At 41.9% G+C, this 57,671-nt stretch carries 51 protein-coding genes, 2 rRNA genes and 2 riboswitches (1 of these 55 running past the window's edge); of the genes, 48 read left to right on the forward strand and 5 right to left on the reverse strand.

Features of this window, described 5'->3' with window-relative positions:
- The 17 genes from ACP8HG_RS19895 to ACP8HG_RS19975 form a co-directional block, all read left to right on the forward strand.
- Positions 1-2,227 (forward strand): 23S ribosomal RNA (locus ACP8HG_RS19895) (it extends 705 nt beyond the left edge of the window).
- A gap of 80 nt (positions 2,228-2,307) precedes the next feature.
- Positions 2,308-2,423, forward strand: a 5S ribosomal RNA gene (gene rrf, locus ACP8HG_RS19900).
- A 1,377-nt stretch (positions 2,424-3,800) separates the two neighbouring features.
- Entirely contained in the window at positions 3,801-4,322 is a 522-nt protein-coding gene (locus tag ACP8HG_RS19905; protein WP_156476136.1) for a DUF2179 domain-containing protein, read from the forward strand.
- A complete protein-coding gene (locus tag ACP8HG_RS19910) occupies positions 4,319-4,519 on the forward strand; it encodes an NETI motif-containing protein (protein WP_067205568.1) in 201 nt (66 codons plus the stop codon). The genes ACP8HG_RS19905 and ACP8HG_RS19910 overlap by 4 nt, the downstream gene beginning before the upstream one ends.
- Before the next feature lie 76 nt (positions 4,520-4,595).
- Positions 4,596-4,695: riboswitch (purine riboswitch) on the forward strand.
- Between the two features lie 257 nt (positions 4,696-4,952).
- Positions 4,953-5,441 carry a 5-(carboxyamino)imidazole ribonucleotide mutase gene (gene purE, locus ACP8HG_RS19915; RefSeq protein ID WP_067205573.1) on the forward strand — a complete coding sequence of 163 codons (489 nt, stop codon included), beginning with the start codon at positions 4,953-4,955 and terminating at the stop codon, positions 5,439-5,441.
- Positions 5,438-6,559, forward strand: coding sequence for a 5-(carboxyamino)imidazole ribonucleotide synthase (purK, locus tag ACP8HG_RS19920; protein ID WP_438297751.1), 1,122 nt, complete (start codon positions 5,438-5,440; stop codon positions 6,557-6,559). The genes purE and purK overlap by 4 nt, the downstream gene beginning before the upstream one ends.
- Before the next feature lie 183 nt (positions 6,560-6,742).
- The gene (gene purS, locus ACP8HG_RS19925; protein ID WP_067205578.1) at positions 6,743-6,997 is read left to right on the forward strand and encodes a phosphoribosylformylglycinamidine synthase subunit PurS; all 255 of its coding nucleotides are present in this window, start codon (positions 6,743-6,745) and stop codon (positions 6,995-6,997) included.
- Positions 6,994-7,680 carry a phosphoribosylformylglycinamidine synthase subunit PurQ gene (purQ, locus tag ACP8HG_RS19930; protein WP_067205581.1) on the forward strand — a complete coding sequence of 229 codons (687 nt, stop codon included), beginning with the start codon at positions 6,994-6,996 and terminating at the stop codon, positions 7,678-7,680. The genes purS and purQ overlap by 4 nt, the downstream gene beginning before the upstream one ends.
- On the forward strand, positions 7,664-9,883 hold the full coding sequence (gene purL / locus ACP8HG_RS19935) for a phosphoribosylformylglycinamidine synthase subunit PurL (protein ID WP_067205584.1): 2,220 nt from the start codon (positions 7,664-7,666) through the stop codon (positions 9,881-9,883). Before purQ ends, purL begins: the two co-directional genes overlap by 17 nt.
- Positions 9,859-11,280: an amidophosphoribosyltransferase gene (gene purF / locus ACP8HG_RS19940; RefSeq protein ID WP_067205586.1), complete on the forward strand. Its 1,422-nt coding sequence runs from the start codon at positions 9,859-9,861 to the stop codon at positions 11,278-11,280. The genes purL and purF overlap by 25 nt, the downstream gene beginning before the upstream one ends.
- A 15-nt stretch (positions 11,281-11,295) precedes the next feature.
- On the forward strand, positions 11,296-12,354 hold the full coding sequence (gene purM, locus ACP8HG_RS19945) for a phosphoribosylformylglycinamidine cyclo-ligase (protein WP_438297754.1): 1,059 nt from the start codon (positions 11,296-11,298) through the stop codon (positions 12,352-12,354).
- On the forward strand, positions 12,351-12,923 hold the full coding sequence (gene purN / locus ACP8HG_RS19950) for a phosphoribosylglycinamide formyltransferase (protein ID WP_187046599.1): 573 nt from the start codon (positions 12,351-12,353) through the stop codon (positions 12,921-12,923). The genes purM and purN overlap by 4 nt, the downstream gene beginning before the upstream one ends.
- A 103-nt stretch (positions 12,924-13,026) precedes the next feature.
- On the forward strand, positions 13,027-14,562 hold the full coding sequence (gene purH / locus ACP8HG_RS19955) for a bifunctional phosphoribosylaminoimidazolecarboxamide formyltransferase/IMP cyclohydrolase (RefSeq protein WP_354314737.1): 1,536 nt from the start codon (positions 13,027-13,029) through the stop codon (positions 14,560-14,562).
- Positions 14,563-14,575: 13 nt separating this feature from the next.
- A complete protein-coding gene (purD, locus tag ACP8HG_RS19960; RefSeq protein ID WP_187046601.1) occupies positions 14,576-15,835 on the forward strand; it encodes a phosphoribosylamine--glycine ligase in 1,260 nt (419 codons plus the stop codon).
- Positions 15,836-16,252: 417 nt separating this feature from the next.
- The gene (locus ACP8HG_RS19965) at positions 16,253-17,290 is read left to right on the forward strand and encodes a LytTR family transcriptional regulator DNA-binding domain-containing protein (protein WP_338653653.1); all 1,038 of its coding nucleotides are present in this window, start codon (positions 16,253-16,255) and stop codon (positions 17,288-17,290) included.
- Between the two features lie 119 nt (positions 17,291-17,409).
- Positions 17,410-18,258 (forward strand): ABC transporter ATP-binding protein, encoded by an 849-nt coding sequence (locus tag ACP8HG_RS19970; protein ID WP_338653652.1) that lies wholly within the window; start codon positions 17,410-17,412, stop codon positions 18,256-18,258.
- Entirely contained in the window at positions 18,255-18,965 is a 711-nt protein-coding gene (locus ACP8HG_RS19975) for an ABC transporter permease (protein ID WP_338653650.1), read from the forward strand. Before ACP8HG_RS19970 ends, ACP8HG_RS19975 begins: the two co-directional genes overlap by 4 nt.
- A 135-nt stretch (positions 18,966-19,100) precedes the next feature.
- On the opposite strand, the gene ACP8HG_RS19980 is transcribed toward ACP8HG_RS19975, so the two are convergent.
- Positions 19,101-19,793 carry a class I SAM-dependent methyltransferase gene (locus ACP8HG_RS19980; protein WP_438297758.1) on the reverse strand — a complete coding sequence of 231 codons (693 nt, stop codon included), beginning with the start codon at positions 19,791-19,793 and terminating at the stop codon, positions 19,101-19,103.
- A 355-nt stretch (positions 19,794-20,148) separates the two neighbouring features.
- On the opposite strand from ACP8HG_RS19980, the gene ACP8HG_RS19985 reads away from it, so the two are divergent.
- From ACP8HG_RS19985 to ACP8HG_RS20040, 12 genes are all read left to right on the forward strand, one after another.
- Positions 20,149-21,867 (forward strand): adenine deaminase C-terminal domain-containing protein, encoded by a 1,719-nt coding sequence (locus tag ACP8HG_RS19985; RefSeq protein WP_438297760.1) that lies wholly within the window; start codon positions 20,149-20,151, stop codon positions 21,865-21,867.
- A gap of 9 nt (positions 21,868-21,876) precedes the next feature.
- Entirely contained in the window at positions 21,877-22,941 is a 1,065-nt protein-coding gene (locus ACP8HG_RS19990) for a DUF3048 domain-containing protein (RefSeq protein WP_231885759.1), read from the forward strand.
- 27 nt (positions 22,942-22,968) lie between these two features.
- Positions 22,969-23,289 carry a YerC/YecD family TrpR-related protein gene (locus ACP8HG_RS19995; RefSeq protein ID WP_067205613.1) on the forward strand — a complete coding sequence of 107 codons (321 nt, stop codon included), beginning with the start codon at positions 22,969-22,971 and terminating at the stop codon, positions 23,287-23,289.
- 107 nt (positions 23,290-23,396) lie between these two features.
- Positions 23,397-24,089, forward strand: a complete 693-nt coding sequence (locus ACP8HG_RS20000) for a heptaprenylglyceryl phosphate synthase (protein WP_067205615.1) — start codon at positions 23,397-23,399, stop codon at positions 24,087-24,089.
- Between the two features lie 52 nt (positions 24,090-24,141).
- Positions 24,142-26,379, forward strand: a complete 2,238-nt coding sequence (gene pcrA, locus ACP8HG_RS20005; protein ID WP_067205617.1) for a DNA helicase PcrA — start codon at positions 24,142-24,144, stop codon at positions 26,377-26,379.
- Between the two features lie 23 nt (positions 26,380-26,402).
- Complete coding sequence (gene ligA, locus ACP8HG_RS20010; protein ID WP_438297761.1) at positions 26,403-28,415, forward strand: NAD-dependent DNA ligase LigA; 2,013 nt, start codon at positions 26,403-26,405, stop codon at positions 28,413-28,415.
- 4 nt (positions 28,416-28,419) lie between these two features.
- Entirely contained in the window at positions 28,420-29,550 is a 1,131-nt protein-coding gene (locus ACP8HG_RS20015) for a CamS family sex pheromone protein (RefSeq protein ID WP_335339512.1), read from the forward strand.
- Between the two features lie 73 nt (positions 29,551-29,623).
- Positions 29,624-29,911 carry an Asp-tRNA(Asn)/Glu-tRNA(Gln) amidotransferase subunit GatC gene (gene gatC / locus ACP8HG_RS20020; RefSeq protein WP_067205624.1) on the forward strand — a complete coding sequence of 96 codons (288 nt, stop codon included), beginning with the start codon at positions 29,624-29,626 and terminating at the stop codon, positions 29,909-29,911.
- A 25-nt stretch (positions 29,912-29,936) separates the two neighbouring features.
- Positions 29,937-31,400 (forward strand): Asp-tRNA(Asn)/Glu-tRNA(Gln) amidotransferase subunit GatA, encoded by a 1,464-nt coding sequence (gatA, locus tag ACP8HG_RS20025; RefSeq protein WP_067205626.1) that lies wholly within the window; start codon positions 29,937-29,939, stop codon positions 31,398-31,400.
- 2 nt (positions 31,401-31,402) lie between these two features.
- The gene (gene gatB, locus ACP8HG_RS20030) at positions 31,403-32,833 is read left to right on the forward strand and encodes an Asp-tRNA(Asn)/Glu-tRNA(Gln) amidotransferase subunit GatB (RefSeq protein ID WP_067205631.1); all 1,431 of its coding nucleotides are present in this window, start codon (positions 31,403-31,405) and stop codon (positions 32,831-32,833) included.
- Between the two features lie 183 nt (positions 32,834-33,016).
- A complete protein-coding gene (locus ACP8HG_RS20035; protein ID WP_067213823.1) occupies positions 33,017-33,586 on the forward strand; it encodes a thioredoxin family protein in 570 nt (189 codons plus the stop codon).
- Positions 33,587-33,667: 81 nt separating this feature from the next.
- Entirely contained in the window at positions 33,668-34,606 is a 939-nt protein-coding gene (locus tag ACP8HG_RS20040) for a diacylglycerol kinase (protein ID WP_067205634.1), read from the forward strand.
- A gap of 466 nt (positions 34,607-35,072) precedes the next feature.
- Here the strand turns inward: ACP8HG_RS20040 and ACP8HG_RS20045 are convergent, their stop codons facing one another.
- Positions 35,073-35,501 (reverse strand): NUDIX hydrolase, encoded by a 429-nt coding sequence (locus ACP8HG_RS20045; RefSeq protein ID WP_067205637.1) that lies wholly within the window; start codon positions 35,499-35,501, stop codon positions 35,073-35,075.
- Positions 35,502-35,883: 382 nt separating this feature from the next.
- Between ACP8HG_RS20045 and ACP8HG_RS20050 the strand changes: the two genes are divergently transcribed.
- From ACP8HG_RS20050 to rlmD, 4 genes are all read left to right on the forward strand, one after another.
- Positions 35,884-37,230, forward strand: coding sequence for a cytochrome ubiquinol oxidase subunit I (locus ACP8HG_RS20050; protein WP_067205639.1), 1,347 nt, complete (start codon positions 35,884-35,886; stop codon positions 37,228-37,230).
- Positions 37,227-38,252, forward strand: a complete 1,026-nt coding sequence (locus ACP8HG_RS20055; protein WP_438297762.1) for a cytochrome d ubiquinol oxidase subunit II — start codon at positions 37,227-37,229, stop codon at positions 38,250-38,252. Before ACP8HG_RS20050 ends, ACP8HG_RS20055 begins: the two co-directional genes overlap by 4 nt.
- A 13-nt stretch (positions 38,253-38,265) precedes the next feature.
- A complete protein-coding gene (cydS, locus tag ACP8HG_RS20060) occupies positions 38,266-38,385 on the forward strand; it encodes a cytochrome bd oxidase small subunit CydS (protein WP_399630682.1) in 120 nt (39 codons plus the stop codon).
- 649 nt (positions 38,386-39,034) lie between these two features.
- Positions 39,035-40,396 (forward strand): 23S rRNA (uracil(1939)-C(5))-methyltransferase RlmD, encoded by a 1,362-nt coding sequence (gene rlmD, locus ACP8HG_RS20065; protein WP_438297763.1) that lies wholly within the window; start codon positions 39,035-39,037, stop codon positions 40,394-40,396.
- 50 nt (positions 40,397-40,446) lie between these two features.
- Here the strand turns inward: rlmD and ACP8HG_RS20070 are convergent, their stop codons facing one another.
- A complete protein-coding gene (locus ACP8HG_RS20070) occupies positions 40,447-41,145 on the reverse strand; it encodes a dihydropteridine reductase (RefSeq protein WP_421102218.1) in 699 nt (232 codons plus the stop codon).
- A gap of 1,277 nt (positions 41,146-42,422) precedes the next feature.
- Here ACP8HG_RS20070 and ACP8HG_RS20075 point away from each other — a divergent pair.
- The 6 genes from ACP8HG_RS20075 (at position 42,423) to ACP8HG_RS20100 (ending at position 47,270) form a co-directional block, all read left to right on the forward strand.
- The gene (locus ACP8HG_RS20075) at positions 42,423-43,265 is read left to right on the forward strand and encodes a phosphate ABC transporter substrate-binding protein (RefSeq protein WP_438297765.1); all 843 of its coding nucleotides are present in this window, start codon (positions 42,423-42,425) and stop codon (positions 43,263-43,265) included.
- 59 nt (positions 43,266-43,324) lie between these two features.
- Entirely contained in the window at positions 43,325-44,239 is a 915-nt protein-coding gene (pstC, locus tag ACP8HG_RS20080; RefSeq protein WP_340766290.1) for a phosphate ABC transporter permease subunit PstC, read from the forward strand.
- A gap of 1 nt (position 44,240) precedes the next feature.
- Positions 44,241-45,068 carry a phosphate ABC transporter permease PstA gene (gene pstA, locus ACP8HG_RS20085; RefSeq protein ID WP_067205651.1) on the forward strand — a complete coding sequence of 276 codons (828 nt, stop codon included), beginning with the start codon at positions 44,241-44,243 and terminating at the stop codon, positions 45,066-45,068.
- 76 nt (positions 45,069-45,144) lie between these two features.
- Positions 45,145-45,915 carry a phosphate ABC transporter ATP-binding protein PstB gene (gene pstB, locus ACP8HG_RS20090; protein WP_067213825.1) on the forward strand — a complete coding sequence of 257 codons (771 nt, stop codon included), beginning with the start codon at positions 45,145-45,147 and terminating at the stop codon, positions 45,913-45,915.
- A gap of 19 nt (positions 45,916-45,934) precedes the next feature.
- The gene (phoU, locus tag ACP8HG_RS20095; protein ID WP_187046613.1) at positions 45,935-46,588 is read left to right on the forward strand and encodes a phosphate signaling complex protein PhoU; all 654 of its coding nucleotides are present in this window, start codon (positions 45,935-45,937) and stop codon (positions 46,586-46,588) included.
- A 115-nt stretch (positions 46,589-46,703) separates the two neighbouring features.
- Positions 46,704-47,270 (forward strand): DUF4256 domain-containing protein, encoded by a 567-nt coding sequence (locus tag ACP8HG_RS20100; RefSeq protein ID WP_438297766.1) that lies wholly within the window; start codon positions 46,704-46,706, stop codon positions 47,268-47,270.
- Positions 47,271-47,375: 105 nt separating this feature from the next.
- Here ACP8HG_RS20100 and dapA read toward each other — a convergent pair whose 3' ends face one another.
- Positions 47,376-48,260: a 4-hydroxy-tetrahydrodipicolinate synthase gene (dapA, locus tag ACP8HG_RS20105; RefSeq protein WP_187046615.1), complete on the reverse strand. Its 885-nt coding sequence runs from the start codon at positions 48,258-48,260 to the stop codon at positions 47,376-47,378.
- A 122-nt stretch (positions 48,261-48,382) separates the two neighbouring features.
- Positions 48,383-48,560, reverse strand: a riboswitch (Lysine riboswitch).
- A gap of 597 nt (positions 48,561-49,157) precedes the next feature.
- Here dapA and ACP8HG_RS20110 point away from each other — a divergent pair.
- The 9 genes from ACP8HG_RS20110 to ACP8HG_RS20150 all read left to right on the forward strand — a co-directional run bounded on the left by ACP8HG_RS20110 (position 49,158) and on the right by ACP8HG_RS20150 (position 56,958).
- Positions 49,158-49,811: a M48 family metallopeptidase gene (locus tag ACP8HG_RS20110; RefSeq protein ID WP_438297768.1), complete on the forward strand. Its 654-nt coding sequence runs from the start codon at positions 49,158-49,160 to the stop codon at positions 49,809-49,811.
- 687 nt (positions 49,812-50,498) lie between these two features.
- Complete coding sequence (qoxA, locus tag ACP8HG_RS20115; RefSeq protein WP_187046617.1) at positions 50,499-51,434, forward strand: cytochrome aa3 quinol oxidase subunit II; 936 nt, start codon at positions 50,499-50,501, stop codon at positions 51,432-51,434.
- 59 nt (positions 51,435-51,493) lie between these two features.
- Complete coding sequence (gene qoxB / locus ACP8HG_RS20120) at positions 51,494-53,452, forward strand: cytochrome aa3 quinol oxidase subunit I (protein WP_067205667.1); 1,959 nt, start codon at positions 51,494-51,496, stop codon at positions 53,450-53,452.
- The gene (gene qoxC / locus ACP8HG_RS20125; RefSeq protein ID WP_067205669.1) at positions 53,439-54,035 is read left to right on the forward strand and encodes a cytochrome aa3 quinol oxidase subunit III; all 597 of its coding nucleotides are present in this window, start codon (positions 53,439-53,441) and stop codon (positions 54,033-54,035) included. The genes qoxB and qoxC overlap by 14 nt, the downstream gene beginning before the upstream one ends.
- Before the next feature lies 1 nt (position 54,036).
- On the forward strand, positions 54,037-54,318 hold the full coding sequence (gene qoxD, locus ACP8HG_RS20130; RefSeq protein ID WP_067205671.1) for a cytochrome aa3 quinol oxidase subunit IV: 282 nt from the start codon (positions 54,037-54,039) through the stop codon (positions 54,316-54,318).
- A 252-nt stretch (positions 54,319-54,570) separates the two neighbouring features.
- The gene (locus ACP8HG_RS20135; RefSeq protein ID WP_438297771.1) at positions 54,571-54,753 is read left to right on the forward strand and encodes a hypothetical protein; all 183 of its coding nucleotides are present in this window, start codon (positions 54,571-54,573) and stop codon (positions 54,751-54,753) included.
- Between the two features lie 310 nt (positions 54,754-55,063).
- Positions 55,064-55,477 carry a GNAT family N-acetyltransferase gene (locus tag ACP8HG_RS20140; protein ID WP_187046619.1) on the forward strand — a complete coding sequence of 138 codons (414 nt, stop codon included), beginning with the start codon at positions 55,064-55,066 and terminating at the stop codon, positions 55,475-55,477.
- Between the two features lie 292 nt (positions 55,478-55,769).
- Entirely contained in the window at positions 55,770-56,306 is a 537-nt protein-coding gene (locus tag ACP8HG_RS20145; protein ID WP_187046620.1) for a sigma-70 family RNA polymerase sigma factor, read from the forward strand.
- On the forward strand, positions 56,293-56,958 hold the full coding sequence (locus ACP8HG_RS20150) for a TIGR04104 family putative zinc finger protein (RefSeq protein WP_438297774.1): 666 nt from the start codon (positions 56,293-56,295) through the stop codon (positions 56,956-56,958). Before ACP8HG_RS20145 ends, ACP8HG_RS20150 begins: the two co-directional genes overlap by 14 nt.
- Before the next feature lie 391 nt (positions 56,959-57,349).
- Here the strand turns inward: ACP8HG_RS20150 and ACP8HG_RS20155 are convergent, their stop codons facing one another.
- The gene (locus ACP8HG_RS20155; RefSeq protein WP_342539672.1) at positions 57,350-57,637 is read right to left on the reverse strand and encodes a phospholipase; all 288 of its coding nucleotides are present in this window, start codon (positions 57,635-57,637) and stop codon (positions 57,350-57,352) included.
- Positions 57,638-57,671: the final 34 nt, after the last annotated feature.

Below are 57,671 nucleotides of genomic sequence, written 5' to 3' on the forward strand. Positions count from 1 at the left end.
GGGGTCGTAGACCCGAAACCAGGTGATCTACCCATGTCCAGGGTGAAGGTAAGGTAACACTTACTGGAGGCCCGAACCCACGTACGTTGAAAAGTGCGGGGATGAGGTGTGGGTAGCGGTGAAATTCCAATCGAACCTGGAGATAGCTGGTTCTCTCCGAAATAGCTTTAGGGCTAGCCTCAAACTTAAGAATCTCGGAGGTAGAGCACTGTTTGGACTAGGGGCCCATCCCGGGTTACCGAATTCAGACAAACTCCGAATGCCGATGATTTATGTTTGGGAGTCAGACTGCGGGTGATAAGATCCGTAGTCGAGAGGGAAACAGCCCAGACCACCAGTTAAGGTCCCCAAGTATTCGTTAAGTGGAAAAGGATGTGGCGTTGCCCAGACAACCAGGATGTTGGCTTAGAAGCAGCCATCATTTAAAGAGTGCGTAATAGCTCACTGGTCGAGTGGCGCTGCGCCGAAAATGTACCGGGGCTAAACGAATCACCGAAACTGTGGATTGACATCTTAGATGTCAGTGGTAGGAGAGCGTTCCAAGGGCGTCGAAGCTAGACCGTAAGGACTGGTGGAGCGCTTGGAAGTGAGAATGCCGGTATGAGTAGCGAAAGAAGGGTGAGAATCCCTTCCACCGAATGCCCAAGGTTTCCTGAGGAAGGCTCGTCCGCTCAGGGTTAGTCAGGACCTAAGTTGAGGCCGAAAGGCGTAGACGATGGACAACAGGTTGATATTCCTGTACCACCTCCCCGCCGTTTGAGCAATGGGGTGACGCAGTAGGATAGGGTGAGCGCGCTGTTGGTTATGCGCGTCTAAGCAGTGAGGTGTGGAATGAGGCAAATCCCGTTCCTATAACATTGAGCTGTTACAGCAAGGGGATTTATCCCTGAGTCCCTGATTTCACGCTGCCAAGAAAAGCCTCTAGCGAGGCGGGAGGTGCCTGTACCGCAAACCGACACAGGTAGGCGAGGAGAGAATCCTAAGGTGATCGAGAGAACTCTCGTTAAGGAACTCGGCAAAATGACCCCGTAACTTCGGGAGAAGGGGTGCTCTGGTAGGGTGTTAAAGCCCGAGAGAGCCGCAGTGAATAGGCCCAGGCGACTGTTTAGCAAAAACACAGGTCTCTGCAAAACCGCAAGGTGAAGTATAGGGGCTGACGCCTGCCCGGTGCTGGAAGGTTAAGAGGAGAGGTCAGCGCAAGCGAAGCTTCGAATTGAAGCCCCAGTAAACGGCGGCCGTAACTATAACGGTCCTAAGGTAGCGAAATTCCTTGTCGGGTAAGTTCCGACCCGCACGAAAGGCGTAACGATCTGGGCACTGTCTCAACGAGAGACTCGGTGAAATTATAATACCTGTGAAGATGCAGGTTACCCGCGACAGGACGGAAAGACCCCGTGGAGCTTTACTGTAACCTGATATTGAATTCCGGTGCAGCCTGTACAGGATAGGTAGGAGCCTTGGATTCCGGAGCGCTAGCTTCGGATGAGGCGTTGGTGGGATACTACCCTGGCTGTATTGGACTTCTAACCCATGCCCCTTATCGGGGCAGGAGACAGTGTCAGGCGGGCAGTTTGACTGGGGCGGTCGCCTCCTAAAGAGTAACGGAGGCGCCCAAAGGTTCCCTCAGAATGGTTGGACATCATTCGTAGAGTGCAAAGGCATAAGGGAGCTTGACTGCGAGACCTACAAGTCGAGCAGGGTCGAAAGACGGGCTTAGTGATCCGGTGGTTCCGCATGGAAGGGCCATCGCTCAACGGATAAAAGCTACCCCGGGGATAACAGGCTTATCTCCCCCAAGAGTCCACATCGACGGGGAGGTTTGGCACCTCGATGTCGGCTCATCGCATCCTGGGGCTGTAGTCGGTCCCAAGGGTTGGGCTGTTCGCCCATTAAAGCGGTACGCGAGCTGGGTTCAGAACGTCGTGAGACAGTTCGGTCCCTATCCGTCGCGGGCGCAGGAAATTTGAGAGGAGCTGTCCTTAGTACGAGAGGACCGGGATGGACATACCTCTGGTGTACCAGTTGTCTTGCCAAAGGCATCGCTGGGTAGCTATGTATGGACGGGATAAATGCTGAAAGCATCTAAGCATGAAGCCCCCCTCGAGATGAGATTTCCCATTACGCAAGTAAGTAAGATCCCTCAAAGAAGATGAGGTTGATAGGTCTGGGGTGGAAGCACGGCGACGTGTGGAGCTGACGGATACTAATCGATCGAGGACTTAACCAATTTTGAAAAGGGCTTGATTACCCTGATTCGTGTAGCACAATGTCTGTTTTATTCAGTTTTGAGCGAACAAGCTCAAAGAGTCTGGTGACGATTGCGAAGAGGTCACACCCGTTCCCATCCCGAACACGGAAGTTAAGCTCTTCAGCGCCGATGGTAGTTGGGGGTTTCCCCCTGCGAGAGTAGGACGCCGCCGGGCGCAAGGTCATTGCCAATAGGTAATGGCTTTTTTTGTGTTTATTTTTAGAAGTTTTTTTAGATATATATATTAAATAAATGAGTAACTATAGGAACCTAGAGAATGCGCATTTAAAGAGGCATCCGAAGCTCTGAGAGTAATGGAGCACTAACTAGGCTTAGGGAGCGAGATATCCCTAGCGCAATAAGGAATTCAAAGGGATTCTTAATTTTAACTTACATAGGTTAATTTGTACTTATACAAAAAAAGTAAGGATAATCGTATACATAAAAAACTCAAGCGCCTTGGTGGAGCCGAAAAGGACGACAAGCGATAGAGGAAGGCAGCTTAGGATCAGCGCGACACAGGTAACACAATGTCGCAACAGCTCTGCATGCCCCCCGTTGTGTAGGATCGGGAGCTAGGCGCTGGAGTATAGACACTACTCTAGGTGAAAAAGTTTATAATTTCTTGTCTTTCGAAAAAAGGGTGGTCTCAATTAGAAAAACGTCGCCTTTCCCCTTCCGTGTCTACATTACTAGGCATAGGGATAATAAGTTCGCATGCTGATGGTGGTTCGGAGCTCTTTCCTGTGAGGAGTAGGACGTCGCCGGTAGTAAGGTCATTGCCAATAGGTAATGGCCTTTTTGTCGTCCGGGAAATAATGAAATCTCGTACTTATGGAGAAATGCTATCTAAGTTAAATTATTGAATATGTTATGAAAACAGAGCGCTAGCTTCTTACTGGGAAAGACGGAGCCAAATGACTATAGGATAGGTGAAGCAGTTAGATTAATGGGGTTGGGCATACAAAATGCGATATTGAAGGGTTTATTTACTTCAATTTATATAATAACGAAATTCCGTAAATGTACAGGTCTTAATGTAAGTGTGTTATATATATGATCGGTTTACGTGTTGAAATGATCGGTTGTGCATTGGTTATGATTGTTTAGGTATTGATATGATCGGTCGTGCAGTGGTTATGATTGTTTAGGTGTTGAAATGATCGGTCGTGCATTGGTTATGATTGTTTACGTGTTGATATGATCGGTCGTGCATTGGTTATGATTGTTTAGGTGTTGAAATGATCGGTCGTGCATTGGTTATGATTGTTTACGTGTTGATATGATCGGTCGTGCAGCGGTTATGATTGTTTAGGTATTGATATGATCGGTCGTGCTCCTGATACGCTCGCTCGCCTATAATTTTAGCCATTATGATTGAACAATTAGCGACATAAGAATTGGTGTTAGATTATGGAAGTGGCGATTAGAATACCTAAATTCATCTTCGGATTCGAGCTACTTGTCCGTCTATTCTTAATAGCTTGAAATCATAGCCTAACAGCGATACGATAAGGGTCAAGCAATATTGAAAGGGGTGGTTATTTTGCAAATGGTGCTCATTATATTCGCGATTAATATCGTGTATGTTACATTTTTTACAGTGCGCATGATTCTAACGTTAAAAGGCTATAGATACATCGCTGCCGGACTTAGTGTAGTAGAAATCGTTATCTATGTCATCGGCCTTGGTTTAGTGCTTGATAACCTGAATGAAATACAGAACTTAGTAGCCTATGCAATCGGTTATGGTTGTGGAGTTATTATTGGGTCGAAGATTGAAGAGAAGATGGCACTTGGCTATATTACAGTAAATGTAATTACGTCAGAGAAGAACTTGAAATTACCGAGTATACTGCGGGAAAAAGGTTACGGAGTCACAGATTGGTCAGCGAATGGTCTTGATGGGGATCGGTCTGCTATGCAGATTCTTACCCCGCGTAAATATGAATTGAAACTTTACGTTACTATTAAAGAAATAGACCCAAAAGCATTTATTATTGCATACGAGGCGAAAATGATACATGGCGGTTTCTGGGTTAAGAGTGTGAGGAAAGGGAAGTTGTTCAAGTGAGTAAAAAGAAGACTATATGGTTTGACGTGGAAACAGAAGAGACTATTGAGGATTGTTTAAAGCGAATGGCTGCAGAAGGTTATGCAGTTGCGGGACGAAAGGAAGAGCCGCTGTTTACTGAGGTGAATGGAGAATTTATTCCAGTACGGCAAGTTATCAAGTTCAAAGGTGTACTAAGAGAAGATGAAAATGCCTAAAAGGCGAACGTTATGGGATAGCGATATGTAATTGTTCGCCTTTTCTATTGACGAATGCTCGCGGTCTTGTTAAAATATAGAGAGTAAATAGAATCCCCATATATGCTGTGGAATTGGCCGCAGTGTTTCTACCAGGACACCGTAATGTCCGGACTATGCGGGAAAGCGACTTTCAGGAATTGTAGCGAAAGGTGTGTGGGTACCTATGGGTGCAATCATCTTAACGCATATTTCAACGTCCTCGAATGATCTGCTTTTCATGCATATGAAGAGTGGTTTGTTCGAGGACTTTTTAGTTTAGGAAATGTTGGCTAGGCTTCAGGTGCCAGACGCTCGGGTCATAAGACGGCCTGTTGCCACAAAATGTGGCAAACTTATGCAACATTCATTTGTAGCGGCACCTAACGCTTTTCTTAAAAGGAGCGGATTATAAGTGGAACCGAAAATCGGTGTCATTATGGGAAGTAAAAGTGATTGGGAAACAATGAAACATACGTGTGACATTTTGGACGAACTAGAAGTCCCTTACGAGAAGAAAGTCGTCTCAGCACACCGTACACCTGATTTCATGTTTGAATATGCAGAACAAGCGCAAGATAAAGGTTTAGAAGTCATTATTGCAGGAGCTGGGGGAGCTGCACACCTTCCAGGGATGGTTGCAGCAAAAACATTGCTACCCGTTATTGGCATACCTGTTCAGTCAAAAGCGTTGAATGGAATGGATTCCTTATTATCCATTGTTCAAATGCCTGGAGGTGTTCCAGTGGCGACTATGGCGATTGGGAAAGCAGGCGCTGTGAACGCAGGTCTTCTTGCTGCACAGATGTTAGGTGTCCATGACAAAGCTCTAATGAAACGTATTGAAGAGCGCCGTAATAACATGCGTGATGCGGCACTAGAAAGTAGCGGTGACTTACTATGAAAACAATTTTACCTGGACAAACGATAGGGATCATTGGTGGGGGACAGCTTGGTCGGATGATGGGGCTTGCCGCGAAGGAAGCGGGATTCAAAATCGCGGTGCTAGATCCTGTTATGGATTCACCGTGTGGTCAAATTGCTGATATACGGATTGTTGCACCTTACAACGATGAGATTGCACTCGAGGAACTAGGTGAAGTGAGTGACGTCATCACATATGAATTCGAAAACATTGATTATGAGGGATTGAAAAGGCTCACTCAAATCGCACACGTACCGCAGGGCGCAGAACTTGTCCGGATCACACAGAATCGTATCAATGAAAAAGCAGAAATTACAGCATCGGGTGCACCTGTTGCAAACTATGTAGCGGCACAGACGTTTGAAGAGCTAACATTGAAAATTGGAGAAGTCGGCTACCCTTGTATCGTCAAGACTGCATTCGGTGGTTATGACGGCAAAGGGCAAGTGAAAATCGACTCTGAAAGTGATCTTCACGAAGCGGAATCACTCTTTGTTCATTCGGCATGTATTGCAGAAGCGTTCGTTCCGTTTACAAAAGAAATATCAGTGATCATTCAACGGAATGATAAAGGACAATCTTACTGTCTTCCAGTTGCTGAAAATATTCATAAACACCATATACTGCATGAATCAATCGTTCCAGCACGGGTCAATGAAAAAGTCTTAGCCCAAGCCGAAGATGCAGCGAAGAAAATCGCAGATCATCTCAATCTTGTCGGAACATTGGCGGTTGAAATGTTCGTCTTAGAAAATGATGAAATTATTATTAATGAATTAGCACCACGTCCACATAACTCGGGTCATTATTCAATTGAGGCGTGTAACATTTCGCAGTTCCATCAGCATATCCGTGCTATTTGTGGCTGGCCACTTCGCAAGCCGATATTATGGCAATCTTCGATTATGGTGAATGTGCTCGGCGAACATGTAGCACCACTGACGAAGATTGTTACGGATTATCCAGATTGGTCAATCCATCTATATGGCAAAGCCGAAGCGAAATTAAAGCGAAAAATGGGACATGTCACAATCATGACGGACAACATTGAAACGACATTGGAAGACATTAATTCAACGGGAATTTGGTCTGAATAGAGGGGGATACTTATGATAAAGCGATACCCCAGTCCAGAAATGGACGCTGTACGGTTAGAACAAAATAAGTGTTATACGAATTTCAAGCAGCTCCGTCTTGACTGAATAATTGACGGCAGCTTTTCAACATTTCAAAGTTTCAAAAAGAAACTTAATCTAATTCCATTTGGGAGGAAAAAAGACATGACGAAAGTAAACGTATACGTAACACTCCGTGAAAGTGTTGTTGATCCACAAGGGGTAGCAACTAAAGAAGCGCTTCAAACGATGGGTTATAAAGAGGTCGAAAACGTACGCATTGGGAAATTGATTGAGCTAGAATTAGACGAATCAGTTACAAATATCGATGCACGTGTCAAAGAAATGTGCGAAAAGCTTTTAGTCAATAAAGTTATTGAGGACTACCGATATGAAATCGGGGAGGTCGCGGGCAAATGAAGTTCGCTATACTTGTTTTCCCAGGATCGGGTTGCGACATCGACATGTATCATGCGGTAAATACCGTTCTGGGCAATAAAGCAGAATACATCTGGCATACAGAAGCGAATCTTGACGGTTATGACGCAGTACTTATTCCGAGTGGAGCATCGTACGGGGATTATCTGCGTGCGGGTGCACTAGCGCAAAGCTCACCAGCAATCGAGAGCTTGAAAGCATTTGCTGCAACAGGGAAACCTGTTCTTGGTGTGGGTAACGGGTTCCAAATTCTCGCTGAAGCAGGCCTTTTACCAGGCGCTTTCTTGCGCAATAAAGGACTGAAATTCAGGTCTGGCAAAACGAACTTGACTGTCTTGAATACAGATTCTATATTTACGGCAGATTACGACAACGGGCAAGAAATCACAATTCCGTTTGCTCATGAATTCGGCAACTATTATGTTGATGAAAAAACAGTAGCAGAATTGAAAAGTACTAACCGTATCGTATTTACATATGCGGACGGTAATGCAGATGGCAGCACAGCGGACATCGCGGGTGTTTTAAACGAAAAAGGCAATGTGCTCGGTATGATGCCCCTTCCTGAACGTGCAGTTGAGGAAATCATCGGAGGAACAGATGGATTGCCTCTATTCAATTCAATCTTGAAAAGGTGGAGTGAAAATAATGTCAGCCAAGCATGAACCGAACGCACAACAAATTAAAGATGAACAATTATACCGCCAAATGGGAATGACAGATGAGGAATTCGAACGTGCAACAGAGATGTTAGGACGCCTTCCAAACTATACGGAAACGGGTTTATTCTCTGCATTGTGGTCTGAACACTGCTCATATAAGAGCTCGAAACCAGTACTGCGTAAATTCCCAACTGATGGGCCACGTGTTCTTCAAGGACCAGGAGAAGGAGCAGGAATCGTCGACATTGGCGACAATCAAGCAGCTGTTTTCAAAATGGAATCCCATAACTCTCCTTCTGCGATTGAACCGTTCATCGGGGCAGCAACTGGTGCTGGTGGGGTTCTGCGTGACGTATTTTCAATGGGCGCCCGCCCTGTAGCACTTGTAAACTCACTTCGTTTCGGCGATCTAACAGACGAACGTGACCGTTATTTATTCGAAGAAGCGGTTGCAGGGATTGCAAGTTACGGAAATGCGATTGGTATACCTACTATTGCTGGCGAAGTTCAGTTCGATAATTGTTATTCTAAACGTCCACTCGTCAATGCGATGGCTGTTGGTTTGTTAAATCATGAAGACATTCAAAAAGGGATCGCTTCCGGTATCGGTAATAGTGTGATGTATGCCGGTGCTACAACAGGACGTGACGGGATTCACGGTGCGACGATGTCTTCATCCGAAGTAAAAGATGGAGAACTTCCAGTGATGCAAGCTGGTGACCCGTTCCTTGAAAAACTTGTGATGGAAGCATGCCTTGAGCTTGTAAAATCAGATGCGTTAATTGGGATTCAAGATATGGGGGCAGCAGGACTTACTTCTTCTGCGGCTGAAATGGCATCAAAAGCAGGGTATGGTGTTGAGTTAAACCTTGACCTAGTACCACAACGTGAAGAAGGAATGACAGCATATGAAATGATGTTGTCAGAATCTCAAGAACGTATGCTAATCGTCGTGAAAAAAGGCCGTGAACAGGAAGTAACGGATTTATTTGCGAAATATAATGTCGAAGCGGTAACGATTGGTAAAGTAACAGATGATAAAATGCTGCGCCTGCTTCATAAAGGTGAAGTTGTCGCTGAAGTATCAGCTGATGCACTTGCTGAAGACGCACCGGTTTACCATAAGAAATCCGAGGAACCTGCTTATTTCAGAGAATTCCAAGCGATGGAAATGACAGAACCTGTCGTGACAGATTTGAATGAAACACTTAAAGACCTCTTGCAACGTCCAACGATTGCATCGAAAGAATGGGTCTATAATCAGTTCGATACACAAGCTAGGTCAAATACGGTCGTTGCACCAGGTTCATCTGCGGGTGTCATTCGTGTCACTGGAACGAATAAAGGACTTGCGATGACATCCGATTGTAACTCACGTTTCGTCTATCTTGACCCAGAAACAGGCGGGAAAATTGCCGTTGCTGAAGCAGCACGTAATCTCATTTGTTCAGGCGCGGAACCAATTGCAATTACAGATTGCTTAAACTTTGGTAGTGCGGACAAGCCGGAAGTATTTTGGCAGCTTGAGAAATCAGCTGACGGAATTTCTGATGCATGCCGCAAGTTGAATGCTCCTGTAATAAGCGGGAACGTTTCCTTATCTAATGAAGTGAATGGTGTTCCAATCTATCCGACACCAACGATTGGTATGGTCGGCCTTGTTCATGATTTATCACAAGTAACGACTACTGAATTCAAAAATGCAGGCGATGTCATTTATGTCATCGGTGAAGCATCACTTGATTTCGGCGGTAGTGAATTGCAACAAATGACGGAAGGGAAAATTTTCGGCCAAGCTCCGGCAATTGACCTTGAAGTTGAAGCAGCACGCCAGAAAGAACTTTTGACAGCGATCCAAGCGGGACTTGTTCAATCAGCAACAGATTTATCAGAAGGCGGATTTGCAGTAGCGCTTTGTGAAAAAGCATTCGGTACGGAAGGTCTTGGAGCAGGCGTTACAGTTTCAGGATCTGCAGTAACAGCATTATTCAGTGAAACGCAATCACGTTTCCTTGTGACTGTAAAAGAAGAAAAAGCGTCAGATTTCGAAAAAGCTGTAGCAGATGCGATTAAGATCGGTGTAGTTACGGATAGTAACCGTATCGTTATTAACGGTGAAGACGGTACGTTAATCGACGGGACGGTGGATGAACTCCGTTCTGCTTGGAAAGGGGCTATCCAATGCTTGCTGAACTCAGAGGCTTAAACGAAGAGTGCGGTGTGTTTGGCATTTGGGGTCATGAAGACGCGGCGCAGATCAGTTATTATGGTCTGCACGCGTTACAACACCGGGGACAAGAAGGAGCCGGTATCGTTACGAAGGAAGGCAAAAAGTTTCATGTGATTAAAGGCGAAGGTCTTGTCAATGAAGTGTTTTCTGGTAATGAGATCAATGATTTAAAAGGAAATTCAGCAATTGGGCAAGTGCGTTATTCTACAGAGAACGGTCGCGGAATCGAAAATGTTCAGCCGCTCGTTTTCCGTTCAACAACTGGAAGTCTTTCGGTCGCTCACAATGGCAACATTGTGAATGCGGTCGAACTACGCGAGCATCTTGAACGTCAAGGTAGTATTTTTCAAACGAATTCTGATACAGAAGTGCTAGCGCATTTAATTAAGAAAAGTAGCGGTTCTTTAACACAGCGTGATCGTGTAAAAAAAGCATTGTCGATGTTAAAAGGTGCTTTTGCGTTTGTCATCTTGACGGATGACGGATTAATGGTTGCGCAGGATCCGAATGGTTTGCGTCCATTATCCCTTGGGAAACTGGGAGATGCTTGGGTCGTAGCATCTGAGACATGTGCGTTCGATCTTATTGGTGCAGAATGGGTTCGTTCGGTAGAGCCGGGAGAACTCATCATTATTAATGATAAAGGTCTTCAGTCGGACCGTTTTGCGAAAGCTGCGGACTCGGCTATGTGCTCGATGGAATATGTCTATTTCGCACGCCCTGATTCGGATATTGATGGTATTAATATTCATTCAGCACGGAAGCGTTGCGGTAAACGACTTGCACGTGAAGTGCATATCGAAGCAGACGTCGTCACAGGTGTACCGGATTCAAGTATTTCAGCGGCTATTGGGTTTTCTGAGGAAAGTGGAATTCCATATGAGTTAGGGCTGATCAAAAGTCGTTATGTCGGGCGAACGTTCATTCAACCAACACAGGAGATGCGTGAAAGAGGCGTGAAGATGAAACTTTCACCAGTGCGTCAAGTTGTGAACGGTAAAAGAGTCGTCATGGTGGATGATTCGATTGTGCGCGGCACCACGTCTAAAAGGATTGTCAATCTGTTGAAAGAAGCCGGTGCGACGGAAGTTCACGTTGTGATTGCGTCTCCACCGCTTGTCAGTCCGTGTTTTTATGGTGTAGATATCAGTACGGATTCAGAATTGATAGCAACAAATAGGACGGTTGATGAAATCCGAGAGCTTATCGGTGCAGATTCACTGACATTCCTGTCTGCTGAGGGAATGGTCGAAGCCATTGGACGTCCCGATAAAACAAAGAACTGTGGACAATGCCTTGCATGCTTTACAGGAGAATATCCTACAGAAATCTATTCAGATACAGTGTTGCCACATAAGAAAGAAATTGTTTGATAGGGGGACTTTTACATGTCGAAGGCTTATGAAAACGCAGGTGTAAATATCGAAGCTGGTTACGAGTCAGTTGAACGGATGAAGTCACATGTTGCGCGAACTGCGCGTAAAGGTGTTACAGGAACGTTCGGCGGTTTTGGTGGCATGTTCGATCTATCCGCACTTAACTACAAAGAACCGGTACTTATTTCCGGTACAGACGGTGTTGGAACAAAGTTGAAACTGGCGTTCATGGCAGATAAGCATGACACGATTGGTATTGACTGTGTCGCTATGTGTGTTAACGATATTGTGGCGCAGGGCGCAGAACCTCTTTACTTCCTTGATTACATCGCACTTGGCAAAGCCGTTCCTGAAAAGATAGAAGCGATTGTTAAAGGAATCGCAGATGGTTGTGTTCAATCTGGTGCAGCATTAATTGGTGGAGAAACGGCTGAGATGCCAGGACTTTACGAAGTCGATGAGTATGACCTTGCAGGATTTGCAGTTGGAGCATGTGAAAAGAGTAAAGTTGTCACGGGTGAAAAAGTTGTTGCTGGAGACGTTCTTGTCGGTATCGCTTCAAGCGGTATTCATTCGAACGGTTATTCACTCGTCCGTAAAATTGTAATTGAAGATCAGGGCTGTGAAATTGACGGTTTGATTGCTGGATACGAAGATCTTGGAACAGTTGGAAACGCACTTCTTACACCGACGAAAATTTATGCGAAACCTGTTCTTCAAATGCATAACGAACTCGACGTCCATTCAATGGGCCATATTACGGGCGGCGGCTTCTACGAAAACTTACCGCGTATGTTGGTAGATGGATTCGGAGCGGAAATTGACCTTGGTTCATGGCCAGTACTTCCAGTATTCAAAATGCTGAAAGAAAAAGGCGAACTGTTGGATAAAGATCTATACAGCGTATTTAATATGGGTATCGGTTTTGTAGTTGCGCTTCCTGAAGAACAAGCGAATGCTGCCCTTAAAATTGCAGCTGAGCACGGGGAAGAAGCATTCATTATTGGACGTGTAATTGAAGGCGATGGCGTCACATTTACAGGGACACATGACGGAAGTCTTGCCGAATGAATCGAAAAGTGAAGATTGCCGTTTTCGCATCCGGAAGCGGCAGTAATTTTGCAGCAATTGAACAAGCATGTAGCGCAGGTGAATTGAATGCTGAAATCGTCCTGATGGTGACAAATAAGCCGGAAGCATTTGTTGTTGAACGTGCTGACAAAGTGAGTATTCCAGTTGCAGCAATACGTCCAAAAGATTTCGAAACGAAAGATGCGTACGAAGAAGCAATTCTTCATGCACTTCGAGAATCCGGGGCGGAATGGCTAGTTCTTGCAGGTTATATGCGTCTTGTTGGGCCGGTCCTATTGATGGCTTATCCTTCTCGCATAGTCAATATTCATCCTTCACTACTGCCTTCGTTTCCTGGAAAAGATGCGATTGGACAAGCGGTTGCGCATGGCGTGAAGGTAACGGGTGTTACCGTTCATCTTGTGGATGAAGGAATGGATACAGGACAAATTCTTGCACAGTGTGCAGTCGATGTTGTCAGTGGAGATGAAGATAAAACAGCCGAAGCGATTCATGCTGTTGAACACGGTTTATATAAAGATACGTTAAACGAACTTTTTAGCCGGTAATGATCAAGGCTTGGGCCGGCAGAAAGCAGGTCATGCAGTCGTTGCGACAGGAAGTCGCGATTTTAGACTGCTATCCTAACATACTAATTGGAGGGTTTTATTCGTGAAAAAACGTGCATTGCTTAGCGTGTCAGACAAAAACGGTATTTTGGAATTTGCAAAAGAATTGGAAAGTCTCGGTTATGAACTGTTATCAACAGGCGGTACAATGAAACATCTTGCAGACAATGGCGTCGCAGTAACAGCAGTCGATGCAGTAACCGGATTCCCTGAAATTATGGAAGGCCGCGTTAAAACGCTCAACCCAATGATTCACGGAGGACTTCTTGCGAAACAAGACAATCCCTCTCATATCTTACAAATGGAAGAGCATGGCATCCAGCCGATTGATGTTGTTTGTGTTAACTTGTATCCGTTTAAAGAAACGATTTCAAAGCCGGACGTAACCAATGATGATGCAATTGAAAATATCGATATTGGTGGACCAGCGATGCTTCGTGCTTCAGCGAAAAACCATGCATACGTCACAGTTATCGTAGATGCAACAGATTACGATCAAGTGCTTACCGAGATCAAAGCAGATGGCAAAACGACACTTGAAACGCGCAGACGTCTTGCAGCAAAAGTTTTCCGTCATACAGCGGCATACGATGCACTTATTGCCGGTTTCTTGACTGACCTTACAGGCGAAGAATTCCCTGAGCAGGTTACGTATACATATGAACTAAAACAACCGCTTCGTTATGGAGAAAATCCACACCAAAAAGCAGCTTTCTACAGCCGTCCACTTGGTTCTGATTTCTCAATTGCGTACGCGAAACAATTACATGGCAAAGAACTTTCGTATAACAATATCCAAGATGCCAATGCGGCTATCCAAATCATTAAAGAATTTGATAAAGCAGCAGCTGTGGCGGTAAAACATATGAATCCATGTGGTGTTGGAACAGGCAAAACAATTTTCGAAGCGTTCAATAAAGCATATGAAGCAGACTCGACGTCTATCTTTGGCGGTATAATTGCATTGAACCGTGAAGTTGATGCTGCAACTGCTGAAAAGTTATCGGGTATCTTCCTAGAAATTATCATCGCACCTGCATTCACAGAAGAAGCAGTTGAAATCTTGACGAAGAAGAAAAATATTCGCTTGATGACAATTTCGTTTGATCAAAACAAAAAAGACAAATGGAATACAGTTTCTGTTGAAGGCGGATTGCTTATGCAAGAGCCGGATGCATACGGATTTGCGGATGCAGACATTCGTGTTGCGACTGACCGCCAGCCAACTGAAGCTGAATGGGAAGCGATGAAACTTGGTTGGGCTGTTGTAAAACATGTGAAGTCCAACGCAATTGTCGTGACTGATGACAATATGACACTCGGTGTTGGTGCGGGGCAGATGAACCGTGTTGGAGCAGCGAATATCGCGCTAACGCAAGCAGGCGAACGCGCTAAAGGTGCAGCGCTTGCATCTGATGCATTCTTCCCAATGGATGATACAGTCGAAGCCGCAGCGAAAGCGGGCATTACGGCAATTATTCAACCAGGCGGATCAGTGAAAGACGAAGATTCGATTAAGAAAGCTAATGAATACGGTATTACGATGGTATTTACAGGCGTACGTCATTTCAAACATTAAGGAGTAGATTGCATTGAATATACTCGTTATCGGGAGCGGTGGCCGCGAGCATGCGATTGCCAGACAGTTCAATGTCTCCCCTTCAGTCAATAAAGTTTTTGTCGCACCCGGCAATGATGGCATGAAAAATGATGCTGAATGTGTGCAAATCGATGCGTTGGATTTTGAGGCACTTGCTTCATTTGCACAAGAGAACCATGTGGACCTGACATTTGTCGGCCCTGAACAACCGCTTGGAGAAGGAATTGTTGATTACTTTACTGAACGTGGATTAACAGCGTTCGGTCCGACGAAAGCGGCGGCGTTGATCGAAGGAAGTAAGTCATTCGCTAAAGAGCTGATGACAAAGTATGCTATTCCAACGGCTGCGTATGGAACATTTACCGATGCAGAAGAAGCAAAAGCGTTTATCCGAGAAAATGGTGCCCCAATTGTCGTTAAAGCAGACGGACTTGCAGCTGGGAAAGGTGTTATCGTTGCAATGACGCTGGAGGATGCGCTTGAAGCAGTCGACGATATGATTGGCAACCAGAAATTCGGCGAATCTTCATCACGTGTTGTTATCGAAGAGTTTTTGGACGGCGAAGAGTTCTCTTACATGTCGTTTGTCCATGACGGTCAAATTTACCCGATGGTTGTCGCGCAGGATCATAAGCGTGCTTATGACGGTGATAGAGGACCGAATACGGGTGGTATGGGCGCTTATTCACCCGTTCCGCAAATTTCGGACGCAGTTGTGAAAGAAGCATACGATAAAGTCGTCGTTCCGACTGTTGAAGCAATGGCTGCAGAAGGGACTCCGTTTACTGGTATTTTATATGCCGGTCTCATTTTGACTGACAAGGGCCCGAAAGTGATTGAGTTCAACGCTCGTTTCGGCGATCCTGAAACGCAGGTCGTCCTTCCACGAATGGCGTCTGACTTTGGTGAATTCATGGCTGCACTTATGGCTGGTAAACCGTATGACTTGAAGTGGGATGACAAAGCGATGTTAGGCGTTGTCATTGCGGCAGATAGATATCCAGGAGATGTAGTAAAAGGGGCGGTATTACCTGATCTTGACGTTTTGTCAGCACGTGACTTAGAAGTCTTCCATGCAGGCACAAAATCAAATGGCGAAGGGTTTGTTGGTAATGGGGGACGTGTACTCCTCATTACAGCGAAAGCAGATTCATTGAAAGAAGCGCAGGTTGAGGTTTATAAAGGTTTGTCTCAATTAGAATGGAACGGATTCTTCTACAGGCAGGACATTGGCTGGCGTACGTTTGAATAAATGAAAAGACCACTAACTTAGTAATGAGTTAGTGGTCTTTTCACGTTTACGAAACATCCAATCCGATAATAAAGAAAAGGAGGATCGGTAGAATACGTATATAGTCAGCACTTAACGAATGGAATGTTCTTCCTGTATCGCTTAGTCGCTTGGTGATGGCCTTACACAATAAGCCCGCCAGAAGAACACTGTCAGTCTTATTGATCCGGCGCCTGCAGGATGCGGGTGTGCAGCCATTGCCGCAGGACGCGGCAATGGCTGCCTTTCATTAGTGTCGCTTCTTCGCTAGATTTGTTCGTTATACGGGTGAAGTATAGCACTTAGTTAATTCCAAATAAGTAGTGCTGAATATATAGTTGCAAAATTTACCAAATTATTTATACTTAAGGTGATGCTTTCCAGAAAGGTGAAGAGACAATGGGTTTGCAATTTACTGGCGTGGAGAAAAGATTAAATGATTCACTCATTTTTCCCGAATTTAACTTACATAGTGGTAGCAATCAAGTAACGGCAATTTACTCCAGTCTTAATGTACGTAACACGCTTTTACAGATGCTTACAAAGGAGATACCCATTTTAAACGGCGAAATATACATAAATGATGTCGAGATTTCAAAGGTGACTCTTTCAGACATCGGTTTTTCATTTCTGAATGAAGGGCTATATGAGCGTTTAACGGTTGCTGAACAGATCAATTTTTACCGTAAACTTTATAGCGCAGATATATCTACTGCAACGATTTTACGAAAAGTTCACCTTGAAGAGAAGCGAAATGTAAGGATAAAGAAATTATCTTACTCGGAGCAAAGACGGATCCAATTTGCGAAGCTCCTCATTCAAAATCCTGAGCAGTTCATATTTGAAGAACCCGACCAAAACATCGATATCGAAACACAGCGCGTATTAATTATTATGCTGGAAGAGCTACGTGATAAAGGGAAAAGTGTACTAATATTAACGGGGAATATGGAGAGCGCAGTCAATTTAGCGGATAAGGTTTTTAAGTTGGATGAAAACGGTTTGCATGAAATTCAAATAGCTAGGGAACTTGAAGAGGACATTCCTTCAATTTTGGAAGCGAGCGCTGAAATAGATAAAACAGAAATACAACCAGTCCGATTTGAAAAAATACCTACGAAGGTAAATGAGAAAATTGTTCTCTTTGATCCACCTGAAATTGATTATATTGAAAGTAACGATGGACAGTCTTCACTCCATATTAACGGGGAAGCATTTCCAACGATGTTCACGATGAATGAGCTTGAAGAACGATTGCAGCATTTCGGATTTTTCCGTTGCCATCGTTCCTATATCGTAAACCTTCAAAAAGTTCGCGAGGTAATTACATGGACACGGAACAGTTACAGTCTCATTCTAGATGATGAAAAAAAGTCGAATATCCCACTGTCAAAAACAAAAATGGCTGAATTGAAAGTGATGTTGGGCCTGAAATAAGCTCCATTCACCCCCAAAAAAGCTCTTTTCAATGGAAATATGCTGTCTTTGCGTTGAAAACGACTTAATCTGAAGGTGCAACAACAAAACAACGACTTGTACATTTCAGGGGGAGAACAATGGAAAACATCATCGAAGTTCAATCGTTGGAGAAAGTGTTCGCGAATCAGACGGCACTTGAAGACGTCAATTTCCACGTTAAAAAGGGAGAGATTTTTGGATTTCTCGGTCCGAGTGGTTCGGGGAAAACGACAACGATTAAAATATTGACGGGTCAATTAAACCAGACGAGTGGAAAAGCGACCGTCTTTGGAGAACCGGTTTCAGGGATGAAAAAAGGTGAATCGAGAAAGAAAATCGGAGTACTGACGGACAACAGTGGATTGTATAGTCGGTTATCCATTTACGATAACTTGAAGCTTTATTGCGTGCTGTATGAAGTACCGGAACAACGAATTGCGGAGGTGTTAGTGCTTGTTAATCTAACAGAAGAAAAGAAAAAAGTTGTTTCGAAGTTGTCGAAAGGGATGCTTCAGCGTGTGATACTTGCCCGAACACTTTTACACGAACCTGAGCTACTATTTCTTGATGAACCGACGTCTGCGCTGGATCCAATGAATTCGCAACATATTCATGAAGGACTACGGGAATTGCAAGCCCGCGGGACAACAATTTTCCTTACCACTCATGATATGAACGAAGCGGAATTGCTCTGTAATCGAGTCGCATTTCTAAACAAAGGACAGATCAGACTAATGGATGAGCCAGGGGCGTTAAGAAAGCGCTATTCAGATGCCATGATGACTGTAGAGTTGAAAAACAATGAAAAAGTCGTGTTGAAGAGTACAGCTGAGGATGCCCAAAAGATGTTCGACTATATGTCGTCAAATCAAGTGGTCGCCATTCATTCAAATGAACCGACGTTAGGCGATATTTTTGTCGAAGTGACAGGGAGGAAATTATCATGACTTTTTCAATGAAACGCGTAAATGCTATCTTTCAGAAAGACTTCAAGGATATTTCAAGAAATTCATCTGTTTCGGTTACGGTGCCTATACCGCTTGTTCTAGCATTTTTTTTGGGCGAGATGAGTGATGATATTTCGATTGTTGCACATTATATGATCATCAATTTCTCAATGGTCATTGTTGGGGCGTTTGTTCAGTGTTGTTTAATAGCTGAAGAGAAAGAGAAGAATACGCTGCGCGGGTTAATGTTGTCACCTGCTTCGACATTGGAAATACTCAGTGGGAAAAGTTTGTTAAGCTTGATAGCGACGATGATGATTATAATAATTGGGGCTATGCTGTCCGGCTATAAATCGGATAATGTAGTCATCATAGCAAGTGCAATCCTATTAACCAGTTTGTTTTTCATCGGTTTGGGGACACTTCTCGGCCTACTTGCTAAATCAGTTATGGAAGCTTCTGTGATTATTCTGCCCTTTATGCTTGTATTCGGATTTGGATCAATGGCTACGATGTTTGCAGACAAATACCCTATATTGAAAGCGATGGGTTATACGCCGAATGCACAACTTACGGACATTGCAGTCAAGGTTGAAAGTGGAATTGGATTTGGCGGAGTTTGGTTGAATTTTGGCATCATTGCACTTTGGATTATCGGTATTTTTGTTTTAACAATTATTGTGTTCAAGAAAAAAAGAATAGATTGATCCTATCCACTCTCCAGCGAAGGCGCCTTACTGGGGTAGCCGAAGCGATAAGACTGATAGTGATTTTCTATCAGGCTTATCGTGGGAGGCATCCCCAAGCGCCACAGCGGATTCAATGGAGTTTTTATTGACCATCTACTCCGCCTTACAAATCCACCCACCAAACATATTCGTCGTGAAGAACTTAGCGATGTTACCAAATCCAGCTTCCCTTAGCAAAAGTACAATCTCCTCTTCAGGAATAAAGGAAAGCTTCCTTACTGTTTTCTCCATTTCATTTACCTCTGCTTCAGTTAAATTTGTTGAATCCAACCAGTAAGCTTTCCATAGAGCGAATAGCTCATTAAATGCGGGGTCGCTCGGGTTCCCGTACATGGATGCCATAACGAATGGAGCACCAGGCGAAAGATGATGTCGGATCTTTTTCAGTAGGATCTTTTTTTCATCGATATCTTCAATGAAATGGAGGACGAGCATACAGGTTGCAGCCCCGAACAGTTTCTCGTCTGTTACATCATTGACAGTTCCTTCGATGAATTCCACGCGGTCATCTATCTTCAAGTCAATTGCTTTCATTCGCGCGAAATCAAGCATTGGTGGTGCAGGATCTACTGCTGTAAATGTCCACTCGGGATTAGTTGGTCCTAACGTAGCAAGTTCATTGCCGCCACCCGCTCCAATTATCAATACACTTTCTTGTTGTGTTATGTTTGCTCGAAGATAAGCCTGTACAAGTTTGAACATCGAATCGTAGGTAGGCAACGTTCGGCGCACTCCTCTGTCATATTCTGCGGCCATCTCTTTATCAAACTGCATCTTGTCGGTCATTTTATCAAATCCAATCGATTGTAATACTATACTATTTCGTCAAAAGGTGTCGGAACCCTTTTACTGAGGAAAGGTTCGCATCGTATCTCTGAAAGTAAACAACGCGCTACGTAAACTAAACAACAAAGTTGAGAAAGCATGCAACGTATCAAGAAGTTCGCAACGTTACCTCAAAAGTAGACAACAGAATATCAAAAGTTAACAACGTTCAGTGTAAACTTCACAACGCCCGCCTCAATATGAACTCCTCGTTTGTCCGAAGTAACAAAAAATGTCTACTGAACTCCCTATTTATTTCCTCAATGCTATGCTACGATAAATAGTATGAATAGTTCAGTTAAAGGGAGAGTGTATCATGTGGGAGCCTAAAGAAATAAAAGACCAACTACATATGATCGACGGCAAGAAGGCGCCGGACCTCATTATTACTAATGCAGAATATTTACATTCAATCTATAAAAAATGGGTGACAGGCATCATTTGGATTGCTGGCGATCGGATTGTGTACGCCGGGAAGGAAATGCCGGTAATGACAGAAGGCGCCGAAATCTTCGATGCTACAGGGAAGAAAATTGTACCTGGTTATATTGAACCGCATGTTCATCCGTTTCAATTGTACAACCCGCGGACGTTTGCAGATTATGCATCGCGGCTTGGGACAACGACATTCATTTCGGATAATCTTATATTATTCATGTCTCTTGATAACGAAACATCGTTTGGGCTGCTTGATGAGTTAAATAAATTACCGTTTTCATTTTACTGGTGGGCACGGTTTGATTCACAGACGATTCTACAGAAGGAGGCTGAATTGTTTAATCTAGCTTCTATTAAAGAGTGGATTGAACGTCCAGAAGTATTGGTGGGCGGAGAGTTGACGGGTTGGCCACGGCTCATGACAGGGGAACCCAATATGGTCGCCTCTGTAAATGCTGCAAAAATAGGGGGCAAGAAAATAGAAGGGCATTTCCCTGGTGCCTCTGAGCGGACGTTGGCACGGATGCGTCTTCTTGGAACAGACGGTGATCATGAAGCGATGACGATAGAAGAGGTAGAGGCACGGCTACTGCACGGGTATGGAGTGACCCTACGCTATTCATCCATTCGTCCGGATCTTCCACATTTATTAAAAGACATTGTTGCCAAAGAATTAAATGTGTTTGATCACTTGATGATGACGACGGACGGATCGACGCCTTCATTTCACCTCGATGGCGTAATGGATAAATGTATCCGTGCTGCGCTTGAAGCGGGGGTTCCGCCAATTGATGCATACCAGATGGCATCTTATAACGTTGCGCGCTATTATGATATGACCGATTTACACGGATTCATTGCGACAGGTCGTTTTGCAACGCTAAATATTCTGGAGGATGAGTACAATCCAGTGCCGACGGATGTTTTATCCAAAGGAAAATGGTTGAAACGTGAAAATGAATCGACGGAACCTTTCCCAACCATTGATTGGTCGTTTGTTGAAGCGTTCGCACCGAATTTCGAACTTGATGAATCGGATTTCATATTTGACAATCCGGTTGGTATCGAAATGCTTAACGATGTCATTACAAAACCGTATAATGTGACGATTGACACAAAGGTCGATAAACTTGCGGAAGATCACGATGAAAGTTTCCTTATGCTTCTCGATAGAAATGGAAAATGGCATGTCAATACAATTATTAAAGGGTTCGCAACAGAAATTCAAGGCTTTGCGTCTTCGTATTCGAATACAGGGGATATTATCTTAATCGGCAAAGATAAAAAAGAAATGCACAATGCCTTTAAGGAAATTAAACGAATCGGTGGCGGTATGGTGCTCTCGGAAAACGGTGGTATCGTCGCGACTCTTCCACTGGCAATCGGTGGCGGTTTATCGGCAGAACCGGTTCAAAAATTGATTGAGCAGGAGATAGAATTGAAAAAGGCACTGGCAGATCGTGGTTACACGAAAGGCGATGCAGTCTATACGTTGCTTTTCTTGCAATCAACACATTTACCGTACATACGCATCACACAGATGGGGCTGTACGATGTTATGAAAAAAGAAATGATTGTTCCGGTAACCGGAAGATAGGAGGCGTAAATGGAGAAGAAAATGAGAGGGTGGCTATTGTACATAGCTATCTTAATGTTGCTGTTAGCGGCGTGTTCAAAAGAAGAGAAGGCGGAGGACGTTGTACCCGAGCCGATAGAGGAAGAGGAAGAAGTAATCGTTGAAGAAGAACCTGTACAGGGGCCAACCTTGTATAAAGAACCGTTCACTGGTGTTCTATCAGAAGAGGAAAGTACCCGTCGCGCAGTTCTGATGACGATTAACAATCATCCGCTTGCAAGACCACAATCAGGCATTAGTGATGCAGATATTGTCTATGAACTTGCAGCAGAAGGCAACATTACAAGGCTTTTGGCATTATTTCAAAGTGAGCTACCTGAAGAAATCGGTCCTATCCGCAGTGCGAGGGATTACTTTGTCCAAATCTCAAAAGGACTTGACGCATTTTACGTGGCGCACGGATATAGCCCAGATGCCAAACAAATGCTGCAAAATCGTTTCGTGGATAATATAAACGGTATGCAATATGATGGAACGCTTTTCAATCGCTCCAAAGAACGAAGAGCTCCGCATAATTCGTATATAACGAAAGATAATGTGCTAGCAGGTATGGAGAAAACCAATTCGTCGATAGAATTGTCCGTAATACCGGCATTTTCTTTCCTAGATTCGATAGAAGGTGCTAAAATAGGGGATATCGCATCGATGCTTGTTGTTCGTTATGGCACAGACCCGGACTTTACAAGCACGTATTCCTACGATGCCGAAAAAGGAACGTACAATAGAATGGTAAAAGGGATCCTAACAGTCGATAAATCCAACGAAAAGCCAGTGGAACTGTCTAATATACTTATATTCGAAACAGCCCATCGTACAATTGATAACGTCGGCAGACAGTCAGTCGATATTGAATCGGGCGGTAGAGGTATGATGTTCCATGCAGGTATTGAAAAGGAAATCGAATGGGAAAATATTGACGGAATCCTAACACCGATGGAAAATGGTGTTCCTGCGAAACTTGTTCCGGGTAAAACGTGGATTCACATCGTTTCGACTCAACCTGGAATGGAAACGTCTGTCACATATACCCCTTAAGAAATTCATTCAGAGAGAGGGAGACATATGCAAATCGACAAAATCCGTGGTCATCAGACGGACCAACTATTTAAAGCAATGCTCGAATTAAAAGACCTCGATGAATGTTATGAATTCTTTGATGATCTCGTCACGATAAGTGAATTGCAGTCACTCGCCCAACGCTTGGAAGTGGCGCAAATGCTTATGATGAAGAAGACGTACGATAAGATACAAGGTGAGACAGGTGCCAGTACTGCAACTATCTCAAGAGTACGACGCTGTGTGGATTACGGCTCTGGCGGGTATGGAAAAGTACTTGGACGCCTCTATCCGCAAGTGAATGAAGAGGAAGCGGAGACTAAATAAGCACTTCAGGTGCCTTACGCTTTTAGTTAGAACCGGACAGGGAAAGAATCTGTCCGGTTTTTTTGGTATACTAGAGAAACGTACATTATAAGATTGGGTGGTCAAACATGGATTTCACTACATGGCGTCATGCCTTTAAATTAGATCCTGAAAAAACAGTGACAGACGAACAATTGGAACTGCTTGCAGAGTCAGGAACAGATGGAATTATTGTTGGTGGAACAGATGGAGTGACGCTCGATAACGTACTCGATTTGCTCGTCCGAATTAGAAGGTATTCCGTTTCAGTTGCACTTGAGATATCGACAGTTGACTCAGTGACACCGGGTTTTGATTATTATTTCATCCCAACGGTGCTTAACTCAACGAAAGTCGAATGGATTAATGGACTTCATCATTCCGCGCTTCGTGAATATGGGCATATGATGGACTGGGATGAAATTCAACCGGAAGGGTATTGCATTATGAACCCCGATTGTAAAGCGGCGAAATTGACTGGAGTGACAGAAGTTCCGAACGAAGAGGATGTCGTCGCTTATGCTCGCATGGCAGAACATCTTTTCAAATTACCCATTTTTTATCTGGAGTACAGCGGTATGTATGGTGATCCTAAAATAGTAGAAGCAGCATCACGCGTGCTCGAAAAAACTCGCCTATTTTATGGAGGCGGCATTAGGAATGGTGAAGATGCTAAAAAGATGGCTGAAATTGCGGATACAATTATCGTTGGTAACGTCATCTATGAAGATTTCAAGGCGGCATTGGGAACAGTAGACGCGGTGAAATCGGTTTCCCGTTAAGGCCAAATCAGTGTATAATAAAAGAACAAATGTTCCGAGAGGGCGATAATAGATGAATAAAATAGCAGAAGACTTACTTATAGGTATGAACCCAGAACAAGCTCGCGCAGTGAAGAAAACAGAAGGTGCACTGCTTATTATGGCGGGTGCTGGCTCTGGTAAAACACGTGTCCTAACACATCGGATTGCCTATCTCGTCGTTGAGAAAAACATTTATCCTTCCAATATTCTCGCGATTACATTCACTAACAAAGCGGCACGTGAAATGCGTGACCGTATTGATGGACTGCTTGGTGCTGGCACAGGCGAGCGGATGTGGGTTTCGACATTCCACTCAATGTGTGTCCGAATACTGCGACGTAACGTTGATCGAATCGGTATTTCAACATCATTTTCGATTCTCGATTCAGCCGATCAATTGTCGGTCATTAAAAGCGTTTTGAAAACGTTGAACCTTGATGCGAAACAATACGAACCACGTTCAATGCTGAATGCTATTAGCTCAGCGAAAAACGAGTGTATTGATGCAGAAATGTACCGCGCACAAATCAACCCTCATAACCCCTATGAAAAAACGATTGCAGACGTCTATGATGGCTATGCAAAGCGGTTGCGTAAAAACCAATCATTTGATTTTGACGATTTAATCATGATGACGTTGGTCTTATTCGAACGTGTACCAGATGTCCTTGAATTTTATCAAAACAAATTCCAATACATTCATGTGGATGAATACCAGGATACAAATAACGCACAGTATAGGCTTGTTAATATGCTGGCGGCTAAATTTAAAAACTTATGTGTTGTTGGAGACTCTGACCAATCTATCTATAGATGGCGCGGTGCGGACATCGGCAATATTCTGTCCTTTGAAAAAGACTATAAAAATGCCGAAATGATTATGCTTGAACAAAACTATCGTTCGACACAACGCATCTTACAGGCAGCGAACGACGTCATAACAAATAACAAGAGCCGCTATGATAAAAAGCTACGCACAGATAATGAAGAAGGCGATTCAATTTATGTCTACAAAGCAAGCGATGAAAAAGATGAATCGCAGTTTGTCGTAGGTAAAGTTATTGAATTGCAAGAGCAGGAGAAACTAAAACTCGACCAATTTGCAGTTTTGTATCGTACAAATGCTCAGTCGCGCGTTATCGAGGAATATCTTGTGAAATCCAATCTCGATTACACAATTGTTGGTGGCACGAAGTTTTATGAACGGAAAGAGATTAAAGACTTGCTTGCATATTTAAAACTCGTATCCAACAATGACGATGATCTTGCACTGGCCCGGATTATTAATGAACCAAAGCGCAGTATTGGTGCTACTTCATTCGATAAAATGGCGCGCTTTGCAATTGAACATGACCGCTCCATTTTTGACGCATTACAAGAAGTTGACTTTATGGGCATTACGTCAAGAGCTGCAAATGAAGTTGCCAAGTTCCGTGAGCTGATCGCAGGATTTACTCGAATGCAGGAATACTTATCGGTGACTGAACTTGTTGAGCAAATACTTGATAAATCGGGTTACCGCGAAATGCTTCATCGTGAAAAAACAATTGAGTCAGAAAGTCGTCTGGAAAATATCGAAGAGTTTTTATCTGTAACGGAAGCTTTTGAAAAACGTGCAGAAGAAGATACAGGTGACAAATCATTAGTCGCCTTCCTGACAGATCTTGCGCTCATCGCAGATATTGATTCACTTGATAAAGAAGAGAACAAATCTACAGAGAAAATTGTCCTTATGACGATGCACGCCGCCAAAGGTCTTGAATTTCCTGTTGTCTTCATCATCGGAATGGAAGAAAACGTCTTTCCGCACTCCCGTTCAATGGGAGATGACGAGGAGATGGAAGAAGAAAGGCGTCTTGCGTATGTGGGAATCACGCGTGCAGAGCAAAAACTCTATCTAACTTCCGCATCGTACCGCACGCTTTATGGACGTGCGAGCTATAATAGCCCTTCACGTTTCATTGCAGAAATTTCGGATGACATTACGGAAATTGTTTCAAGAGATTCCGGATTCTCCATTGGAGGCGGATCCAAAGCACGTAATGAAGCACCTGTGCGATCTGCTGTTAAAAAGCCTGTATATAATACCAGTGGTGGAGACAAAATGGGATGGAGCCCTGGCGACAAAGCGGTTCACAAAAAGTGGGGAACCGGCATGATTGTCAGCGTAAAAGGGACAGGCGAAGAAGTAGAACTGGACATCGCATTTCCAAATCCAGTCGGAGTCAAACGTCTCTTAGCAAAATTTGCACCAATTGAAAAAGCATGATGGCTGAAGGAGAGAAAAAATCGATGGATCGACTTGAACTCGAAAAACGGGTGGAAGAATTGAATAACCTGCTTCATCAGTATGGTCATGCTTATTATTCGCTTGATAAACCGCTTACTTCCGACGCAATCTATGACCAATATATGCAGGAACTGTTGTCGATTGAAGCGGAAAATCCTGACCTCATTTATCCGGACTCCCCCTCACAGCGTGTAGGTGGAGAGATACTGAAGGGATTTGGAAAAGTCGTTCACGAGTTTCCGATGCTTAGTCTATCGAATGCATTCAATGAAGAAGATTTGAGAGAATTTGACAGGCGTGTTAAGGCGGCAGCAGGACACGATGTTTCGTATATTTGTGAACTAAAAATAGATGGGCTTGCTATTTCGCTCAGATATGTCGACGGAAAGTTTGTACAGGGCTCAACTCGTGGAGATGGTACGGTCGGGGAAGATATAACGGCAAGTTTAAAAACAATCCGGACAATCCCACTTCGACTGAAAGAATCTGTTGCGATTGAAGTTCGCGGCGAGGCTTATATGCCGAAGCAATCGTTCGTGAAATTGAATGTAATGCGCGACGAAGCCGGCGATGAGCCGTTCGCCAATCCACGTAACGCGGCGGCAGGCTCACTTCGCCAACTCGATCCAAAAATAGCGGCGAGCCGAAATTTGGCGATATTCGTTTATGGAATCGGTGGCGATGGAAGTTTATTCGGACAAGATAGTCATTCAGACTCACTAGATTACCTTGCTGCGCTTGGCTTTGAAACGAACAAAGAACGCAAGCGATGCGCCACAATTGAAGAAGTGATTGACTATGTTGGGGAGTGGGGGGAAAGCCGTTCCGCTCTTGACTATGAAATCGACGGGATTGTTGTAAAAGTCGATAACTTTGAGGATCAGGAACAGCTTGGATTTACGGCGAAAAGTCCGAAATGGGCGACTGCTTACAAGTTTCCCGCTGAGGAAGTCGTCACAACGTTGCTAGATATAGAGCTTAGTGTTGGCAGAACAGGTGTAGTGACTCCAACAGCTATACTTCAACCAGTTCTTGTCGCGGGATCGACTGTAGGACGCGCATCGTTGCATAATGAGGATCTCATTAAAGAAAAAGACGTTCGAATCGGCGACACAGTTATTATCCGAAAAGCAGGAGATATTATTCCGGAGGTAGTCGCTGCAATTGTGGAAAAACGCACTGGCGATGAAGTACCTTTTGAAATGCCAACGAACTGTCCTGTCTGTGATTCAGAACTCGTTCGAATCGAGGAAGAAGTTGCGATACGTTGTGTTAATCCACAATGTCCAGCACAGATGAAAGAAGCCATTATTCACTTCGTGTCCCGCAATGCAATGAATATCGAAGGAATTGGTGAACGGGTAGTTGACCTTTTGTACAAGGCAGATCTTGTCCACGACGTCTCGGATCTATATACGCTGACAAGAGAGCAATTAATTGAACTCGAACGGATGGGTGAAAAATCCGTCTCGAATCTACTAACTGCAATTGAAGCATCAAAAGAAAATTCACTTGAAAAAATGCTCTTTGGACTAGGTATCCGCCATGTAGGTGAAAAAGCGGCAGCAATACTTGCGGAGGAGTTCGGAACACTTGCTGATCTAATGGTAGCCGATGCAGAGCGGCTTGTAACCATCCACGAAATCGGGAACAAGGTAGCCGATTCAATTACGACCTATTTTAGCAATGAAAAAGTTCTTGAAGTGCTTCGAAAGCTGGAGGCTTACGGATTGAATACAGCCTATAAAGGACGCAGGCGGCAAGATGTACCGACAGACGGCCTATTTTCTGGCAAGACTGTTGTCCTAACAGGGAAACTATCCATTTTGACCCGTGGCGAAGCGAAAGAGAAAATCGAAGCATTCGGCGGAAAAGTGAGTGGTAGCGTGAGTAAAAAGACAGATCTTGTGATTGCAGGGGAAGACGCCGGCTCGAAATTGGCAAAAGCCGAGGAGCTTGAAATTACTGTGTGGAATGAAGCTGAGTTGATTGAAGCACTTGGCGAAAAGGAGTAATTATATGATGAGAAAAATAGGTATACTACCTGGACTTGCAGCCATTCTTCTACTTGGAGGGTGTCTTCCTTCATTCGGAACGGAGAAAGAGGAAGCCGTCCAGGAGAACGACGAAAGCATTGAAGAGACTGTCATGATACCGGATGTCCAATTAAAAGAAGAGTTTTACAAGACACCTATCTCTTTCAAGAAAAGTGCGAGTCGTGGTCTAATCGTAAACAATATCTATACAAAATACGATATGCAGGAAGCAGAGGAAGGGCTCTTACGTCTTTCCAATCAGCATTTTAATCCGAAAAACCATTACTTTCAGGAAGGGCAACATATCGACAAGGAGACTGCCCAGGCCTGGCTGTCAAGAAGTTCAGCGAATAAAGCTGGTTTGAATCCACCCATCGAGGAAGGCATGAGCGAAGAGACAGCCTCGGAAGTGGCGCCGAATTATCTGGCCCATATCGTCGAACAGAACTACCTCGTAATGACGGATGACAAGAAACTCCATCTTGCCGGGATTTCCGTCGGTCTAGCACTTAATTCAACCAGCTATTCGAGAAGTGGAAAAGAGACCAAAATAACGGATAAGGTACTTGAGAAGCAAGGTATGAAAATGGCTGAAGAAGTTGTAAAGCGGCTGCGTACACAGGAAGGGCTATCAGATATCCCGATTGTTGTCGGACTGTTTAAGCAAGAGAGCCGCAACTCCATTGTCCCGGGCACTTATTTTGCAACAGCCATCGCTGGAAAAGGGCAATCGGCACCGACAGGTTGGAAAGTAGTTAACGAGAAGTATGTTGTTTTCCCAGCGTCTTCTGCGAATGGCGAATATAGGGAAATGAATACTACATTTGATAGCTTTAAACAGGATATCGATGCGTATTTCCCGAGTTTCGTCAACGTCATAGGCACCGGATTTTATAAAGACAACAACTTAAAGTCGCTTGAAATAAAAGTACCAATCCAATTCTTTGGTACAAGTGAAACGATCGGTTTCACGCAATATATGACGTCACTCGTTAATCAACATTTCCCGAATGTGCATACAGAAGTAAGTATAACGTCCGTCAATGGACCGGAAGCATTAATCGTGAAAGAGGCAGATAATGATAAGCCATTCGTTCATATTTACGGCTATTGATCAACATAACTTTTCATCATAATAGGAAGATGATATGATTAACCGTACAATTCAAAGAGGAGGAGGAGAAACAATGACACAATTGACGATAGATGAAGTGAAACGTCACGCAGGTCTTGCAAGGATTGCTATGACAGACGCTGAGGCAGAAATGTTTGCTGAGCAACTCGAAGACATGATTGGATTTTCCATTAAACTAGAAGAAGTGGACACTGAGCAGATTGCTCCAATGACACATCCACTACCGCTTTTCAATGTATTACGTAAGGATATTCCGACAGACGCACTTGACAGGGAAGAGATGCTGAAGAGCGTGAAAGAGCATGAAGACGGACAAATCAAAGTGCCGACTATCATTTGATGAATGGATTTAAGGAGGAAGAAAAATGACGTTATTTGAAAAGACGGCAACAGAACTTCAGTCGCTATTACATAATCGGGAAGTATCTGTCAAAGAACTGACGGAGGAGTCACTAGCCCGTATTGAAAAGATGGATGGAAAAGTACAAGCTTTCCTCTCAACAAATGGCGAACAGGCACTCGCTAAAGCGGAAGAATTGGACAACCAGCCATTAGAAGGACGGGGACCTCTATTCGGGTTACCGATCGGTCTGAAAGATAATATCGTTACAAAAGGCATTGTTACAACTGCTGCTAGTAAGATGCTTGAAGGCTTCGTACCAGTTTACGATGCGACAGTGGTTGATAAAATCAATGAAGCAGGAATGGTAACAATCGGGAAACTGAATATGGATGAATTTGCGATGGGATCGACGACAGAAAGATCTGCATTCCAAACGACACATAATCCATGGAATCTTGATTACGTTCCCGGAGGTTCATCAGGCGGTTCGGCGGCGGCAGTTGCAGCCGGCGAAGTAGCATTCGCACTTGGTTCAGATACAGGCGGCTCTGTCCGTCAACCCGCTGCATTCTGTGGCGTTGTCGGCATGAAGCCAACATACGGTCGCGTGTCTCGTTCAGGTCTTGTTGCTTTCGCATCATCACTAGACCAAATTGGTCCGATTACGCGCAACGTTGAAGACAATGCATTGCTACTAAGTGCAATTGCAGGCTTAGATGCAAAAGATTCATCTACATCTCCGCAGGCTGTTCCTGATTTCCGTGCTGCACTAACCGGCGACATCAAAGGCTTAAAAATCGGCGTTCCAGCCGAGTATTTAGGTGAAGGTGTATCTGAAGAAGCGAAAAATGCAGTATTGGAAGCGCTCAAAGTACTCGAATCACTTGGTGCCGAGTGGGAAGAAGTTTCACTTCCACATTCGAAGTATGCATCTGAAGTCTACTATGTCATATCATCTTCTGAAGCATCATCGAATCTTGCTCGTTTTGACGGGATTCGTTACGGTTATCGTGCTGAAGGCGTCAAGGATCTTGAAGAATTATACGCGCGTACACGTTCTGAAGCTTTTGGCAATGAAGTGAAAAAACGTATTTTATTCGGTATGTATTCATTAGGTGCAGCTCAACACGGTGGTTTATATGTGAAATCGCAAAAAGTACGTACACTCATTGCACAAGACTTTGCTACTCTTTTCGAAAAATACGATGTAATCATCGGACCTTCATCTGCGACAACGGCTTATAAAATTGGTGAAAAACTAGAAGATCCGTTGACGCTGTATGCAAACGACATTTTAACAGTTCCGATTAACCTTGCGGGTGTACCGGCAATTTCGGTTCCATGCGGATTTTCGAATGGACTTCCACTTGGTCTTCAAATTATCGGGAAACATTACGATGAAGCGACACTCTACAAAGTTGCACATGCTTACGAACAAGCGACTGATTTCCATACACAAACTCCAGTCATATGGGAGGGGAAATAATAATGAACTTTGAAACAGTAGTAGGACTTGAAGTCCACGTAGAACTTAAAACAAATTCGAAAATCATGTCCCCAGCTCATGCACATTTTGGTGCGGAACCAAACATGAACATTCATGTGATTGACTTGGCTTATCCAGGTGTATTACCGGTGATGAACGAACAAGCAGTTGATTTCGGTATGAAAGCTGCAATGGCACTTAACTGTGAAATTGCGCCTATTACTAATTTCGACCGTAAGCATTACTTCTATCCCGATAATCCGAAAGCTTACCAAATCTCTCAAGATGACCGTCCAATTGGTGCAAACGGTTGGGTAGAAATCGAAGTTGATGGTAAAAAGAAAAAGATTCGTATTGAACGCGTTCACCTTGAAGAAGATGCAGGGAAATTAACACATACCGATGAAGGTCACTCGCTTGTTGACTTAAACAGGCAAGGTGTACCATTAATTGAAATTGTAACTGAAGCTGATGTACGGTCTCCTGAAGAAGCGTATGCTTTCCTTGAAAAATTGAAAGCTATCATTCAATACACAGGTGTTTCCGATGTCCGTATGGAAGAAGGATCACTCCGTTGTGACGCCAACATTTCTATCCGTCCGTTTGGACAAGAGGAATTTGGAACGAAAACGGAATTGAAAAACTTGAACTCATTCAACTTCGTTCGTAGAGGAATCGCATATGAAGTGGATCGTCAAGAAGAAGTTTTATTATCCGGTGGTAAAATCGAACAGCAAACACGCCGTTACGATGAAGCAACAGGTAAAACAATTCTTATGCGCGTCAAAGGTCCAGCGAATGATTATCGCTTTATTCCTGAACCTGATTTGACAGATATTCATATCGATGAGGCATGGATGGCACGTGTTCGTGCTGAAATCCCAGAACTTCCGGACGCTCGTAAGGACCGTTATATCAACGACCTTGACTTACCTGCTTACGATGCGATGGTATTGACACTGACAAAAGATATGTCTGATTTCTTCGAAGCAACTGTTTCGGCGGGAGCGGATGCGAAGCTTGCATCTAACTGGCTTATGGGTGAAGTTTCAGCTTATCTAAATGCAGAGGCAAAAGAACTTGATGCTACGGCATTAACGCCTGAAGGACTTGCAAGTATGATTAAGCTGATTACAGATGGTACAATTTCATCTAAAATCGCGAAAAAAGTGTTCAAGGAATTGATTGATAACGGCGGAAATGCAGCAGACATCGTCAAAGAAAAAGGGCTTGTCCAAATTTCTGATGAAGGCACGCTTCGAACAATCGTCACTGAAACATTAGATGCAAATGAACAATCGATTGAAGACTATAAAAACGGGAAAGAGCGCGCAGTAGGCTTCCTCGTTGGTCAAATTATGAAAGCGACGAAAGGGCAGGCAAACCCGCCACTCGTTAATAAAATTCTTCTTGAGGAAATTGCGAAGAGGTAACTAGAAAAGCGTAAGGCGCCTTGACACCATTTTTAGGCGAAAACTTATTATTTCCTATTTTTAATTGAGACGTTCTGCATAAGACTTTTCCAAGTCCCTGTACAGAGCGTCTTTTTTTAATCTCGTAATTTGATTCGCGGGAAGGGACGACGTACAATTAAAGAAAAGGAGTGTGGATGATTGATGAAAACTGAACAACAATACTTTGATGAAGCCATTTCACTCGAACAGTATATGAATAAGATGGAAAAACATAAAGAAGAAAGTTTTCGCATTTATGAACAATTCGAAGTGCCGGCAGATGATGAATTCATCGAGCTATTAAAAGCAAAGAAACCGAATATCTTAGTCATTACGGAAGATTGGTGCGGAGACGCTATGATGAACAATCCGGTTCTTCGAAGAATAGCGGAAGCCGCGGGTCTTGACGTACGTACGGCATACCGTGATGCAGATACGGACTTAATCGACAAACATCTGACAAATGGAGGTAGGTCGATTCCTGTATACTTATTGCTTGATGAAGACGGGGAAGTCGAGGCGAAATGGGGACCGCGAGCAGCTGCCATTCAAGAATATGTTTTAGAATTGCGCAAAGACTTACCTGCAGCTGATTCACCAGTTTATAAAGAAAAACAGCAGGCATTCATCGAGCGGATTACTGCCGAATATACATCCAAGCCAGAGCTGTGGTTGACAGTATACGATGACATTCGTAAAACATTCTTACCGGTATTGCAGAAACAATCTTAAGTGCCAAGTGGCATGTCTTATTAATCGAGCATTTTAGCTGATTCTTTTAAAAAACATATGTACGAATAGAGGGAATTACGGATGAAACGAGCAAGAATTATTTATAATCCGACGTCGGGACGCGAAGCATTCCGCAAACACCTGGGTGAGGTACTCGAGAAGCTTGAAAAGGCCGGTTATGAAACATCTTGTCATGCGACAACGTGTGAAGGAGATGCAACAGAAGCAGCTAAACATGCTGTAGAAGCTGGTTTTGACCTTGTAATTGCTTCAGGTGGGGATGGCACATTGAACGAAGTCATCGCGGGCGTGAGTCCATTTGACAATCGTCCCAAAGTTGGACTTATTCCTACTGGAACGACGAACGACTTTGCGCGCGCGTTACGTATTCCTCGTGATATTAACGAAGCGGTAGATATTATCATTCGTGGAGAAACGATACCTGTCGATGTTGGTTTAATGAACGATCGCCACTTTATTAACATTGCAGGTGGCGGCAGATTGACCGAATTGACATATGATGTCCCAAGCAGATTGAAGACAGTACTTGGGCAGCTTGCTTATTATTTAAAAGGTATTGAGATGTTGCCGTCGATCCACTCTACTCACGTCAAGATTGAATACGATGGTGAAGTATTTGAGGATGAAGCAATGATGTTTCTCGTCGGCTTAACGAATTCAGTCGGCGGCTTTGAAAAACTTGCCCCTGGTTCAAGCATTAATGACGGGAAATTCACTTTGCTCATCCTGAAAAAGTGTAATATCGCTGAATTCATACGTGTTGTTTCGCTTGCTCTCAGAGGTGAGCATCTAGATGATCCGCTTGTTATTTCAACTAAAGCAGAAAAAATCACAGTGACATCCACTGAAAAGGTACTCCTCAATCTAGATGGAGAATACGGTGGAGTATTACCGGCAAGGTTTGAAAATCTTTACAGGCATATTGAGATGTTTGTTCCTATGAGTGAATTACGGAATGAGGATCGAGTAGACCTACCGGATTCTTCTGTAGAGTCGTAAATTGCAGTCAGGATTAGGTAGTTAGTAGATTGGACAAAATGAGCTGTAAGGATGCCGAAAGTGGGCATTCCTACAGCTCATTTTCTAAAATATAAGAATTTCACTTTGGAGCAGTGTCTAGGCTAGGTGCCTTTAAAGTACAGTTCAGCTCTGGGGCTTGAAGTAGGCACTGCAAGGATGCAGGTATGAGTGGGGAGGGATTTGAATTACATCCCTCCTTGTTGTGACAGGACGGCGCCTTGCGCCTTACTTATGTCTAGCCGCTTGGGTCATAAACAATCCAGCTATATGGCAAAGAGCGTCAAGCCGCTAGATTGATTTATGTCTGTCGCGTATTGCGGGCGCCTTTCGCTTTTCAATGTCTGCCAGCCCCTCGGGTTATAAGTCGTTTTGCTGTGGGGCTGAAGTACTCCTCCTCACAAACCGTCTTATACCTGTCAGGGCTGGACGGCGCCTTTCGCTTTTCTTAAATAAATTCTATTGCCTGATCTTGATTGGCGGCTAGTTCGGGCAACTTGTTGATGGGTACCCAGCGATGGCAAAATATCATACCGTCGTCTTCGCCACCTCCATATACACGGTGTTCCCACCCATCATGTTCTTTACCGATAAACGTGAGGTGAAAAATATTCCTTTCATAGATAACATTCTTATGTTCAGGGAAGTAATTCGATTTAATAACTTTCCCTTTCAACTCTAAATCTTCTCTATTAATACCTGTTTCTTCTTCGATTTCCCGATATAATGCGTCTATCAGAAGCTCGTCAACTTCAATTGTTCCTCCGGGGACCTGTAAGCCGGCGTTAGGATTATCTTTATGCTCGAACACCAGAATTTCACGCTTGGTACCCTCACCTTTTGTAATATAAGCTAATACTTTTCTTTTTAGTTCCACTGTGTTCACCCCGCTTTAGTTTATTAAATATACACAATATTCCGTCCTCCGGCAAGCAGGTACTTTGCTACATATTTGTTGAAATAAAGAATTTCATTGAATTCATTAAAGCTATTCATTGTTGAACGCCTTCGTTCACTTTTTATATTGGTATTCACTTGTTCAACATGTCTAGTCACAAATAGTTCATGTAAATCGTTTTAAACGTAACTACTGGGTGGTATAGAGGGTATACAATAGAATCATGATGTATTTGAAAGGACATGGTGCAAGTGTACAAAATACATGAAAAAAGACTTATATGGCTTGCATTTATTATTGCAGGAATTATGCTGTTATCAATTTTCGGTAAAATCTTCGGGAGCTAAAGGGGGATACGCAGATGGGAAATGAAGAAGCAGTCTTTTTTTCAAGGGTCTTAACCGAAACAACTTTATCATTCCATATTATTTATGCAACAATTGGCGTCGGAGTACCGTTGATGATTATGATCGCACAATGGGTTGGCATAAAGAAAAACGATGATCACTATATTTTACTTGCACGACGTTGGGCAAGAGGTTTTATCATTACAGTTGCCGTTGGTGTCGTAACAGGAACCGCAATCGGTTTACAATTATCCTTGTTATGGCCTAATTTCATGGAACTTGCAGGGAACGTCATTGCACTTCCGTTATTTATGGAGACGTTTGCATTCTTTTTTGAAGCAATTTTCCTCGGTATTTACTTATATACATGGGATCGTTTTGAAAACCAAAAGAAACATTTTCTATTACTTATTCCGGTTGCCATCGGAGCATCCTTTTCTGCGGTGTTCATCACAATCGTTAACGCATTCATGAATGCACCAAGAGGGTTTGATATCGTTAATGGTGAATTCGTTAACGTCAATCCGCTACTTGCGATGTTCAATCCAGCGATGCCGACGAAAGTGGCACACGTTGTTGCGACTTCTTATATGACAGCTGCTTTTGTGCTTGCAGCGATTGCAGCGTTCCGTCTGTTAAAAGGTTCGAATCATGAATACCACAAAAAAGCACTTTATCTAACTATGAAAGTTGGGCTTGTCTTTGCAATTGCATCAGCAATTATCGGTGACTTCTCAGGGAAATATTTAGCGGAGTATCAACCTGAAAAATTGGCTGCCGCAGAATGGCATCTTGAAACAAGTGAAAATGCGCCGCTGATAATGTACGGCATTCTCAAAGATGGAGAAGTTAAATATGCCATCGAAATACCATATGCATTATCATTCCTTGCACACGGTAGTTTTACTCAAGAGGTAGCTGGTCTGGATCAATTCCCTGAAGATGAAGTTCCGCCACTTTACATCCATTACTTATTCGACATAATGGTGTCAATTGGTATTTGGATGACCCTTCTATCGGGCGTATTTTGGTTAGGGGTTCAACGAGGTTGGAAAATGGTTGCTACGAAATGGTTCCGCTGGCTTATCGTACTCGGTGGCCCTCTAACACTAGTAGCGATTGAAGCCGGTTGGTGGCTTGCTGAAGTTGGTAGACAGCCATGGATTCTAAGAGGTATTATGCGAACGCAGGACGCTGCTACGACGAGCGGACATGTTGACTCCATGCTTATCTTGTTCTGCTTGCTTTATCTTGTCCTAGGAGTCGGTAGTATAGTCGTACTGAGAAAAATGTTCCGAAACAATCCAGTTGAACGCGAAATTGAAGATCGTGATACGGAGAAAGGCGGCGACGTGCTATGACACTCGAGATACTAGGCATATCCGTTCTATGGACTTTCCTGTTCGGTTATATACTGATTGGTGCCATTGACTTTGGAGCAGGTTTTTTCAATGCCTACAGTACGCTCACTGGCCGTCAGCATATTTTGACCAACATTATTCAGCGCTATTTATCGCCTGTTTGGGAAGTGACCAACGTTTTCTTGGTGTTCTTCTTTGTGGGGATTATTGGGTTTTTCCCGAAAACAGCGTTTTATTATGGAACGACGTTATTAATCCCCGTCAGCATTGGGATTATCCTACTGGCCATCCGTGGTTCCTATTATGCATTTGAGACATACGTGGCACGTGGACACAAAGGGTATTCGTTCATGTACGGCCTTGCCGGAATACTTATTCCAGCATCGCTGTCCATCGTACTTACCATTTCTGAAGGTGGATTTATCGACATGGTAAACGGCAATCCCGTACTCGATTATTGGAGGCTGTTCTCCAGTCCGTTGACCTGGTCGATCGTTGTGCTAAGCATCGCCGCAACGCTTTATATATCGGCGGTATTCCTGACTTGGTATGCGAATAAAGCACGTGATGTTGCAGCGACGAATATGATTCGGAAATATGCGCTCATCTGGGCATTGCCGACGATTATCACAGCAGGGGGCATTATATTCGAACTAAGAAATCACAATCCGGAACATTACACTAACATCCAAAACTTCTGGCCCATGTTCCTTATCTCGTTTATCATGTTCATCGGAACGGTTTGGCTAATCTGGAAGCGCCGTAATTACGGTCTCGCGTTCCTATTGCTAGTGGGCCAGTTTGCCTTCGCCTTCTTTGGCTATGGTGCGTCCCATTATCCATACTTGTTGTACCCGTACTTGACGATTTACGACAGCTTCACGAACCCGGCCATGGCCATCTCGCTTATCGTGGTGTTCATCATGGGACTTGGGCTGCTGATTCCGTCATTGTACTTGCTCATGCGTCTATTCCTATTCGATAAAGACTACGTCCGCGGAAAAGGCGACTACCACGCATAAGGAGGAATGGTCCATGAATCACTTTTTAATGTTTTACGCACCTTTCATCGTCCTCATCGGGGGACTCGTCGTTGCGTTCGTTATTGCACCAATGGACGGAGCCATAAAGAAGCAGATTGAAAAAGAAAAGTAAAAGAGAGCAGACGTCGATTGTGGCGTCTGTTTTTTGTTGGTGATCAGTAGGCGGGCGTATGTGGGTGCGAACCGATCATAAGAGTAGGCAACTGATCCTAAGCGTATGCGAACCGATCCTAAAAGTAGGCAACCAATCCTAAGCGTGTGCGAACCGATCATATATGTAGGCAACCGATCCTAAGTGTGTGCTGACCGATCATATAAGTTGGTAGCCAATCATAAGTGCGTGCTGACCGATCATAAAAGTAGGCAAACGATCATAAGCGTGTGCTAACCGATCATAAAAGTTGGTAGCCAATCATAAGTGCATGCTGACCGATCATATAGGTAGGCAATCGATCCTAAGCGTGTGCTGACCGATCATAAAAGTTGGTAGCCAATCATAAGTGCGTGCTGACCGATCCTAAGTGTGTGCTGACCGATTATAAAAGTAGGCAACCAATCATAAGTGTACACTGACCGATCATATAGGTTAGTTTACCGATTATATGGGTAGACCAACCGAGCATATACAAGTGCCGACTAGCCAAAAAAAATCTACTCCCACAGTAAAGTACATGTATTGTCTAATAGATGCCCATGCGACATCTGTTTTTTCACCCTCAGCATGGTAAACTAAAGACATCTGAAATTTGGAGGAAAATATAATGTCATATAGTGTAAATAGAAACGATCGTCTCAACGTCTACGTAGAAGATTTAACGCACGATGGCTCGGGTGTAGCAAAAGTGGAAGGCTATCCGCTTTTCATTCCGGGTGCGCTACCAGGCGAAGAGGTTGATATACAAGTAGGTAAAACATTGAAAAATTACGGCTTTGCTAGGCTGTTAAATATAACGAAAGCATCTCCTGACCGTGTAAAGCCGCCTTGTAATGTGTTCTCACAATGCGGAGGATGCCAGATGCAACACTTGTCATATGAGGGACAACTGGTACAAAAACGTAAAACGGTTCGTGATGTGATGGATCGTATTGCGAAGCTTCCACATGTACCGGTACATCCAGTAAAAGGGATGGACGACCCTTGGCGCTACCGCAATAAATCACAAATACCTTTCAGTGAGAGAGACGGTAAAGTCATTTCCGGATTTTACAAATCGCGTACACATGACATCGTTGACACAGATATCTGTCTCATCCAAAGTCACGAGGCGGATGACCTAATGGCTATGTTGAAATATGAGCTACATGCAATCGGCGTTGATGCCTATGATGAAAAGACTCACTTAGGTTTGCTTCGTCACTTAATTGTCCGGAAAGGACGTACCTCAGGCGAAGTAATGGTTGTTTTAGTAACGCGCAAAAAGAAATTTACGCAGAAAGATGCAGCCATAGAACTTATTAAACGTGTCGTTCCTAATGTAACGTCAATTATGCAAAACTTTAACACCGAGAGAACGAACGTTATTTTCGGTGATGAAACAGTTTTGTTATACGGGAAACCGGTTATTGTCGATTCAATCGGCAACATCGATTTCGAAATATCTGCACGCTCTTTCTACCAAGTGAACCCTGTACAGACGGAAGTTCTTTACGGACAGGCACTAGAGTACGCACAGCTAACAGGAAATGAATCGGTCATCGATGCGTATTGCGGTATTGGTACAATTTCGTTGTTCATCGCACAAAAAGCAAAAGAAGTTTATGGCGTTGAAATCGTTCCCGAAGCAATCGAAGACGCTAAACGTAACGCGGAATTGAATGGCATAAATAACGCGCATTTCGAAGCAGGCCCTGCTGAAGTCGTCATTCCGAAATGGTATGCAGATGGCAAACGATTCGACGTGCTGGTTGTTGATCCACCGCGTAAAGGCTGCGACGAAGAACTTTTGAAAACAATTTTGGAGTATAAGCCAAAACGTGTTGTTTACGTATCGTGTAATCCAGGTACACTTGCACGGGATTTACGCATACTTGAAGATGGCGGTTATCGCACGCAGGAAGTACAGCCGGTTGATATGTTCCCTCATTCGAGTCATGTGGAGTGTGTGGCTTGGTTGGAGATTTGATTCGAGGATAAGGAAAACGGGAAAAGGTGAATCTTTTCCCGTTTTTAAAATCATAAAAACTCAGACAGTTGCTGTTGACGTTTATCGAGCATAATTTGTTCTGGTTTGATCCCTTGTTCACGCAGCAATTCAATATTCTGCATGAGGAATTCGTCACTGCCAACTATATAGAACTGTCCGTCTTTATCGGCAGTTAGATTTTTCACTTCTTCATAGTAGTCTTTCCGATTATCGACGAACTGTGATATGAATTTCTTATCAGGTGCAGATTCAAAAATAGTAGAGAATAGGAAATCCTTTGACGAATCGATGTTTAAGGAATGAACTTGATTGACGTTTTCCGCACGTTCAAAGTAATCAAGTACAAGTGGTCTGAAAGTTGCCAGGCCAACGCCTGAGGACAATAGATAAACATTTTTGTTTTCTCTTTTAAGTGGTATATTCGAATGAGTTTTAAATATTGCAACTTCATTGCCAACTTCAAGATTTCTTAAGGTCGCTTTAAACTCGGAGCAATGTTCTCTGATGCGTGTTGTAATGCCAATTGAATTTTCATGGGGTAACGTGGATATTGACATGTGGCGAATTAAGCCACGGTTCGGCTTATCTCCAGCGTTAAAACCTTTAAGTGCGAAATGAGTGTGGGAACCTTCCTCCCATGAAAAGTCCTCCGGACGATCGAGCAAGTATGTTTTCACTTCAGGAGTTTCTTCAATAATTTTATTTATTTTAGTCCAGTATATTTGCATTATACTCTCCCTTTACATTTATATTTTCTGTCACTATTAAATATATAGTAGTTGATAACGATTATCAATTAAATGGTTTTTTATTTCAAGTCTTGCAAAAAAACTTTAATTAAATCAGGTTAGCCAGAATGCTTAATAAAAAGTTCCTATGTAACATTGAACTATGAATCCAATGTTGCGTGCGAAAATTAATTTCTTCATGCTCACTTCTTGTTAGTTAAAGTATTTGATGGCAAACAACTATTTAAAAGGGAAGCAACTGAAATATATACATGAACGATGGTGTAGGTGAATACACATATGTCGAATGCGTTGCATGGTTGGAGATTTGAAACGAGATATTGAATGAAAGGTGAAGAATCGTTTTTAACTTGATTCTTCACCTTTTATGTTGAGTAATATATGCCAATCATGTAATTGGCTCTTATACAGACATAGTCAAACGATAAATAGACAAGGTAATTGTGAATTGGTATGGGGAATTTCATCGGTAAACTGGTTAGATAGAATAAATAGAGAGGTGTAGCCAAAGTATATAGTGCCATCTTTTATCCAATTGGAGATTTTCATATAATTTCTTTGATGCAATTCGAAACGAACAGTTTTATATTGTTACTTAAAAGCTTTATTCGAAGAGTTGGCATGGTTAGACTTACATACTATATAAATGTAAAAAGCTTGAGGATTCAAATTTGAATCCTCAAGCTTTTTACAATTCCAGTGTTTAATATATCGATTTTAAAAATAAATAAGAAACTAAATAAACAACATAGTTGATTTAAAGATTTTAAGCTCTTCCTAGCGGGTATAGAGATAACCAATAGGGCGTCCAAAATCAATTAGATTGCTCAAATAATCGGTCATAATCCCTTTACAGTTAATAGTTATTGGTCTGCTTACAAAGAAGGGAATATCACTCGGTAAACCTTCAAAACTATCAGTGGAACAAAAGGCGGTTCTTTTCGAAACTGTATTCTACGACATGACGAGATGATTACACAGCTTTGTATGAGACTATAAAATTGAAATCATGTATTCAATCTACTTAGAATAACTGTGAAATAAATGGAAGGTATTTAAGTTTTAATTTCAACTCATCCTAAGTTATCTTGTCGAGTATTAATTCTTAACAATTTTTAACATAAAGCATCTTGCTTTTAATGAAATTTACAAAAGCTTTACAAAATACCTGTTGAAAATTTACACTAGGCGATTATTCTAGTATTAGACAAGATACGACATAAAAAAGTTCCTAACCTATTTCTAGGAGGTCACAAATGACTAGGTTGAAAAGAGTGAAAATGGGATTATTAACGCTGTCTCTAATTACTATACTATCCGCATGTACAAGCAATGATGAACCTAACGGACAAGCGTCAAAAGGTAGTAACGCAACAGTGTCTATTTCAGGATCAACATCTGTAGGGCCGCTTGCTGAAAAACTAGCCCACAAATATTCAGAGCAAGACAATACGAATATTGAAATAAACCAAATTGGTTCATCTGCGGGTATTACCAACGCAATCAGTGGCGTGTCTGAAATCGGTATGTCTTCACGAGATTTAAAGGAAGAAGAAATAGCGAGTGGATTGAATGAAGTCGTTATTGCTTATGATGGAATTGTAGTAGTGACTCATCCAACTAACAAAATAAAAGATCTTACGATGGAGCAAGTAAAGAAGATTTTTACTGGAGTTGTGACGAACTGGAAAGAATTTGGTGGAGATGATATGGAGATCGTTGTTGTCTCTCGCGAGGATGGTTCAGGTTCACGTGATGCTTTCCAAGAAATTGTCGATTACAGTTCTGGCGAATTAATAAGAAATGCAATTATTGCAAGTGGTAACGGTAATATAAAAACAACAGTAGGGAACAATAAACATGCAGTGGGCTTTATCTCATTTGAATATATCGATGACTCCATTTCGACAATCGACATTAATGGCGTAGCAGCAAATGCAGAAAATGTTCTAAAAGAACAATACAGTTTGTCTAGACCATTCTTATTTCTATATAAAGAAGGTCAATTAACAGAGGATGGCCAACGATTTATAGATTTCATCTTAAGTGAAGATGGACAACTCATTGCAGCTGAAGCAGGAGCCATTCCTATAAAATAAAAAGATTCTTAAAGAAAAACAGAACCATAATTTTGAGTGTGATTTTGGAGGAATAAAGTGTGTCTATCCCAACAACTAACGAGCAGGCCGTAGCAATCGGTAAAGCAAATAAAAGGAAGTATTTGTTAGAGAAGGTGTCTTCAAGAATTTTCTTGATTTGCGCACTTCTTTCAGTTATCACTTTATTGTTAATCATTGGATTTGTATTTTATAAAGGAGCTCATCCCTTTGTAGCAGGTGGCTATAGCTTTATAGATTTTATTTTTGGTACTGATTGGGTACCGAGTGAAGATAAATTCGGTATATTCCCAATGATTGTTGCATCAATTTATGCAACAGTTGGAGCATTAATTATTGGGGTTCCTATCGGTTTATTTACAGCAATTTTCTTGGCGGAAATTGCCTCTAAAAAGGTAGCTAGAATTATTTCACCGGCCATTCAATTGCTAGCTGGTATCCCATCTGTATTATACGGTGTATTTGGACTTGCGATCATTGTTCCATTTTTACAGGATACGTTCGGTTTAGTGAAAGGACAAAGTTTACTAGCTGTTATTCTTGTGTTAGCAATCATGATGTTACCCACAATTGTGACTGTAGCAGAGACGGCGATTCGTGCGGTCCCTCATACATATCGTGAAGGATCATTAGCACTTGGCGTATCTCATATTGGGACAATTTTTAAAGTCATTGTACCAGCAGCTAAGTCAGGAATTATGACGGCAATCGTATTAGGTTTAGGTAGGGCCATTGGGGAAACGATGGCAGTTATCTTAGTAGCTGGTAATAGTTTAATCGTCCCTACGAGCCTTACAGATAGTGTTCGTCCACTGACGACAAATGTTGCTTTAGAAATGGGTTATGCATTCGGTACACATCAAGAAATGTTGTTTGCAACGGGAATTGTTTTATTCTCATTTATATTAATTTTGAATTTTGTATTAGCCAGAATCAGTGCGAAGGGTGGCAACTAAGATGAGGCAATTTAAAGATAACTTGTTACGTGGACTTTTATGGTTCTCGGCTTTCTTATCGGTTGCTGTCCTCGTTATGATTGTGGGGTTCATCTTTTATAAAGGATTTCGTTTAATCAGCTTCGATTTCATCTTTGGCGATTATTCACCAACTGGAGGCGGCGGTATTTGGCCAATGATTGTAACAACGGTCTACACAATTGTTATTTCATTGATCATCGCAACACCCATTGGGATATTAGCGGCCGTTTACTTGCAAGAATACGCGAAACAAGGGCGTTTGGTAAGAATCATACGTTTTGCAACAGAAAGTTTGACAGGAATCCCCTCGATTATTTACGGTTTGTTTGGGGCAGTATTCTTTGTAACAACCTTAAAGTTAGGTATGTCCATTATTGCTGCTTCATTAACATTAACGATTATTGTTTTGCCTGTCATCATCCGAACAACAGAAGAAGCATTGAAAACAGTACCGGCTTCCTATCGTGAAGGTTCGTTAGCACTTGGGACAACGAAGCTACAAACCTTATATAAGGTGATTTTACCTAATGCCATGCCGGGGATTTTATCGGGTATCATCCTCTCTGTTGGACGAATTGTTGGCGAGTCAGCTGCTATTTTCTTAACAGCCGGAACTGTTGCTGCCATGCCAAATGGAATCTTTTCATCGGCTCGAACGTTAACGGTTCATTCCTATTTAGTCACACAAGAATCGGGAGACATTGAACTTGCTGCAGCAGTGGGGATCGTCTTAATCGTTCTCATTTTGATCATCAACCTTTCAGCAACCTACATATCAAAAAAGTTAAACAAAGGAACCAACAAATAAGGAGTGCTTATCAATGAGTACAGCAGTAATGGAACCAGCAATCACACAAAATCAAGTAGGAAAGGTATTTGCGCATATGGAGCAACATAAAGTAGGTACATCGAAAATTAATGTAACGGATTTGAATTTATTCTATGGTGAGAAACAAGCGCTGTTCGGCGTCGATCTTGCTATTCGTGCAAATGAGGTTACTGCTTTAATCGGTCCTTCAGGTTGTGGCAAATCCACTTTTTTACGAACATTAAACCGAATGAATGATTTAATTGATGGTGTGAAAATTACAGGTGAAGTTGTCATTGATCATGAAAAAATTTATAATTCAAGTGATGTAATTAAATTACGCACAAAAGTGGGAATGGTATTTCAAAAACCAAATTTATTCCCAATGAGCATTTACGATAATGTTGCCTATGGTCCAAAGGGGCAAGGCATAAAAAATAAAAAAGAATTAAATCGAATTGTGGAAGAAAGTTTACGCGGAGCCGCGATTTGGGAAGAGGTAAAAGACCGTCTTAAAACATCAGCACTAGGTTTGTCTGGTGGTCAGCAACAACGTGTTTGCATTGCACGTGCCATTGCGATGAAACCAGATGTTATATTAATGGATGAGCCTACTTCCGCACTAGATCCAATTTCTACGTTAAAAGTCGAAGAACTAATCACGAAATTGAAAAAAGATTATACGATTGTTATTGTTACTCATAACATGCAACAAGCTGCACGAATCTCTGATAAAACAGCATTTTTCTTAAATGGAGAAGTTGTTGAATACGATGATACAGATAATATTTTCTCTACGCCAAAAGATCAAAGAACCGAAGATTATGTCACAGGTCGATTCGGATAACAGGGGGTAACAAAGGATCATGCGTGAAAACTTCGAGAAAAATTTAGAGGAATTAAAAAGTAAAATCACCGAAATGGGTGAACTATCAATTATTGCCTTAGAAAAATCAGTTAAAGCCTTGAAAATACAAGATGTTGAAATTGCTATAAAAACCATGGAGGGAGATACAGCAATAGATAAACTTGAAGTGGAAATTAACCAGTTTGCAATCTGGATTATGGCAAAAGAAGCGCCTATTTCAAGGGATTTACGCGAAATTATTGGTGTACTTAAAATTTCGTCTGAAATTGAACGGATTGCGGATTTTGCCGTAAATATTGCAAAATCAACCATTAAGATTGGTCAAACAACATCTTTACTGGAAATCACACATGTAGAAAAGATGAAAGACATATCAATTGAAATGCTCCGAAAAGCACTCCAATCTTTTTTAGAGGAAAATATGGTACTTGCTAAAGAAGTTGGCGACTTAGAGGATGAAGTGGATCAATGCAGTCGTGAAAACTATAAAAAACTGACTACGTATCTAAGTGAACATCCAGAAGAAACAAATCAGCTTGTCCAATTATTATTTGTAAATCGTTATCTTGAAAGAACAGCAGACCATATCACAAATATCGCTGAAAGCGCAGCATATTTGATTAAAGGTCAAATATATGATTTCAATTCATAAAATAAAAACGGAGGAGAAAAATGAAAAATTTTCTCCTCCGTTTTTATTTAAGGTAGCTCGTAATAAAAATTAAGAGTATTCTATACATAATAAAAAAATAGGGGAGGAAACTAGTATGACAAAGAGAAACAAGGAGTTGTCACTAGAACAACGTGAAGAATTACTCGAAATATTGAAAGCTCGTTTTGAGAAAAACATGAATCGCCATAAAGAACTTGAATGGAGTAAAGTCCAAGCGAAGTTGGAAGCGAATACTGAAAAACTATGGTCGCTTAATGAGTTGGAAATAACCGGTGGTGAACCGGATGTTGTTGGTCATGATAAAAAGTCGGGCGAATATATTTTTTATGACTGTTCAATAGAAAGCCCTAAAGGCCGTAGAAGTGTTTGTTACGACCTAGAAGCGTTGGAGTCAAGAAAAAAGCATAAACCAGAAAATAATGCTCTTGATATGGCTTCCGACATGGGCATTGAGCTTTTAACGGAAGAACAATACCGGGAGTTGCAGGAACTTGGAAAGTTCGATATGAAAACATCGAGTTGGGTGCAAACACCTGCCAATATTAGAAAACTCGGAGGGGCTATCTTTTGTGATTGGCGCTACGACACTGTCTTTGTGTATCACAATGGAGCAGAATCCTACTATGCTGCCAGGGGGTTCCGTGGCTCGCTGAGGGTCTAAATTTTGCACCCACTAAGCTTATAGACGATGAGATAGAGTGAGGGGTGCCAGGTTCTTATTGATTTGTGAATTGTTTTAGAACCTGGTACCTGTCACAATGGTTTATTAAAAAATTACTTTTTCATGGATATTTAGTGCTTGTTGTAGTGAACTTAGTTGTTCATCGTTTAAAGGAATCATAGGTAAGCGGACACCACCGACAGGGATTCCTTTTAAATTCAAAGCTGCTTTTACAGGTGATGGATTTGGAGCAGCAAAAAGTGCTTTCATTATAGGTAGTAGTCTACGATGATCCTTAGCGGCCTCTTGAATATTGCCGCTTTTGAAATGTTCAACCATCGTTTGCATTTCATTTCCTATAACATGGGATGCTACAGAAATAACACCTGTTCCACCAATTGATAACACTGGAATTGTTAAACCATCATCACCGCTATACAATGAAAAATCTTCAGGTGTATGAGTAATAATTTCGACCATCGCATCTAAATCACCGCTTGCCTCTTTAATAGAAACGATATTAGGTATTTTTGAAAGGCGAATGACTGTTTCAGCAGATATGTTGACAACACTGCGTCCGGGAACATTATAAAGTATAATCGGTAAAGATGTGACCTCCGAAATTGTCTTAAAGTGTTGATATAATCCTTCTTGAGATGGGTTGTTATAGTATGGCGCAACGAGCATAATACCATCGACACCTACATCTTCTGCAAGTATTGTTAGTTCAATTGATCCTTTTGTGTTGTTCGAGCCTGTACCAGCAATCACCGGAACTCTGCCATTCACAACGTCCACTGTAAACTTGAATAATTTGACCTTTTCTTCTTCTGTTAACGTCGGAGACTCTCCTGTTGTACCAGATACCACTAAGCCATCTGTTCCATTAGCAATTAAATAATTAATTAAGTTTTTTGTAGCTTGAAAATCAATTTCACCATTTTCATCAAAAGGAGTCACCATAGCAGTTAATACTTGTCCGAAATTCATTATTTCTCCACATCCTATAATTTATTTTAAAAAAATAGAGGAAGAAGGGCAGTTAGTGAATGAACGCAAAAAAGCAACAACAAGGGCTCGTTGTTGCAGTAGAAATAATAAATTATTTCTTTGCATAAGATAGCCCTCCATATAGTTTCCTATATGACAATTCTGTGTTTATTCAACACAGAACCAGCTTCAAGAAAATGAGATTCTCTCCACTTCGGCAAATTCCCCTTTCCACAAATGTCACAGGATCTCATCATCCTCCACGTGTGTACTGATGGTCTTTGCGCCTCTATCCTTACTTCAAAATTTTTGAAATAAGTGAATTTCTAATTAGACAAACCTTACCTCTATTCTAACGCAATTGCAAGGGAAAGGTGCCGAGTTCTAGAAAGGTTCTGAATTTAATGGGGACTTGATATTCTTTTAAATGTTATTTCGTCTGTTGATGACCCATTTATTTGAATAAAGTACTAGTGAGAAGGGCTTGATGACCTTCATTTTCACTGGACTATTTCCGGCACTCTTGCACGTTGTATAATGTGCTTCTTGCTTACTTTTAAGAAAGACTATGCATCTAATCATGTGATGCCTAATAGAAAGTGACACTTCTTTACTATTAAAATAGAGAAAATCATAAAGAAAGTTTCAGCCGCCAAAATTATATCTTTGGCGGATTATATTCAGATAAGAAGTCCCACTATTCTTTCGTCCCAAAAAGCAGTTGTACATGTAGCGCCTGTATTACTCTACGGAGCGTTTGTTGCCAGAATGGTTAATACACACTAAGATGAATGTATCAGGAAGTGAATCGATGGATTGTGGCTAAGAATAGAAAGACAATAGTGGATCAGTTAATAAACAAGGGTTGAGAATAAATGTATAAAGGTGATGCTTGTTATGAAGGTTGAAATTGAAAATGAAATTATAGAATTTAATGTTCAGTATGGAAATAGGAAGAAGCTAGCCATTCAGATAGATTCGTTTGGTTTCATAACTGTTAAAGCTCCAAATGACACAAGTAAAGAAATGATTGTCAGTGCCATTGAGAGCAAAGGGAAAAGGATACTAGAGAAAATACATGAAATTGAAGTAGCTCGAGAAGCCCCTAAGGCAAGAGAGTATCACGCTCAAGGGAAGTTTTTATACCTTGGGAAAGACCGTTTTCTTCATGAGTTAATAGATAGTAGTGAGTTAAATGAAGAGGTACTTAAAAGAAATCTCAAGAAGTTCTATATCGCCAGCTGTAGGACGATTATAGAAGAACGGATAAAAATATATCAAAAACAACTAAAAGTAAAGCCTAAAATCATCGAAATAGTAGAGTCTAGAGCCAAGTGGGGTAGTTGTAGTTCGGATAAAAAGCTAACTTTTAATTATCGTCTAGCTATGGCTCCGGTTGAAGTCATCGATTATGTGATAATCCATGAACTTTGTCATATACTTCATATGAATCATGATCGCTCATTTTGGAGACGTGTCGGAAGTATTATGCCGGATTATAAAGAGAAGGAAGAGTATTTGGCGAGGCATGGGTATTCAATGTCACTTTAATAAACACGTCCACATTTAGAGAAAATGTGGACGTGTTTTTATGTTCAAAAGCTGATACTCTCTTGCCTCCTGAGTGTATCTTTGGGGGCGTTTTATTATAAGATTCATGTATTGCAATAGGTACTAGGTTAAAAACAATTCCCAATTGTTTTTAACCTAGTACCTTTTTTGTGTCCAGTATTCGACTCAATAACAAATCACTTAATCCTCTCGGTACTCAAATTATTATTAATTGATTTGATGTTTGGCATGTTATTAATAATGTGAAACGAAAATGCATTCTAGAAAGAAGTGTTTTTTGTGTGGTAACGAGTAATTGAATACGAATGTAATTGATTCCAATACGGGTTTTAATTAAATTATTTCTTTCAGGATTTGTAAGGTGAGAAAAGCCTGAATTAATAAGGGGTGAATAACATATTTTTTCAGTAATCAGACTATAACACATTTAATAATAATAAGGTATTCATTATTTTTATATAAACGAAAAGTGAACTTGTTGAACGTTTTGTGACGTAATTACTAGCCTTTCGGTGAAGAATTGATGAAGTTTTGATGAAGTTCACTTTAGGTAATTGTTTTTAGTATTTCATTATAATAAGATGAAAATATGTTGTGAGAGTAACCGACTAATATGTTTTTTATTATGCTACTAAAGCTTATAGAGTAAAAGAAAGGGGTACCTTCATGAGAATGAAATGGACTTTTTTAGGTTTGGTTATCAGTATTATCGCAGTGTTAGCTGGCTGTGAACCAGTAATGGTTATGGATCCAAAAGGGCCGCAAGCTGAAACGATTTCTAATGTTATTTGGATTTCGATTGCTACCATGGCGTTGGTTGTGGTCGTGGTTTTCGGTATGTTGGCATACATCGTAATAAAATATCGTGCGTCGAAACAGAGTGCAGATTATGAGCCCCCACATATCGAAGGTAATCCGGTGGTTGAAGCGATTATTGTTGGTATTCCGGTTCTGATTATCATTTTCCTTTCAATCATCACTGTCAAATCCACTTATGAAGTTGAGGCGACACCAAAGGGTTATGAAGGTCAAAAGCCATTGGTTGTTTATGCATCTTCCTCTGACTGGAAATGGCATTTCAGTTATCCGGAAGAAAATATCGAAACTGTTAACTATTTGTATATCCCAACAGATCGACCGTTGGAATTTAGACTTTACTCATACGGACCCATCACGAGTTTTTGGATTCCACAACTTGGCGGACAAAAATATGCAATGTCGGACATGGTGACCACGTTACATTTGGCAGCTAGCGTTCCGGGAGAATACATGGGGAGAAATGCAAACTTTAGCGGTAAAGGGTTCGCTGAGAATATATTCCATGTGGAAGCGATGCCTGAATCGGAATTCGATAAATGGGTAGAAGAAGTGAAAGCGACTGCGGATACTCTTACTGAGGAGAGATTTGAAGAGTTATTAGAACCGGGTCATCTTGGCCAATTAACGTTTAATAAAACTCACTTGGAATTCTCACCGGCTCCAGAAGGGGAGCATGGGGGACATCAACATGGATCAAGTAATTCCGATGATAAAGCAAAAAAAGACGAATCTGCCGATGTTGATGGTGGATCAGACATGGGACATACGGAACATCAACATTAAAATTTCCAAACAAATCACTTTGCATATAGAGTCTAATTTTTGAGAGGAGTCATAGAAGTATGGAGTACTTTGATCGTTTTGCGATTCCACATCCAAGTCCTGCGATTTACGCATCAATGGTTGCCATTGGCCTAACCATGATTGCGATTCTCTTCGGATTAACATATTTTAAAAAATGGGGTTATTTATGGCGTGAATGGCTGACAACCGTAGACCATAAGAAAATCGGTATTATGTACCTAATTGCTGCTTTGATAATGCTATTCCGTGGTGGAGTAGACGCAATTATGATGCGGGCACAAACTGCTGTACCTGACAACAAGCTGCTAGATGCTCAGCATTACAATGAAGTTTTCACCACACATGGAGTTGTTATGATCATTTTCATGGCTATGCCATTTATCTATGCATTAATGAACTTCGTTGTTCCATTGCAAATTGGAGCGCGCGATGTAGCATTCCCTCGTTTGAATGCACTTAGTTTCTGGTTGTTCTTTATGGGGGCGATGTTATTCAATATTTCATTCGTAGTTGGTGGCTCTCCTGATGCCGGCTGGACTTCGTATTTCCCACTTGCAGGGAATGACTTCAGTCAATCTGTAGGAACCAATTATTACATGCTGGCGATTCAGATTGCCGGTATTGGTACATTAATATCAGGCATTAACTTCACGACTACGATACTCAAAATGAGAGTACCTGGAATGAAATTGATGAAAATGCCAATGTTCACATGGACTGCTTTAATCACGAATGCAATTGTCGTTTTCGCATTTCCTGTACTGACAATTGCGCTTCTATTGGGAACGATGGATCGGCTATTCGGCACAAATATCTTTACGATGACAAATGGCGGGATGGATATGCTCTGGGCGAACCTGTTCTGGATTTGGGGACATCCGGAAGTTTACATTCTGATTTTGCCGGCATTCGGTATTTATAGTGAGATCATTTCTACTTTTTCCCGTCGTAACCTTTATGGGTATAAATCAATGGTTGCATCGATCGTAATCATTTCGTTTTTCTCATTCTTGGTTTGGACTCATCATTTCTTTACAATGGGACAAGGTCCACTGACAAACAGTATTTTCTCAATCACGACAATGGCGATTGCCGTTCCGACCGGGATTAAGATATTTAACTGGCTGCTTACGATGCGTAAAGGGAAAATTGAATTTACTGTTCCGATGCTTTATACAATAGGATTCATTCCGATTTTTACAATCGGTGGAGTGACCGGGGTAATGCTTGGTATGGCCAGTGCCGACTATCAATACCATAATACGATGTTCTTGGTTGCGCATTTCCACTACACAATTATTCCTGGTGTTGTCTTCGCGATGATAGCTGGTCTCACGTATTGGTGGCCGAAAATGTTTGGCTTCATGTTAAGTGAAAGAATTGGGAAATGGGCATTTTGGTTTATCGCGATTGGCTTTAACGTAACATTCTTCCCAATGTTCTTCACTGGATTGGATGGACAAGCACGTCGGATGTACACGTACTCTGAAGCATCGGGGTATGGAGCGCTTAATTTACTGTCCTTTGCTGGAGCAATTGTACTGGCGATAGGCTTTGCTTTAATTGTCTATAACATCTATCACAGCATTCGCTATGCATCAAGAAATATCAGTTCAGATCCGTGGGATGCACGTACGTTGGAATGGGCCACTCACAGTCCGGTGCCATCGTATAACTTTGCGAAGACACCTCAAGTTAATTCAATTGAAGCGTTCTGGGATCATAAGAAAAAAGGACAACCATTATTCAAAGATGAAATTGAAAAGATTCATATGCCGAATAACAGCGGTATGCCGTTCATCATGAGTTGTATTTTCTTCGTATGGGGCTTCTCGCTCATATTCAACATGTGGCTTCCTGCAATTCTTGCGACAATTGGAATCTTTGCGTGTTTGGCTTACCGTTCATTCGAGAAAGACCACGGGCATTACATTTCCGTTCAAGAAGTAGAAGACACTGAAAAAGATTGCGAGGTGCGGGCTGATGAAAACAGATAACTCGCTTCCACTTGAATATGGTACAGAACAAAATAAATTGAACATTTTAGGTTTCTGGATTTTCCTTGGAGCCGAAGTAATGCTGTTTGCAACACTTTTCGCAACCTACTTCATTTTAGAGCATCGTACGGGCAACGGACCGTCCGGAGCTGAGATTTTTGAACTCACTCCAGTGCTCTTTGAAACGATTTTACTGTTAACAAGTAGTTTTATGATTGGTCTTGGTGTTCATGCAATGCGTCTAGGTAAAAAAAATGCAATGATGACATTCTTTGCGATTACCTTGCTACTTGGTCTTGCATTCATAGGCGTAGAAATTTATGAGTTTACGCATTATGTCCATGTTGGAGCTGGCCTTCAAACGAGTGCATTCACAGCTATCCTATTAACTACATTAGGGACACATGGAGCTCACGTTACACTTGGTTTCTTTTGGGGATTATTCATCATCCTTCAAGTGAAAAAGCGCGGTTTGACGCCTGAGACAGCCAATAAATCATTTATCTTTTCACTTTACTGGCATTTCTTAGATGTTGTCTGGATCTTTATTTTCAGCTTCATCTACTTGAAAGGAATGATGTAACATGAGCGAATTATTCCCGCGCAAACAAGTAATGGGCTTTATCTTTTCGTTAGTTCTTACTGCAGCTGCACTGACTGTCTATTTCTTAGATTTTTCATTTGCAGTGGGGATGACAATTCTTTTAGTCACAGCATTCGTACAAGCAGCAGTCCAACTCGTTGTCTTTATGCATGCTGGTGAAACTGAAGATAAAAAGGCGATTTATATGAATATCTATTATGCAGTTGCCATAGCGCTTGTTACCATCTTGGGTTCATTACTAATTTTGGCTTGGGATATGTAACAGAATATATCAAAAAGGAGCGCCTAAAATGGCGCTCCTTTATAAAAACACAGAATATGGGTTTGATTTTACATTACCCGCAACTTGGAAGGATTATTCGATTGTAACGGACGAGTGGGAGGGCTTGGCGGTTTCACAGGCTCAAACGGAAGAGGTAATTGAAAATGGTCCAATGAATTCTATTCGACATCCTCAGTGGACTTCGGAAAATCCGCGTCAAGATATACCGATTATGATTTTCACAATAGAGCAATGGGATTCATTACAGCAGGAGAAGTTCCATATAGGGCAGCACCTATCGGACCAAAAGAATTAAATCGTAATGAAAAATATGTTTTTGCAATACCCGCACGTTACGACTTCGCATTTTTAACTGGTTACGAAGAAGTCGAGCAGATTTTAGAAGGTAAACCGTTAGAGATTAGCGAAGAGTGAAGGGTTGATAATATAATGAAAGAATAAAAGGTACCCACCAGCTTTGTGTAGTAGTAAAGAATTATGAAATAATCGATAGTGTAAGATACCTGGTTCTGATACAATTGCGACTTGTGTTAGGACCGGGTATCTTTTTTATTTCATCATATATAGGTGAATTAGCTTTAATAGGTAAAATACTAAATATTGCATCTTTTAATAATTGCTGTATAGTATTCTTTAAAATGCTTGGAGGTCATATTTTTGGTACTTTACTTTTGAGATATATCATCTATCTAATAAATAACTATAAATTAGGAGCTGATATATTATGATATACAAGAACACACTCGATGGTATTTCTTCTGATATGTTAAAGGGCTTTTTTGTAGATTGGCCAAAGCCACCAAATCCGCAAACTCACTTACTACTGTTAAAGAAAAGCAGTGAAGTGATTATTGCTATTGATGATCAAACTAATCAAGTAGTTGGATTTATTACAGCGATAAGTGATGGAGTTCTATCTGCCTACATTCCATTTCTTGAGGTTTTACCGGAATACAAAAATAAAGGTATAGGTAAGGAATTAGTAGATCGGATGCTAAAAGAACTCGATGGCATCTATATGATTGACCTATGCTGTGATGACGATTTAATTCCTTATTATGATAAGTTCGGTATGACGCAGACAAATGGTATGGTTTTTAGGAATTATAAAATGCAATCTGGAAGTTTGAAAATATAAGCCAATAACGCTTGGGAATTTGTCCAATCTCAACGGAATTGTTAAAAGATGCACCACTACACCTTATTTTCATTGTTCACTACTGCGAGCATGTTGCCTGGTTGGAGTTACCCCAAAGTAAATTTGAACAGCCCAGATACCTGGTAATAATCCCATTTGGGTTTATTACCAGGTATTTTTCATTATCCCAAAGTAGAGCGCTATAATTGCATCTAATGAGGATTTAAAATACATGCATAGTAAATAAAGTTAGTAAAAGTGAATCGGAAAAGGCTTGGGGTGCGTCAGTAGGATGAAGGTAGGTGAGGTTGTGACGGAAATTGAAGAAATTATTGCCGAACATGGTGATTATTTATTGCGTGTCGCCTATTTGTACGTGAAAAATAATGCAACCGCTGAGGATATTGTACAAGACGTGTTCATTGCCTTCTATGAGAAACAGGATCAGTACAGGGGGGAGGCATCGCTGAGGACCTACTTGGTGAAAATGACGGTTAATCGCAGCCATGATTATTTACGAAGTTGGAAGAACAAGCGAACCATGCTGTTTGAAAAAATTAAAGGGAGAGGCACTACTCATACGCCTGAACGTGCAATAATTGAGAAAGTGGAAAAGCAGGAATTAGTGGATGCCTTGTTTACATTATCAATCACCTATCGTGAAGTGCTCATTCTTTATTATTTTCAGGAGATGACGACGGTAGAAATCGCGGAATTATTGGAGCGTCCGGAAGCTACGGTAAGAACTAGATTACAGCGTGCGCGAAAGCAACTGGGAAATCGGATAATTGATTATGAATGGGAGGAACTAGGCCGTGAATCAATTTAAGGAAGATTTAAATCGTGAGCTTCAGTCTGTGTCATTGTCCAAAGAGAAGAAGCAGCTAATTGCAACGAAGGCAAAAGAAAAATTACACAACCACAAGAGACGCATCAACTTACAATATCGATTTGTGCTCGCGATTTTCACGATATTCGCAATAGGCTTCAGTTATTTACTATGGCAACAGGAGGGACCTGCAAGTAAGGCGCAAGGTGCAGCACCGATTGAACCTATAACGACTACGACTTGGTCAATGCTTACTAATGATTTTTCAAAAGCGGTACTCTACATAAGCTTCTTTATTATTCTGCGGGACTTGTTAAAGAGACGCTTGCAAAAAAGTGGAAAAGGCTTACCGATTTGTGTGGAATGTGGTGAAGAATGGTCCTATCGAGAGGCCTTGAAACAAAGCATGAAAAACACAAAAATGACATGTCCTTACTGTGGTCAAATACAGTACCGAACGAAAAAATCAAGATTAAAAGGTGGTATGTTAAATATATTTATACCTTTTATGATTATCGCCCCTCAGCTATTTGATAATATATTGCTAGGTATTGTTGTGCATGTCTCATGTGCTGCGTATATCATGTTTAGCCTAGGTCCATATTATTTGGAACTCCAGAAGAAAGATCCTATCAATGATCCTTTATGGTGATAAATTACTGTCACCAGGACAATTCAGCTGCAAATTCGGGTTTTGAAGTGTCAGCGTACCGGAACAATTGCAAACGCCCAATTTGACCAAGTCCATTGCAGCGTCAAGATTGTCTTCAGCCAGGTTGGTGGTGCAAATGAAGTTTGCATAAGTGCTAGGAACATTTAGGGATGGAATTCCTTTCAGATATAGGATGTGTAAATATTAAGTTGAGTAATACTAGCAACCTGTAAAGGTTCTATCTGCTTCATCATTTTCACTTATTTTTCTAGTTTTTTTAATGCTAACTGTACCATATGAGTTTATTGGTAATTAAAAGATCGGAAAAAACATGATTTAAAGCACCTAGTTCTAAAATATGCTGAATTACTTTAGTACCAAGCGCCTTTCATTATCTATAAAAGTTGCAAGTGAAAATCTTTTGTAGTTTCATATAATTATAAAGCATACGGGCGTGTCTTCCTTTTTTAGTACATGGATCTATTTTAGATCGTAGCCGATTAAGAAATTCGCGGTCACATTCACATGGGTTTCTATCCCTGCGATAACAATCATCATGTGCTTTACAAGCTGCATCTAAATCATTAATAGGTGCGCCGGGCCCATTACAGCCAGGTCCACACCAATTATAGCCTGGTAGAATACAAAAACGAAATCTTCCATTTCTCCTCCGTGACAATATAAAAACCTCCTCTGATGGCTAAGTCACTACT

It is taken from the genome of Sporosarcina sp. FA15, from assembly GCF_051550195.1.
In the GTDB taxonomy this organism is placed as follows: domain Bacteria; phylum Bacillota; class Bacilli; order Bacillales_A; family Planococcaceae; genus Sporosarcina; species Sporosarcina psychrophila.

What these genes read in the sequence shown, in the direction of transcription:
- pcrA (WP_067205617.1), top strand. Translation starts at nt 24,142, where the DNA reads ATGAATAAAATAGCAGAAGACTTACTTATAGGTATGAACCCAGAACAA.
- rlmD (WP_438297763.1), top strand. Translation starts at nt 39,035, where the DNA reads ATGTCATATAGTGTAAATAGAAACGATCGTCTCAACGTCTACGTAGAA.
- purK (WP_438297751.1), top strand. Translation starts at nt 5,438, where the DNA reads ATGAAAACAATTTTACCTGGACAAACGATAGGGATCATTGGTGGGGGA.
- purS (WP_067205578.1), top strand. Translation starts at nt 6,743, where the DNA reads ATGACGAAAGTAAACGTATACGTAACACTCCGTGAAAGTGTTGTTGAT.
- ACP8HG_RS19905 (WP_156476136.1), top strand. Translation starts at nt 3,801, where the DNA reads ATGGTGCTCATTATATTCGCGATTAATATCGTGTATGTTACATTTTTT.
- ACP8HG_RS20075 (WP_438297765.1), top strand. Translation starts at nt 42,423, where the DNA reads ATGACTAGGTTGAAAAGAGTGAAAATGGGATTATTAACGCTGTCTCTA.
- ACP8HG_RS19970 (WP_338653652.1), top strand. Translation starts at nt 17,410, where the DNA reads ATGGAAAACATCATCGAAGTTCAATCGTTGGAGAAAGTGTTCGCGAAT.
- ACP8HG_RS20135 (WP_438297771.1), top strand. Translation starts at nt 54,571, where the DNA reads ATGGGATTCATTACAGCAGGAGAAGTTCCATATAGGGCAGCACCTATC.
- ACP8HG_RS19965 (WP_338653653.1), top strand. Translation starts at nt 16,253, where the DNA reads ATGGGTTTGCAATTTACTGGCGTGGAGAAAAGATTAAATGATTCACTC.
- purN (WP_187046599.1), top strand. Translation starts at nt 12,351, where the DNA reads ATGAATCGAAAAGTGAAGATTGCCGTTTTCGCATCCGGAAGCGGCAGT.
- ACP8HG_RS19995 (WP_067205613.1), top strand. Translation starts at nt 22,969, where the DNA reads ATGCAAATCGACAAAATCCGTGGTCATCAGACGGACCAACTATTTAAA.
- ACP8HG_RS20050 (WP_067205639.1), top strand. Translation starts at nt 35,884, where the DNA reads ATGGGAAATGAAGAAGCAGTCTTTTTTTCAAGGGTCTTAACCGAAACA.
- ACP8HG_RS19975 (WP_338653650.1), top strand. Translation starts at nt 18,255, where the DNA reads ATGACTTTTTCAATGAAACGCGTAAATGCTATCTTTCAGAAAGACTTC.
- ACP8HG_RS20110 (WP_438297768.1), top strand. Translation starts at nt 49,158, where the DNA reads ATGAAGGTTGAAATTGAAAATGAAATTATAGAATTTAATGTTCAGTAT.
- ACP8HG_RS20070 (WP_421102218.1), bottom strand. Translation starts at nt 41,145, where the DNA reads ATGCAAATATACTGGACTAAAATAAATAAAATTATTGAAGAAACTCCT.
- gatA (WP_067205626.1), top strand. Translation starts at nt 29,937, where the DNA reads ATGACGTTATTTGAAAAGACGGCAACAGAACTTCAGTCGCTATTACAT.
- pstB (WP_067213825.1), top strand. Translation starts at nt 45,145, where the DNA reads ATGGAGCAACATAAAGTAGGTACATCGAAAATTAATGTAACGGATTTG.
- purL (WP_067205584.1), top strand. Translation starts at nt 7,664, where the DNA reads ATGTCAGCCAAGCATGAACCGAACGCACAACAAATTAAAGATGAACAA.
- qoxB (WP_067205667.1), top strand. Translation starts at nt 51,494, where the DNA reads ATGGAGTACTTTGATCGTTTTGCGATTCCACATCCAAGTCCTGCGATT.
- qoxD (WP_067205671.1), top strand. Translation starts at nt 54,037, where the DNA reads ATGAGCGAATTATTCCCGCGCAAACAAGTAATGGGCTTTATCTTTTCG.
- ACP8HG_RS19990 (WP_231885759.1), top strand. Translation starts at nt 21,877, where the DNA reads ATGGAGAAGAAAATGAGAGGGTGGCTATTGTACATAGCTATCTTAATG.
- qoxC (WP_067205669.1), top strand. Translation starts at nt 53,439, where the DNA reads ATGAAAACAGATAACTCGCTTCCACTTGAATATGGTACAGAACAAAAT.
- cydS (WP_399630682.1), top strand. Translation starts at nt 38,266, where the DNA reads ATGAATCACTTTTTAATGTTTTACGCACCTTTCATCGTCCTCATCGGG.
- ACP8HG_RS20035 (WP_067213823.1), top strand. Translation starts at nt 33,017, where the DNA reads ATGAAAACTGAACAACAATACTTTGATGAAGCCATTTCACTCGAACAG.
- phoU (WP_187046613.1), top strand. Translation starts at nt 45,935, where the DNA reads ATGCGTGAAAACTTCGAGAAAAATTTAGAGGAATTAAAAAGTAAAATC.
- ACP8HG_RS20140 (WP_187046619.1), top strand. Translation starts at nt 55,064, where the DNA reads ATGATATACAAGAACACACTCGATGGTATTTCTTCTGATATGTTAAAG.
- ACP8HG_RS19980 (WP_438297758.1), bottom strand. Translation starts at nt 19,793, where the DNA reads ATGACCGACAAGATGCAGTTTGATAAAGAGATGGCCGCAGAATATGAC.
- ACP8HG_RS20000 (WP_067205615.1), top strand. Translation starts at nt 23,397, where the DNA reads ATGGATTTCACTACATGGCGTCATGCCTTTAAATTAGATCCTGAAAAA.
- qoxA (WP_187046617.1), top strand. Translation starts at nt 50,499, where the DNA reads ATGAGAATGAAATGGACTTTTTTAGGTTTGGTTATCAGTATTATCGCA.
- purQ (WP_067205581.1), top strand. Translation starts at nt 6,994, where the DNA reads ATGAAGTTCGCTATACTTGTTTTCCCAGGATCGGGTTGCGACATCGAC.
- ACP8HG_RS20055 (WP_438297762.1), top strand. Translation starts at nt 37,227, where the DNA reads ATGACACTCGAGATACTAGGCATATCCGTTCTATGGACTTTCCTGTTC.
- purM (WP_438297754.1), top strand. Translation starts at nt 11,296, where the DNA reads ATGTCGAAGGCTTATGAAAACGCAGGTGTAAATATCGAAGCTGGTTAC.
- ACP8HG_RS19985 (WP_438297760.1), top strand. Translation starts at nt 20,149, where the DNA reads ATGTGGGAGCCTAAAGAAATAAAAGACCAACTACATATGATCGACGGC.
- ACP8HG_RS20040 (WP_067205634.1), top strand. Translation starts at nt 33,668, where the DNA reads ATGAAACGAGCAAGAATTATTTATAATCCGACGTCGGGACGCGAAGCA.
- ACP8HG_RS20015 (WP_335339512.1), top strand. Translation starts at nt 28,420, where the DNA reads ATGATGAGAAAAATAGGTATACTACCTGGACTTGCAGCCATTCTTCTA.
- dapA (WP_187046615.1), bottom strand. Translation starts at nt 48,260, where the DNA reads ATGAATTTCGGACAAGTATTAACTGCTATGGTGACTCCTTTTGATGAA.
- gatC (WP_067205624.1), top strand. Translation starts at nt 29,624, where the DNA reads ATGACACAATTGACGATAGATGAAGTGAAACGTCACGCAGGTCTTGCA.
- ACP8HG_RS20145 (WP_187046620.1), top strand. Translation starts at nt 55,770, where the DNA reads ATGAAGGTAGGTGAGGTTGTGACGGAAATTGAAGAAATTATTGCCGAA.
- ACP8HG_RS20100 (WP_438297766.1), top strand. Translation starts at nt 46,704, where the DNA reads ATGACAAAGAGAAACAAGGAGTTGTCACTAGAACAACGTGAAGAATTA.
- ligA (WP_438297761.1), top strand. Translation starts at nt 26,403, where the DNA reads ATGGATCGACTTGAACTCGAAAAACGGGTGGAAGAATTGAATAACCTG.
- purF (WP_067205586.1), top strand. Translation starts at nt 9,859, where the DNA reads ATGCTTGCTGAACTCAGAGGCTTAAACGAAGAGTGCGGTGTGTTTGGC.
- pstA (WP_067205651.1), top strand. Translation starts at nt 44,241, where the DNA reads ATGAGGCAATTTAAAGATAACTTGTTACGTGGACTTTTATGGTTCTCG.
- gatB (WP_067205631.1), top strand. Translation starts at nt 31,403, where the DNA reads ATGAACTTTGAAACAGTAGTAGGACTTGAAGTCCACGTAGAACTTAAA.